This window comes from Flavobacterium sp. CF136 (assembly GCF_000282055.1).
In the GTDB taxonomy this organism is placed as follows: domain Bacteria; phylum Bacteroidota; class Bacteroidia; order Flavobacteriales; family Flavobacteriaceae; genus Flavobacterium.
Genome location: NZ_AKJZ01000101.1, coordinates 1 through 51,538 on the forward strand (window position 1 = coordinate 1; position 51,538 = coordinate 51,538).

A 51,538-nucleotide genomic window follows, 5' to 3' on the forward strand; every position below is an offset into this window, starting at 1 on the left:
TTCAGTGCAGAGTGGTTTAGTTACTTCAATTTATTTATAATTAGTTACATGTTTTTTTGCAAGGTTTTTACTGATTTCAAGGTCTGCGGTATGTGCTTTTAAGCTCTAATCATCAGTATAATTTCTGCAATAGGCGCGAATAATTGCATTGTCTTCTAAAAAGTAACAGGCTCTGATTCCCAATGGAATTTTAAGTAGAGTATCCGGCATTTTTTCCTGATGCACTGAACCGTCTGCAAAATAAACCTTGTGAAAGGGAAGGCTTAAATAACCGTACAAGTTGTCCAGCCTTAACTCTTTATGGCTAATTAGAGATCAACTCCAGTCTTGAACAATATGATATTTTCTGAATAATTTTTTAATTTGTTTTATGTATTTGTAAAACAGGTATTTATACGTTGTGTGAGGTTGTTTCATTGATGTAATTTTATTCTTGTTAATTGAATTACTTGATTTTGAAATTATTGTAACGTGTATCAAGTGTTATCAGTTTTACTCGATTTTAGATGTTGTGTGACTGAACCAGATGCTTTTAATAGTTTCATTTTCCATATTGTAATTTTTAATCAAACATTTTTAAGTTATCCCAAATCAATATTATGGGCAAAATATTGGTACATCTATGAATTACATTTTTATTTAATAATTTAATCAATAAGTAATGGACTTAAAAGAAAAACTTAATCAAATTGGCCAAAAACCGGACATGATTCTTATTATCACCGATGAGCAACGTGCAACACAGCATTTCCCTCCGGGATGGGAGGAAAAAAATCTTCCAACTCTTACCTTTCTAAAACAGAATGGATTTAGTTTTGACAGAGCTTTTTGTAATACCTGCATGTGCTCTCCTAGTCGCGCAACCTTATTTACAGGAACATATCCTGCTAAACACGGAGTCAGCCAAACCTTAACCGAAGGAGGTCTTTTATCTCCACAAGAACCCACGCTCAGTAATACGCTGCCCAATATTATGAATGTGCTTTGGGCAGATGGTTATGATGTGCAATACAGAGGTAAATGGCATATGAGTAAAGGAGTAGCTCCTAATGGTACTAAAACAAATTACGAAGATTTAACTGCTGCAGATATTTCATTATATGGTGCAATGGGCTGGGTTGCCCCAGATGCCGGCGAAGATGTTAATCCGCTTAATTTTGGTGGCGGATATGCGAATCATGATGCAAAATATACAGCCGAAGCCATACAATACCTAAAAGAAGTAAAAACTCAAAGAGCCGCAGGAAATCATAAACCTTACTGTCTTATTCTTTCACTTGTTAATCCGCATGATGTTTTAGCCTATCCAAAAACGGCCGGTACGTCGGGATACCATACAGATACCTGGTCAGGCAGGGAAATTGGACTTCCGGCGACAGTAAATGAAAATTTGCTTGAAAATAAAAAGCCTATGGCCCAGGAACAAATTTTACTCAATATGGCATTAAGTCTGGGTGAAATAGCTACTCCTGAGGATAAACTGAACTATATTAATTTTTATGGTTACTTATTAAGTCATGTTGATAAGGAAATTGGATATCTAATTAAAGAACTATATAAGGAAGATGAGAATGGAAATAAACTGGCAGACTCTGCAATTGTTACTTTAACCTCAGATCATGGAGAAATGGGATTAGCTCACGGTGGTTTGCGTCAGAAAACTTTTGTAGCCTATGAAGAAGCGTTAAGAGTGCCACTTGTAATTTCAAATCCAATACTATTTAAAGATCACAGCATAAAGCAATCAATGGCATTAGCGACATTGGCAGATATTATGCCCACTTTTATCGACATAGCAAATGTATCAAATCCACCTACAGGGCTTGCAGGTACAAGTTTGCTGCCTATAATGGAGAATAATACTCCTGTTCAGCATAGTATCTTATTTACTTATGACGATATTAAGGCCGGTTCTAATAGTAACTGGACAATTGTAAAAGCTGCTAATCGTATTCGTTGTATCAGGACAGAAAAATGGAAATTCGATTATTATTTTGATGCATCAACAGCTTATTTCAAGCAATATGAACTATATGATTTAATTAATGATCCATTAGAAATTACAAATCTTGCTTACGATCCGGCATACAGTGAAATTAGAAGAGATTTAGAAGAGCAATTGCATCAGCTTGAGATAGAAAAACTCTGGGTCAATATGCCAAAAGATGTTTATAGTACGACAACATTCAACTAAAAAACATCTTTAAAAATCTAAAAAGTACTAATTCAAATAATAATAAAAATCATGTCACAAAATATAAATTCAGAAGCGAATACAGTAAGTTATACAGATTTTAATAATCCTGCCGGACAAACAACAATACAGGGAATAAGAGGAGTTTCAGAGTCTGAAAATGTATATATTGCAGGTAGCTTATTAAGTGAGAACAATCTTGTTCAGGGATTAATTTACGAAGGAACTCTTAAAACAAATGGGAATGAAGGAAAATGGCATGTTGTTAATTTTCCGAGTACACCAACAGCAGCAGTTGTTAACACTTCTTGTTACGGACCTAATAACGGACCTCATGGCACGGTACAAATTGTTGGGTCATATAAAATAGCTGCTTCTACCGGTAAAGCCCCAAGTGGAAATCTCGGATTTTATTACAAAGGTTCTATTGATGGTTCCGGAACATGGGCCCAAGTATCACCTAATGGAGGAAATACCAATAATGTATTTGTTCACAGTGTAATGGGAGACCTTGCTGTTGGAAATTATGATGTTGAAAATGATAAAAATGGATATGCATTTTTATATAATATTTCCAGTAAAGAATGTACCGAATTTAAAGTGCCGGATTCATTAACCACTACCTTATATGGTATTTGGCATAATGGCGGAGACAGTTATACAATGGCCGGAGGATATACCAGTCCGAAACTAGGGAAAATAAGCCAGGCCTTTCTGGTAGATTACAATTCTAAAACGAAACAAACCAGTAATTTAAAATCATTTAGTTACAAGAATGAAACAGATTTGTCCATAATTACTCATTTTGAAGGTATTACAGTCGCTAAAGATAATGGATATAATATGCCATCGGATTGGTTTACTGTAAATGGAGAAAAAAACGGAGCATCATTTGTTTCTGTAAGTAGAAATTCTGACGGATCATTTGGAGAAGCAGACTGGGTTGATATTGATTTTCCGGATTCAAGTGTTACAAGTGCTAATACAGTATATAGAAATAACATATTAGGTATTTATGTAGTCGAAAATAGTTCTGATACCAAAACAATATCTTCTTTTGTTGCAAAAGTAAACATTGAAAAAAAGTGGTAATGTAATTTGAAGGATTATATAAAAAAATGTGCAAATGTCTCCGGATTTTGCGCATTTTTTATGCTTTTATATATCTCATTCAGTATATAGTTTGTCTTGTGACCTATAATCTCCCCTTTGTGTCATTTTTTTATAATTGACTTTGTATCTCCAGTAATTTAGACTCATGGCAATGCTTGTGTACTGTTCTAAATACATGTCTAAAATCTACTATAAAGAAGAAAACTATGAACACAGAAAACTACGATGTAATTGTTATTGGCGGTGGGCCAATAGGTTTGGCTACGGCATACCATCTTGGCAAACGAAAAGCAAAAACGCTGGTGTTGGAGCAATTTACGTTTGTGAATCAGTTAGGAAGTTCTGCCGGAGTTTCGCGCCAGTTCAGAATTCCATATCCGGATGAATATATGGTGCAAATGGCTTTAGACGCACAACCGTACTGGGATGAACTGGAAAAAGAAACCAACACAAAATTATTGGATAAGGTGGGTACTCTTTGGTTTGGAGATCCTGAAGTACATTCTACAGAAGGAAATATAGCAGAGGCCGAAGAAGCACTAAAAGCTTTAAAAGTTCCTTACACAACCTTAACAGCAAAAGAAATTGAAGAAAAATACCATTTTAAAAATTTACCCGAAACCTATACCGGATTATTTCAGGCCGATGGTGCCAGCATTAATTTTAAAGCAACAAATGAAGTGCTTTTAGACTTGTGCAAAAAAGAAGAAACGGTTCATTTAGAAGAAAATTCACCAGTGCTTAAAATCAATCATATTGGAAAACTCTTTGAAATTATTACGCCAAACGGAACTTACATTACTAAAAAACTAGCTATCGTTCCTGGTCCGTACATTAATAGCGTAATCAACTTACTGGATTTTAAAATTGATGCTACTTATTGGAATATGTCTTCGGCTTATTTTAAAAAAACCGATCCGGCTATACAATATCCAACCTGGTTTGTATTTCAAAATCCAATAGGCGAAAACGGCAATCAGTTTTATGGTTTTCCTGAAGTCGATTGGGATCATCCGGAATACATTCGTGTGGCACCGGATTTTGTAATAAAACCTTTAGAAGAACCCGGCGACAGAACATTAATTCCGAACCGACAAGAACTGGGCTATACTTCTGACTGGGTAAAAGAACATATGACAGGATTAAGCGCAGAGCCTGAATATACTTCAACATGTCTTATTGCCCTGAGTACAATACCCAATAAAGAACTACTGATTGATTTTGCACCAAGTTATGTACCAAATCATGAAAATATTGTGCTATACGCTACAGGATGGGCAGCAAAATTCACTCCTTTTTTAGGAAAAATTATGTCTGACCTTGTATTAGACGGACATACAGATTTTGATATTAAGCCATTTCAATTAGGACACAAATTCTTTAAAGCATTTTAAAAAAAACGCATCTGGTCTGAAAACAAATTACTTACTTTCACAAAAGAACATTCTTCAAAAGACACCCATAAATACGAACTGACTTTTCTAAATCTGAAAATCAATACCGAATGGAAAGTGCATACCAATACCAGTTATAAAGTAAAGCAGCTGTTATCCTGAGTTTCCTGGTAAGTTGAGAGATATTGTCTCTTTCATAACTTAATTGGACAGCTTTCTCTTTGAAAATGCGGTCGTAATTTTCATGGTTTAAAGTTAAGATTTTGTTCTTAACTAAAACTTCACGCTAAGTTAGTACATCCACAGTTTTATTTATGCTTTTTTGTAATTGGTTCGAATGAGTCCGCGCATGATAGGCAACAGGATTCAAACTATATCCTTTTAAATTTTTTAGTACCTTCAGCTTCATAAATTTGTAGTAAGAGTTTTTTAAATTATTAAATAAAATAATTACTTAAACAGTTGCAAGAACATTCTTGTGATTTTTTATATATAAGTTATTCATATTTATTGCTTTATAATCGATAACAATTTAGGATAATGAGCTAGGTCGCTCTTACACTTGTAATATCGCTGCAGTCTTGTATATTTTTTCTTCCATCACTTTGTTGGTTTAATTACGATGTTAAAGTCAGATTTTTTAAATGAAAAGGCTTATGGTCTAATTGACTTTATTATATTTGTGCCTGTAAATTGTGAGTCAGATAATTTTACTATAACTTTCGTCTCTATACATTAACCATATTGTGCATACCAATAATAACTAACAAATAAATTATGATACTAACCTTAAAATGAACCACTATTACTAAGATTATACAATTATGAACAGCATAATAATGCATTATTATATTGTTTTGAAAACATAATCAAACCCTAAATATTTAGGGATATTTAACAACTTATTACTATACTAATGATACAAAAAAATATATATATCCTACTTATAGGATTGTTATTGACGAACTGTTCTACTAAACAATACCAAATGATAGACGATGGTGTTGTTGTAAATATTAAGCAAAAAAATCAAACCGACACCCGCAAAGTGCGCTTACAGGTGCTGCGTGACGAGCTTATTCATATTACTGCCACCCCGGATAAAGAATTTCCAAAAGATTCTACCCTTATTATTGTACCCGGAATTAAAAATACCCCTTTTACGGTAGATAACAGCCATAAAGATTCTATTATGCTGGTAACATCGCGTTTAAAAGTAATTGTATCGAAGTTAGATGGTGGAGTTAATTTTAAGGATAAAGACGGGAAACTAATTTTAGCAGAAAAAAAGGGTGGAGGAAAAACTTTTACACCCATTGAAGTAGAAGGCACTAAAGGATTTTCTGTAAGACAAATTTTTAATTCTCCGGCAGATGAAGCTTTTCACGGCTTAGGTCAGCACCAGGCAGATGAATTTAATTATAAGAGTAAAAGTGAAGAATTATTTCAGTACAATACTAAAGTATCAGTGCCTTTTATTGTGTCAAACAAAAATTACGGTTTACTTTGGGATAGCTACTCTCTAAGCCGTTTTGGCGACAGCCGTCCTTATAAACAATTGAATAGCGTTTTTAAACTTTATGATAAAAAAGGAAATCAGGGTTCTCTAACGGGCACTTACACCTCTAAAGATAATGGTGTGGAAACTTTGGTACGCAGCGAAGAATCTATTTTCTTTGAGGATATTAAAAGCATAAAAAACCTTCCTAAAAATTTCCCTTTAAAGAATGCAAGTGTAACCTACGAAGGAGAAATAGAAGCGCCTGAAAGTGGCGATTTTAAGTTTACTCTTTATTATGCAGGATACGTAAAAGTATACTTAGACAATAAGCTGGTAGTACCGGAACGCTGGAGGACAGCATGGAATCCTAACAGTTATAAATTCTCTATGCAATTGCAGGAAGGAAAACGTGTACCGTTACGTATTGAATGGCAGCCGAACGGAGGAACATCTTATTGTGGTCTGCGCGCTTTAACACCACAACAGGCTGACGAGAAAGACAACCAGGTTTGGTGGAGCGAAATGAGCAAAAAGCTCGACTATTATTTTGTTTATGGCAGTAATGCAGATGAGGTTATCAAAGGCTACCGTACACTTACAGGAAAATCTCAGATTATGCCTAAGTGGGCTATGGGATATTGGCAAAGCCGTGAACGTTATAAAACGCAGGATGAAATTCTGGCTAACTTGAAAGAATTCAGAAAACGTAAAATTCCAATTGATAATATTGTATTAGACTGGAATTACTGGGAAGAGAATGAATGGGGAAGCCATGAGTTTGATAAAAAACGTTTCCCGGACCCTCAGGGAATGGTAGATTCTATACATGCCATGAATGGGAAAATGATGATCTCTGTTTGGCCTAAATTTTACAAAACTACAGAACATTTTAAAGAGTTTGATAAGAAAGGCTGGATGTACCAGCAGGCAATTAAAGACAGCGTTCGCGACTGGGTAGGGCCCGGTTATGTGGGTTCATTCTATGATGCTTATTCCGGAGGGGCACGTAAACTATTTTGGAAACAGATATACGATAATTTATATCCGTTAGGAATTGATGCCTGGTGGATGGATGCCAGCGAACCTAATGTACTTGACTGTACTGATATGGATTATCGCAAAGCACTGTGTGGCCCGACAGCGTTAGGGACATCTACAGAATATTTTAATACGTATGCCCTAATGAATGCCGAGGCTATTTATGACGGGCAGCGCAGTGTTGCCACAAATAAGAGAGTGTTTTTATTAACACGTTCGGGCTTTGCAGGTTTACAGCGTTACTCTACCGCTACATGGAGTGGAGATATTGCTACCCGTTGGGAAGATATGAAAGCACAAATTTCTGCAGGGTTAAATTTTGCAGTAAGTGGTATTCCTTACTGGACAATGGACATTGGAGGTTTTTGCGTAGAAGACAGATACGTGAGCGGGCAACAGCAATATGACAAAAACGGACAGGAAAATAAAGATTATAAAGAATGGAGAGAGTTAAATACACGTTGGTTTCAATTTGGTGCCTTCGCTCCATTATACAGGGCTCACGGACAGTTCCCATATCGTGAACCGTGGAATATTGCGCCTGAAGGACATCCTGCCTATACATCCATTGTATATTATACCAATTTGAGATACAGGCTTATGCCCTACATTTATACAATGGCCGGCATGACGTATTTTAATGATTATACAATTATGCGTCCGTTATTTATGGATTTTCCAGCTGATAAAAAAGTGGAAAACATAAGCAATCAGTTTATGTTTGGCCCGGCCTTTATGGTTTGTCCGGTTTACAGCTATGAGGCACGAGAACGTAATGTATATTTCCCAACAGGTTCTAACTGGTATGATTTTTATACTGGAAATTATATAACCGGCGGTAAACAGGTAAGCGTTGACGCTCCTTATGAGCATATTCCATTATTTATAAAGGAAGGATCTATCATTCCCGTAGGACCTGAATTACAGTATACTGGTGAAAAAAAGGCTGATAAAATCGTATTATATGTCTATAAAGGGAAAGATGGCAGCTTCACACTATATGAGGATGAAGACAACAATTATAATTACGAAAGTGGTAAATATGCAAACATTAGCTTTACTTACAATAATACAAGCAACACACTGACTATTGGCGAACGTAAAGGTCAGTTTGACGGAATGTTAAAAAATCGCACGTTCACAATTGTAACAGTAAGTAAAGACAAGCCTAAGGCATTTAACTATGACGCTGACGGACAGAACATAAGTTATGATGGTAAGGAGCAGATAGTTACTTTAAAATAACATCTGGTAAAGATTGATATAAAAGACATTCAAAAGAGTCGGCTAAAAGTTTCAAATCTTCTAATAAAAGGTTCGAATTTTGCCCTTCTGTGTTCACATCAAAAGCCACTCGACAGAGTGGCTTTTTTGTTTTATATTAAATTTAATTATTTAAATTGTTTGTGTATTGACGACTTATTAGACATCTTTTTTCTTGAACCATCTTCTTGGCGCATCACTTTCATGGAGTACAATTTCAGAATGTAGAAATTGTGCGGCTTCCGCTGAATCCTGTACTTTAGAAGCACTACGTTCTAACATTTCTGATTCAAACTCGGTTAGAACACTTTTTCTTATTCCTGTTTTTCTCCAGTTAGATAAAGGCTTGCATCCTTTTAAAATGCCCCGTGCAAGTGTAAGTGCATCCAGCAACGCCTGATTTGCACCTTGTCCTTTAAACGGACTCATTGGGTGTGCAGCATCTCCGATCAGAGTCACTTGCCCGGATTTCTCCAACAATTCTGGCTTGAGTAATTCGCGGTCATACACGGGATAGCCGGAAATCTGAGCTTCCTGGGTTGCCAATAAAATCTGAGGAATGGGGTCGTGCCATTGGGTTCTGCGACATGCTTCTTCCTTGAGTGCCTGAGGTCCTTTAGCGCTTAATGTCTTAGCCTCTTTTTCAGACATTGGGAAGCTAAGCTGCCACATTACCGAATCTGATGCATAGGGCATAATGTAGATTCGCTCGTTGCCATTGGCGGTTTGAAATACAGTGGCCGAGTCCAGTAAAGAACTATTTAGATATTGGAGAGCATTCAAAGGGCAAATACCCAATATCACAATACAACCCAGATAACGTAAAGGGGTATTGTCTTCGCCAATCAGCAGTCTTCGCACAGAACTGCGAATACCATCGGCCCCGACCACAAGATCCGCCTTGGCTCTCTTCATTTTTCCATCGACTTGAAAGTTGAGATGAACATCTTTATCTTCACATTCCTTAAAATCTATTAATTGGTGTCCCCACTGTACTGCATTATTTCCTCCGAGTTGCTCAAGTAAAGCCAGCCGTAAAGATTGTCGTGCAATATGCACATTTGTACGTTTCGAAGACGTTTTCACATCTGACTGAATCCACTTTCTGGTTCCCCATTCACCGATTACTTTTCCTTCTGGTGTATGAACCAGATGTCTTGTTGAAATAACTCCTTCTTTTAAAGAGAAAATACCTAATCCCTGAATTGCTTTGCTGGCTTGTTGTAAAGTGAGTCCGTAGCCCTGAGACCGGACATCGAAATCTTTATCGCGTTCATAAAGTGTAAAAGGAATCCCACGGTGTAAACAAGCAACAGCCAGAGCCATGCCGCCTATACCGCCACCAATAATAGCAACGTGCGGGTAGTTTTCTTTATCTGCTATAGGAGGGCTGGCAGCAGGCAGCAACCCGGATCCGCAACAGTTTAAACATGAGTATAGGTTTCCTTTAGGAGGAAGCGGAGCTGTACCTTCGCCTTGCATTTTTTCAAATTCATCTAATGCGATCTGGTAGTGAAGCCGCACTTTTTTGCTTAGCCTTCGACTTTTTTTGCCGCGTCCCTGACATTCCTGACAGATAATCCAGCTTGCCATTTTATTTTCCTCTTTTTTTACTTCCACTTTTTATGATTTCACTTTAATTTTCCTTTAAAGAAAAATTGGGACATAATATAATTGATTTTGAGCTTAATACTGTAAATGATTATGGCTCTTACTTCTAATAGTTAAACTTGTAAATTTTATATTTTTCAGCATTTTCCCTTTGTTACAGGTGTGCAAAGTTAAGATAAAAGATAAGTTCCATTGAAGCAGGGCTAAAGATTTTCATCTATGGCAAATAGTCTTATTGTGATAAGGTTAAAGATTATAAATTTTAATCAGTTACAAGTGTATGCAAAAATGTAAATGTTTTTAATGAGGGAGCGTAATACAGGTAAGAACAAAAAAAAATGGATATGCAAACAAGAATATAGCTTAGCTTCTTCTTTATTTTCGTTTGCATATCCAAAATGAAAAGGCAGTTTATTGAGCACTAATCTTCACAGAACTGGCTTTATCATTAAAACCTCCTAAACAACTATTATTTCCTGTTATTACAACAGATTCGCCTCCAAAATTGTCGTTCTGATACATTGTAATTTTGTACCCGTTTTCTAAGCGAACAGAAGACAAATCATCATTTACGATACCATACGATTTTAGCTGAGCCAATGTATAATTACCAGCAGGCAAAGCAATTGCATAGCCGGTATAATTGCAATTTTGGTAAACTGTTACAATACCTCCAGCTGCTGCATTATATTTATTATCAGTATAGTTGCGTGAAAAATTGCCTACACCATCAAAATAATTATCAGCTAATTTGGCAGGATCCGTTGCAAATTCTCCACCTTGTACTACACCATCATTCCCATCATTCCATGCCCAAGGCGCGTTGGCACCACCAGTTTTAAAATCATTTCCTTTAAATCCACCACCTGGACTGGAAAACAATTCGGTGTTGGATCGTTGATCCCATAATCCTCCGCTTTCAAAAATATTGACAAGTTTGTACTCCACATAGTTATCGTAATTATCAGATGGTACTTGTGCTACTCCGCTTGCTGAAGGGTAGTAAATAATTCCATCCCCATCTATATCGTGCTGTGGCCAGGCTTTAAGGCCGTGTCCTTTAGATTCTTGTGCTGTAATAGGGTGCAATTCTCCGTTATAGTCTCTCATTTGTAATGTTCCATCAACACTTTCCAATCCGCTTACATAAGAACTACCTGCTGGCACATAAGAAAAAAAGTCTGAATGATTTACTGTAACTGCTCCTTTTAAGGCGCCATAAGCAGAACCATCTTTTTCTACAATCATCAATACACCTTCTAAATCATTTTCATGTTGGTCTAGTTGGTACAAAAGTGGGTTATCTGTCCAATCTCTTGGAGAAAAAAAAGCATAAGTAATGAACCAATGTGTATTCGATTCTACTACCGAATAGTAACAATGTGCAGCTAAAGAATTGGCATAAGCAGCAAGATTGTTCCAGTTGTTTTCGCCATTCCAGTCATTGTCATAATTAATAGCAGTAAGGTAATCTGATTTTCCTCCTTCGGCATAAGTCCCTGTGGCGTCTACATCCTTATAATGAACAGGAGCCCATCGTCTTGCCAAATCAGAACTGGCTGCCGCACTGATTTTACTGAAATTTTGTTGTTTTTTTGCTGCAGTGGTATCTTTTACTTCATCCGATGTCGTGTCCTGACATGAGAATGTAATAGTCGCTAACATAATAATTAACACTTTACTTAACACCTTCATTCGATTCTTTTTTTTCATAATTCTAGTTTTTGATTGTTTATAGCAGATTAAAAATTCCTTCATTTTGATAAAATTATTTGACGTCTATGACCAACTGAGAAATAAAGAATACTCTCTGCAGTTGAATCTGGAAAACTTGCGGGTAGAATGTTCTAAAACGTGTTTTGTTTTTTGAATCATAATTGTTTGCTTACTCATAAGTACCGGAAAGAAGAAATCGTACTATCTAAAAATATTACAATATTGTTAATAAAAGGTTATGAAACAGGGATTTATATTTTTGTTCTTAACTATTTTTGAGTTTTTGATTACTATATGGACTTGCAATCACGAACGAAGTTTATGAATTTATTACAGCGTTCATAATTAATAAAAAAACTATATTTACATTCCAAATCAAGGTAAAATGGTAAATATTGACACAACAAATGTAATGTGCTTCTATACTGATATTTCTGTGGTAGATGTACATTACCATAGTTGTTATCAAATCGTTGTAAGCACAAAAATGACATACGATAGTGTAATAGAAAATAAACAATATAAAAATCTAAAAGGGTTTATTATTGATAAATACACTAAGCATTCCTGCACTGCACCCGTAGGGAGTTTTTTAGTTTATTATGTAGAAAGTAAAAGTTTCCTTGGAAAGCAGCTTAAAAAAATTTTGAATAAAGAAATTTTTATTGATATTGAAACCATTCTTTCAAAAGAGCAATTGAATAAGCTAAAGTTGGATTTTTCCAAGCCTGATTTAACTACTGCTGATATTAAAAACTTATCGGATAATTTGCTGTACGATATTTTTAACCTTTCTATAAAACCGCTTACAAAAGAAAACACAGATGATCGAATTATAAAGGCAAAGGAATTTATTAATCAAAATTTAAGTGAAAGCCTAACTTTAGAAAAAGTAGCAAATCATATCCATTTGTCTCAGGAAAGAACACGTCACTTGTTTTTAGAACAAGTAGAATTGCCTTTTTCGCAATATGTTCTTTGGAAACGTATAAAAGCAGTATTAACCTCGGTAATACAAGGCAAGCAAACTTTTTTTGATGCCTCACTTCAATATGGTTTTACCGATCAATCTCATTTTAACCGATTTTTTAAAAGAATGTTTGGTATTTCCGCCACCGTCATTTTAAAGAATAGCCGTTTTGTACAATTTATTTACCCAGAATTATAATGAATTTTGCCAAAAGTAATTTTTGGCAAAATGAATAAATATAATTTAATCTCAGGATTCCGTATACAAAGAATTGAAGCAATAAGCGATGGTGTATTTGCCATTGCCTTAACCTTTCTGGCTTTAGATATTAAAGTGCCTGTAAACGATTTGATATATAGCGAAAAAGATCTTATCACTACATTTCTTCAGCTTACACCTAAATTACTCACTTATTTCCTGAGTTTTGTTACTATGGGAATTTATTGGTTAGCTCAATCAACTCAATTTCATTATATTAACAAGAGCGATAGAAACCTGAACTGGATAAACTTGTTTTTTTTACTGGCAATTTCAATAATGCCTTTTACAACAGCATTTTTAAGCCAGTATATCCACTTTAAGTTTTCAATTTTTATCTATTGGTTCAATCTTAGCCTATTGGGGCAATTATTAGGTATCAATTGGTATTACGCAAAAAAGAAAAATATTTTAAGTATTAATGATGCTGAGCAAAAAGAAGTAACGAAATCAATTAAAAACAGAATAATTGAATCACAAATACTATATACTATTGCGGCACTGTGCTGCTTTATCAATGCTTATCTGAGTATTGGACTATTAGTATTTATACAGCTTAATTATGCTTTTGCAGTATTCTCAAAAAAAGGTAATGTGACAAAATATTCTGATGAATAGACGAGATTTTTTAAATACCACAGGATTATTAGGAATAAGTTCTGCTATAAATAACGAATCAGTATTTGGACAAACCAGTTATAAAAATAAAATGAAGCCATTAAAAAAAATAATTACCATTGAAGAGCATTTTGTACTAAAAAAAATTTCGCAAAGAGTAGCGGAATTCAATAGTAAACAAAATGGAGGAATCCTGTCTAATGATCCGGTTCAAAAAGAATTGATGGCATTTGTATTGCCTGCATTTGATGATATTGAAGATGTTGGTGACAGAAGAATAAAGTTTATGGATGAAAGCGGCATTGATATACAAGTACTTTCGTATGGAGCAGGAAGCCCGCAAAATATTACTGACCATAAATTAGCCATCGAACTATGTCAGGAAGCCAATAATGAACTGGCGAATTTAATAAAAATACACCCAACACGGTTTGCAGGCTTTGCCATATTACCTGTTGCTGATCCAAATGCAGCAGCTGAGGAATTGAACAGAGCCGTGAAAGAACTTGGATTTAAAGGAGCAATGCTTTCCGGTACTTTCAATGGGCGTTTTTTTGATGAGCCTGAATTTCTACCTATATTTTCCAAAGCTCAAGAGTTAAATGTACCGTTATACATGCATCCTGCCATAATTTCTAAAAGTATTATCGAGCATTACTACAAAAGCGACAACTGGTCGTCAGTCGCAAGTGCTATGTTTGCCTCAGCAGGCTATGGCTGGCATTTAGATTCCGGTATTGCTATAGTACGATTAATAGCATCAGGTATTTTTGATAAACTGCCTGGCCTCCAACTGATTTCGGGGCACTGGGGTGAGTTAGTCCCTTTTTATTTAAACCGTCTCGATGACCAATTGAGCAAGACTTTAAAATTGAACCGTAAAATTTCTGATTATTACAAAAGCAACATTTATGTTACTCCAAGCGGACTATTTTCAGAAGCACAATTACAATTTGTGATATCAGAAGTAGGTGCAGACAGGATAATTTATTCTGGGGATTATCCTTTTTTAATAGATAAAAATACAAAAGGATTTCTGGAAATTGCTTTGATTTCAAAAGAAGATAAAGAGAAAATAGCTTACAGGAATGCAGAGAAGCTTTTGAAATTGAAGGTTTGAGTTAAATAACGGATTAAGTATTTTAAAAATAAACACTGCATCTTTTGACTAAACAAAAAGTTGATTAAACTAAATAGGACACTTCTAAATTTTCCAAATTTGTATTGTTAAAAAGAAAACACAATTCTAATAATGAAAAGTAGTATCCTGACAAAGATAGCATCCATTAGTGAGTATCATAAAAAAAAGAGGCTTACCACCTCCTTCACACCCATTAATAAGTGTGATAGATGGCTACACGGGTATCCCAATTGAAAAAGAGGCTTTTTTAAATGTTTCACTTGGATTTTACAAGATTTTCATTAAAAAGCAAATAGATGGTAAATTAAAATATGGACAACGAAAATATGATTTTGATGAAGGAACAATGTTTTTTATGGCACCTAATCAAGTTTTTGGCATTGATATAAAAGAACATTCCATTCAGAATCCTGATGATTGGTTTCTGTTAATTCATCCCGATTTTTTATGGAATACTTCTTTAGCAAAGCAAATAAAAAAATACGATTTTTTTAATTATGCTACAAATGAAGCCTTATTCCTTTCAGAAAAAGAAGAAAATACTTTGCGCCAAATTGTACAGAATATTAAGCAGGAATGCTTGTCAAACATTGATAAATTCAGTGAGAATATTATCATATCCCAAATTGAAACTTTATTGAACTATTCCGAGCGGTTTTATCAGCGTCAATTCATTACAAGAAAAATAGCCAATCATCAAGTTTTAGGTCAATTAGAAGAATTATTAAACAATTATTTCGATGATAGTTTAGCAAAGGAAAAAGGATTACCAACAGTAAAATATGTATCTGAGAAACTCAATATATCAACAAGTTATTTAAGCGGATTATTGAAGTCCCATACTGGGCAAACTACTCAACAACATATACACGAAAAACTAATTGAAAAAGCAAAGGAAAAATTATCCACCACAAACTTAACAGTAAGTGAAATAGCCTACGAATTAGGCTTTGAACATTTGCAATCTTTCAGTAAACTTTTTAAAGCCAGAACAAGTTTGTCTCCTTTAGAATTTCGGTCATCTTTTAATTAAAATTCAGATCATAAATAATAAAATAATAAGAAAATGAAAGTATCAGGAAACAAAATACTAATAACAGGCGGAGCTACAGGAATAGGCTTAGGTTTAACCGAAAGATTTATTGCTGAAGGAAATCAAGTAATTATTTGTGGAAGAAGGCAAGATGTGTTGCAAGAGGTTGTAAGTAAGTATCCTTCCGTAATAACAAAAGCATGTGATTTAGCAAATGAAACTGACCGTATTGATTTATACAATTGGATTGCTGAAAATCATAGTGATTTGAATGTTTTGATAAATAATGCAGGTATTCAAAACAGAGTTCATCCAATGGATAAAGATTATTACGAAAAGGCACAAACTGAAATAAATATTAATGTACTAGCACCATTGCATTTAATTACCTTATTTACTCAATTGAAAAGTTTAGATACTGTAATCAATGTAACATCGGGTTTAGCGTTTACGCCAATGTCCCAAATGCCTGTATATTGTGGTACAAAAGCCTTTTTTCATTCTTTAACCTTATCATTAAGACATTTACTTTTGCCTCAGAATATTGAAGTGATTGAAATAATTCCACCTGCATTGAATACTGATCTTGGAGGTGCTGGTTTGCACGATGAGTTTCCACCAGTTAGTGATTTTATAGATGCCATTTTTCAGCAAATAAAAGACGGTAAAAACGAATTGACTTTTGGTCTTAGCGAAATGATGTCAAAAGCTGGACCAGAACAATTGCAAGGTATTTTCAAAAGAATGAACCCTTAAATAATTCAGGTATGCAACTAAAATCAATTTTAACAATTGTGGTTATGTCATTATTTATTTCAGCTAAAGTTTCTGCTCAAGCATCTAACAATTATATGCGTATTGCAAAAATTGTAGTAGACAGTACCCAATTAGAAAACTATAAAGTTGCCCTGAAAGAGCAAATGAAAACCGCCTTGAAACTTGAAAAGGGTGTATTGGCATATTCTGCCGTTCAGGACAAAAATAATCCTGCTCATATTACAATTTTAGAAACTTATGACAGCGTAGCAGCTTATCAAGAGCACACACAGGCACTTCATTTCAAAAAATATAAATCTACCGTTGAAAATATGGTAAAATCTCTTGAACTGACAGAAGTCCTGCCCATAGCAATAGGTGATAAAAAAAGGATTTCATTGTATTAAAGATGTCACTTACTCTTTTTTGAGACTATCTCCGTTCTCTTAAACTTAGCCGTTTTGTACAATTATTCATCTTATTTGTGGTGCTAATTTTACATTGAAATTAAAAAATATAAATCAATGAAAAAATTACCATCAACAGCATTAGGAACCTGGTCTTGGGGAACAGGGTTTGCAGGAGGTGACCAGGTTTTTGGGAATAATCTAAGTGTTGAAGATTTAAAACAAGTTTTTGATGCTGCAATGAATGCGGGACTTAATTTATGGGATACTGCTGCAGTTTACGGTATGGGGTCTTCAGAAAACATTTTGGGAGAACTCATTAAAGAATATCCACGTGAGAATATAATATTGTCAACAAAGTTTACTCCACAAATGGCAAGTTCTTCTCAGAACCCGGTTGAGGAAATGCTGGCTGGTAGTTTTGAGCGTTTGGGAACAAATTATATAGACATTTACTGGATTCATAATCCTACCGACGTAACTAAATGGACTCCTGAACTAATTCCGTTACTTAAAAGCGGAAAAGTAAAAAGTGTTGGAGTATCTAATCATAATCTGGAAGAAATTAAACTTGCAAACAGTATCCTTTCAAAAGCAGGCTTTAATATTTCTGCTGTACAAAATCATTACAGCCTTTTATACCGTTCGTCCGAAGAAGCCGGGATATTAGACTATTGCAAAAAGCACAATATAACTTTCTTTGCGTACATGGTGCTGGAACAAGGTGCATTATCCGGAAAATACAACACCCATAATCCGCTTCCGGAAGGTAGTGGCCGAGGGAACACTTACAATAAAGTACTTCCGCAGTTGGAAGAATTAACCAATGCCATGAAAGAAATTGGCAGTAGTAGAAATGCTTCTGTTGCCCAGGTTGCAATTGCATGGGCTATTGCAAAAAATACACTTCCTATTATCGGTGTTACCAAAACTTCACAAATAGATGATATTCAAAATGCCATGAAGATCAATTTATCCGAATCAGAAATTAAACTTATTGAAGAATTGGCCAATAAAACTGGGATTGACACTAAGGGAGCCTGGGAAAATCCAATGATTTAAAATTATGAATAAGATGAAAACAGTATCAATAATTTATTATAGCAATAAAAAATATTAAACAATGATTAAATCAGTAAATTTTAAAAACAGAGCAAATACACTCGCTGCAAACCTTCATTTTCCTGAGGAATTCGATGAAAGTAAAAAGTATCCTGCTTTGGTTGGTATTCATCCAGCAGGTGGTGTGAAAGAGCAAACCATAGGTTTGTATGCTGAAAAATTATCAAAATTCGGTTACATTGTTTTAGTTTATGATTCTTCATATCAAGGCGCAAGTGAGGGGGAGCCAAGATTACTTGAAGACCCGGCTGTTCGTGTTGAAGATGCCCGTTGTGCAGCAGACTTTTTAACTACATTGTCCTATGTTGACACTGAAAGAATGGGAGTATATGGTATCTGCGCAGGCGGTGGATATACATTAAGTGTGGCACAAACAGAACGACGTTTTAAAGCAGTAGCTACAGTTAGCGGAACTCCAATGGGCGAAGCAGTCAGAAGTCAATTTGGAGTAGAGGTACCAGTTTCAGAGTTAATTAAATCGCTTGAAATGGTAGCATACCAAAGGACCGCACAAGCAAATGGAGCAGAATTAATGTACGTTCCGTTTGTTCCTGAAAAGTTTGAAGATATTAATGAGCAAACTCCTGATATGCTCCGTGAAGGCTATGATTATTATAGAACTCCAAGAGGTCAGCATCCAAATTCCAAGGGTCGTTTTCTTTTTACAAGTATAGACAAAATGACTACTTTTTCTGTATTTGATTACCTCGGTGACTTTCTAACTCAGCCACTTTTACTAATTGCCGGAAGTAAAGCTGATACAAGAATATTTAGTGAGCAGGCTTATAATTTTGCAAAGTGTGAAAAAGAATTATTCATTATAGAAGGTGCTACCCATATCGCCTTGTATGATGTGCCGGAATATGTAGAGCAAGCTGTCAATAAGATGGTAGAATTCTTCAAAGTATTGTAATAATTAAGAATATATTAAAATTTTAAAAAAATGAATAAAGGAAAAGGAACAGCAAAAGTTTTGTTCGTTGTAACAAGTTGTGATGTAAAAGGAGATACTGGTATTCCTACTGGTTTTAATCTTAGTGAAGTAACACACCCATTGGAAAAACTTGAAGAAAGTGGTGTAATAGTCAACATTGCTTCAATAAAAGGTGGTAAAGCACCGTTGGATGGATTAGAGGATTTTAATGATCCGGTAAATGCTAAATATTGGGCTGATACAGATTTTAGAAATGCTTTAGAGAACACTTTAAAATTAGATGACGTAAAAGCAGGAGATTATGATGCAATATTCTTTGCCGGAGGTCATGGAACAATGTGGGATTTTGCAGATAGCCCGGCGGTATTAAGATTAGTACCTGAATTTTACGAATCAGGGAAAATAGTTTCGGCAGTTTGTCACGGTCCGGCCGCATTAGTAAATGTAAAATTAAGCAATGGTTCATATTTAGTTGCAGGTAAAAACGTAGCTGCATTTACAAATGGTGAAGAGGAAGAAGTACAATCTACCAATGTTGTACCATTCTTACTTGAAGATGCCTTAATTGGGCATGGAGCAAATTATAAACATTCGTCTAATTGGAGTAATAACATAGCTATTGATGGAAAATTGATTACAGGTCAAAATCCACAATCTGCGGCTAGTGTAGGCTTGGCAATAGTTAAGGCCCTAAAAATAAATACAGATGGAAATGCTGATTCAAAACCAGCTGTAACTCCCGATTTTATAAGTAGTGTTTCACCAGCGCTTAGCAAGTACACTGTTGAAAAATTAGTAGGTGAAGTTTGGGAACGTCCAGGTCTGTCAAAACATGACCGTTGTATTGTCTCGATTTCAAGTCTGATAGCCCGTAACCATACTGTGGGTATGCCACATTATTTTTCTAAAGCATTAGAGAATGGGGTTACTCCTGGTGAACTTTCAGAAATCATAACACACCTTGCATTTTATTCAGGATGGCCAAATGCGTTTTCTGCTGTAGGTATTGCTAAAGAATTGTTTGCAGGCAAAGGTATCTTACAAGCTGAATTACCATCTACAGACCCATTAAGGCTAGATAAAAAAGAGGCATTACCAGGTGATGAAAACAGGTTGAGATTTATCCAACAAAGTATTGCACCAATGTCAGAAGGATTTGCTAAATATACCAATGAGTTACTGTATGGTGAAGTTTGGCTTCGTTCAGGTTTATCGTCAAGAAGCAGAAGCCTGGCAACAGTATGTGCGATGATTGCGGCAGGTGATATACAATTCCTTGGGCTGTATATGGACAGAGCAGTACAGCACGGTATTAACAAAGAAGAAATGGACGAAGTTTTAACACAACTTGCATTCTATGTGGGGTGGCCAAAAATAGTTTCGGCTACATTAGTAGTGAAGGAAGTATATGAGGGTATTGGAAAATAATACTTTCAATCTGGAAGTAACTTGTTATTGGGGTTAATTCTGAATCCTTGATAAATGTGCAGCCAGCAAAGCTAAATGAACAACTCAATTTTATTGATTTAGAAATATAATGTTATTGGATAAATTATTTGAAGCATTTAGTGTCTTACTTTTCAAGAACACTGGGCTAATTGTTTCAAATCTTCCAATAAAAGATTCAAATTTTATACCATTAGGTCACCACAAAACCCACTGAATACAGTGGGTTTCTTGTTTTTATGTCATTTTAAAAGAGTGTGATTTTACCCCTTTTTATATAATATTAATGTTTTGCCGTAGTCAGTTTCTTGTCTTGTTATTTGGACTAAGTGTTTTTAAATGAAACTTTTACATGTAGGAAAATGATCTTATACTGTTATTTCGACCTCTCATGGATAAAAATTTGGTACTCGTACCTTTTTTTTAATTTGAACTGTGGTATCATAGTAATTTTATTACAGAAACAAAATAAGAAGCAGAAGTAAAGTGTACCCTGAAATCGAATCACTTTAATAAACGAGACGTAACTAATCTGAAAAAGAACCAAAAAAACATAAAAAAATGGAAAATTCAATAAGCTTAGAACAACAAAAATGTCCTTATCTGGCGCAACAAGCAGCAGTAATTCCGAATATTACAACTCCACTTGTATCAGCAACTAATCAGCCACCAGTTATTGGAACTGATAATCTTGGACTTTTAAATAATTTTATTGGTACCTGGAACAGTCCTACGGGAGCTGATGCTACGGGTTACAATGTTATGCCTTTGCCTCAGGCAGATACTCCAAATGGTTATATCACTAAAAATTTTCCTTATTTTGAAGAGATTTCATTTGCGGCTATAGCTGGCGGTGCACCAAATCGAGAGGGAAAATATACACAGGCAAGTGGTGTGCTGTTTTATGAACAAAGAGTGTACATAGCAGACAATGCCGATCCAAACGGAGCACAGCCAATTCAAAATACTTTAATTCATGCCGAAAATGGCACCTGGCTCTATCATACCATAGGACAGCAAGTCGAAGGCCCTTACGGTCCGGGTTTTGTTCCAGACACAAATATTCCTGTACAAGATCCAACAGTTCAGTATAACAAACAAATTTCGGTACCTCATGGTGTTTCAGTTTTGATGACGGGAGGACCAGTTGTTTCCGGAACAGGAAATCCGGTTTTTCCAACCGCCGACAGAACTCAGCTGCCATTTACAGATCCTTCCGTTATCGATCCGTCAACCTATTTGACACAGCAATTAAATTCATTGAATTCCAAAGGGGTTACTGTGGTTAGTTATTCAAGTATAAATGTTAGCACGACTAATCAGGGTGGTGCTGTAAGTAATATAAATTTTGAAAATTCTTTTGGAAAAGTGGTTTCAATGAACACCACCTGGTATGTTGAAACTTTGAGTAACGGAACACTTCAGTTGCAATACATTCAAAATATTATTTTAGAATTTTTAATTAATGGTGTACAAACCCAGTTTTCACATATTGATGCCAACACCTTACAACTGGTAGAAACGTTTGTTCCGGTTTGTGCAGCTCAGGCATGGCAGGATACTGGAGTTACTGTACAACCAGGTAATCCGATAACTGTAAGCTACAAGTCAGGTCAATGGACAGCAGATCCGCAAACAAATAATGGTAATCTGTATGATGCAAATGGATGCCCTGGTATTACTGTAACGCAATCTGGCTATCCGGTTCAAAATGTAAATATGGGGGCACTTATAGGACAAGTTGGTACTAATGCTCCATTCTTAATTGGAGATGGACCAGTTACAACTCCTGCAGGACAAAGCGGGGCATTGAAATTATGTATCAACGATGATTTAAATGCTCTATACGGAGCTGGATTAGCTGATAACATTGGTAGTTTACTAGTGCGTATAAAAATTTAAAATACTGGAATTAAGATGTCTTCAAAAGAGTAAGAAAGAAGAAATCTATAGCCGAAAACAAACACGACGCTTAATTTAGAATAGTAAAAAAATGAAATCTACAAAAGGATTTACAGTTGCAGATTATCTGCTCACCCGACTCAAGCAATTAAATGTTACCGAGATTTTTCAAATTCCGGGCGACTATGTAAAACATTTTACACAGGCTTTAGAAGACTTTGACGGGATTAAAACCATTGGAACTTCTAATGAACTGGACGCTTCTTATGCTGCGGATGCTTATGCACGTACCCGAGGTTTAGCGGCTGTGTCTTTACAATACGGGGTAAGTACTTTTAGTGCATTAAATGCTATTGCGGGAGCTTATGTAGAGCGTAGCCCTGTTGTGGTAATTAGTGCTACTCCCGGAGCAGATGCGCGACAAATTGGGAGTATGTATAATGTACTTTATCATCATTCTACGGGGAATCTCAATGCAGATCAGGAAGTTTACGAAAGAGTAACTGTTGCTGCCGAGACGTTGAGTACTTCTGCAGGTGCTCCTGAAAAAATCGATAAATTGATTATTACAGCACTTACACACCAGCGCCCTGTGTACATAGCATGTTATAAAGAGGTGTGGGGAGAACCCTGTCCTAAGCCTTCTAATAAAAAACTGGAACCTCAAATAATAAAGAGTGAAACGGCGGCACTTGAAAATGCTGTTTCTCAGGCCTGGACACAAATTAGCCAGGCAAAATCACCTTTAATTTTAGCAGGTGTAGAGATCTTGCGACACGATTTATCCAATCTATTAGAAGAACTTATTAAAGTGAGTGGGATGTTGTACACTACAACTTCACTGGGAAAAACGGTATTGGATGAGAAAGGGGATAAATTTATAGGCACCTATTCCGATCAGGCCTCGATACCTGAAGTTATCAGTTTGGTTGAAGCCTCCGATTGTATTTTGTCTTTAGGAACGATCATTACCGATGATTATTTATGGTTGGTAGAAAATAAATTTTCGGATATGATTCAGGCAACCACGCAGGAAATGCGGGTTGGTTATTTTACTTATGAAAATGTAACTCTAAAAGACTTTATCGAAGCATTAATAGCACGTTTTAAAAAAGCTTCAGGATATCCTTTAAAAACGGTTGCGCCGGCTCAGCCAAAATTCCCGGAGCCCTGGAAATCCAATTCAGATCCTAAATATGATTTAACACCCGAAGTAATAACGTTTAACCGCTTTTTTGAACATACGATGTTTTTTCTGGAAAAGCAGAAAATGCTAAAAGATATTGTGATGACTTTTGGGGTAAGTTCGTCGATGTACGTAGCTACCAATATGTACGGATTATCTCAGAATGCTTATATCTCTTCGGCTGCCTGGCAGTGTATTGGTTTTGAAACCGGTGCAGCTTCCGGTGCTCAGCTTGGAAGTGGCAAACAGGCCTGGACTGTAGCCGGCGATGGTGGCTTTATGATGATCGCACAGTCACTTTCGACTCTTGTAAAATACAATATCAACTCCGTAATTTTTGTAATGAGTAATGGAGTTTATGCCATAGAGCAGGTTTATGTAGATATGGATTCGTTTAAAGCAGGGCCGTCTCATAAGTTTGATGCATTTGATATCCTTCCAAAATGGGACTATCAGGCACTTGCAAAAGCATTTGGAGCAAACAGTTACCGGGCCGAAACCGTTACAGAGTTAAACGAAGTGCTTCTTAAACTTAAGAAAAAAACAAACCTTCCTACTTTGGTAGAAATTGTAATCCCTCAAAAAGATCTGGCGCAGCAAATGGCAAGGTTGGGTAATGAATAAATGTTACCACTAAAAAAAACGAATAAAAATTTTAAAAATATACAATCATGACTAAGAAAACGTATTCTATTTTTGGAGCAGGTGCAGCCGGACTCTATACTGCATGGAGATTACTTGAAGGGAAATCCAAACAGGAAAAAAACGAAAAAATGCTTGTTAAAGGTGACGTGTTGGAGCTTTACGACTGGGGTAAATATGATTTTTCTAAAAAAAATCCAGGTACCAGAGAACCAGGCGCACGTGTTTGTACCTGGCATTATAAAAACGATAAAGACAATTCGTATCTGGAATTGGGAGGTATGAGATATTTGTATTGGGATGGTACTCCTAAGGGACCAGGGCATCGTTTAGTGACTAAAGCCATAGAAAAACTGGATCTAAAGAAAGATTCAATTCCATTTAATGAATCCGGAGATCCATTAATGTCTTTACGTTCTAAAAACATGTACATCTCAGATATCACTTCTAACCAGCCAGCTCCATATTTTGCAAACAATTATGCCCAGGATGCTCCGCCAGACGATGGATTTACAACGATACAATCTGTAGCGATCACAGCAACAACAGGACCTGTTACCCGAAGAGAGTGGTGTAAATTTTATGAAGAAGGAAGGATCAATATTGACATGCCTGATAGTTCAATCTACCAAAAAGGAGATTTGCTAAAGGAAATTGGATATTGGAACCTGGGTTATGATATGCTGGGACAAGAAGGATTTAGTTATTTATCTGATGGTAATGGCTATAGTTCAAACGTAGTAAACAGCAATAGTGCCCAGTCATTTAATGTCAATGATGAGTTTCTTCCGGGAACGGAATACAAAACTTTAATAAAAGGATATTCCAGCTTATTTGATGCCTTATTTGAAGAAGTTGAAAAACTGGCAAAACAAAAAGGGATTACTCTAAATTATTATCCAAATGTTAGATTGCGTTCTATTTTGCATACAAAGTCACGAGTACATTTTACAACAGCAACACGTCAGGATCCGGATAAGCTTGCAGAAAGTAAAATATGTGATGCTGCATTTCTTGCTATGCCAAGAGCAGCTATAGAATTAGTAGCACAGGCAACGAGATATAGTGATGCGGAAGGTGAGGATGTATTAAATCATGAAAGAGTGCAGCTGTATTTAGAGTCTGTATTGATGGAACCCTCATACAAAATAGGAATGTTTTTCAATACGCCTTGGTGGAGAGAAACCGAGGCCGGAAGTCCAGCTTATCCTGCTAAGCTAACAAGTTACTTCTTAACGCAGGAAGGAATCGCTAAATTGAGTAAAGAGAATTTTCCATCGAAATATCTTAAAGAAATAGAAAAGTCTAAAAATCCCGGTATCATAGCTAATACCTTTAATGATAAAGCCAGTTTTATAGCTGCTGTAGAAAACGCAATTCAGGAGCGTCTGACTTTTAAAGAAGAAAAGCAAATCTCAACTGTTGCCGAATTAGATACTATTGGGCCAAGTATTACAGATATGCCTATCCGACAAGTAGTTTATTTTGGTGATAATGCCAGAAATCAAAAAGGGGATAAAGTATATGGGATTCTTGCCAGTTATGATGATATTCAATATGCAACATTCTGGAAAGCTTTAGAACTTGGACCAAATACAACGCGTGAAATTCCTGAGTCAAGAGATTGCCAGCCACTCGAAGGACCAAGAGAAGCCACGCCTGTAATGGTAAAAATGCTTCGCTCACAATTGGCATCACTTCATTTTGGACCACAAGCTGATTATTCTTATGTACCTGAACCTTTAGAAACGAGGTATATGGATTGGTCGCTTCCTCCTTTTAATGCGGGGTATCACGCCTATAAATCGCACTATAATTTAGGCGATGTGCAAAGAAAAATCAGAAAACCATCACAGCTCGTTCCAAAAACAGATTGCGATATTTTTATAGTTGGAGAAACATATTCAAATGATCAGGCCTGGGTAGAAGGTGCTTTTTGTACTGCCGAATCTGTTCTGAATGATTTTTTTGGTATCGAACCCATTATTGATGAAAAATATTATCCATTTATTTCTCCGGAATAATTTTATTAATTCACTCAAAAACTTTGAATCTTCCAGTAAAAGGCGCGAATTTTGTGCCATAAGGTTCACAACAAAACCACTCAAATCGAGTGGTTTTGTTGTATTACTTGCTAAAAGTTTTAAATCTTCCAGTAAAAGGTTCGAATTTTGTACCATAACGTTCACAAAAAAAAAACACTCAATTAAGTGGCTTTTTTTGTTTTTATATAATGAAATGAGTGTGAATTTATACCTTTAATTTATACCTTCATTTTTTTAATGTTTGTTTACGAAGTGGAAAACAGGTTATATTAATCAACGTGATTTTTAGATTTAAGAACCACCTTCCGCGATTTCTGTAAGAGAGGAAATAGAAGGCAGAAGAAAATAAGCTGTTCCGCGAGTAACTACAAATTGAGGTAAAGGCCCTTTAATAACGATATTTGTACCATCTTCCATAGGTATTGTAAAGTTAGGGTCAATAGCGCCTGGTATATTAAATCGATTGGCAATTAATGGATCCTGAGGAGCAGCATTTGCAGGGGGAAATACATTACTGAAATTATTAATGTTAATCCATCCATAAAGTGTTTCAAACTGGCTGCTCAGGTCACCACAAAGAAATAAACCTATTAATCCCCGGTCAGCTTTTGCCTCAACCGACATTGGTGGTCCATATGGCATTCCTCGTCTTATAATGCGAGGTACAATGTCTGCACCCGCAGTATCTACTCCTTCATCTCTTGGATTTGCAACTCTTGTATGTGCCGAAAACGGACATTTAAGTCCTTTCATATCATTTGCCAGATATCCAAAATCAGTACTTTTAGAGGTGCTGTGTTCAGGATTTTCAGGCGAGAGCACTAATGGAGAGCCATTTCTCCAACGACCGCACATTTTAGCAGCTAACCATTCAACCGTATACTCCTTTGTTTTATTAATTTTTGGAGCAATCAGTTCAGACTGTTCCTCTAAAAAGTTGTTAAAGGCTTCCACATCCTGATAAAGAATTCTAAACGCATTATAACAACCGTTTTTGGCAAACTTAGCCTCGGGACCAGAAAGAGGGCCGGGTGTGGGGTTTTTAAGAGTGCTGTATCCTATTAAAAAGTTATTGAGATCTTGTTGGTCTTTACCGGCAGGATTATCATTAAGTTCGGGTTCATCAATGGAATCCCTATATCTGAAATGAACATAATCTGATGGTACCAGCAAATATTGTTCTAATCTGCCGGTTTCTGAATCTAACGGTTTCAGTTCCGTAACCATTCCATTACTTTTTTCAGCTGCGTCAGTTATAATTCCAACTATTCTTTCCTGAGCGGTAGGGTTCATCGCATAAGCGTGTACAACACAATGTACATCTTCATTCTTAAACTTGTTATTCCACCATTTTGAGGGATCTCCCGGAAGACCCGGACCAGAATCGCCTAGTGATTGCTGTGCATTATTTGGATCCCAGGGACCTTTTTTAAATGTTGTAGAAAAATTTGATTTTGGAACATTAAGTTCGGGTTTTACGATTGCAATTCCTAAAGCTGTAAGACCAATATTCAGCATAATTTCAGGTTTTAAGGGACCCCAATCTTCCGCACTCTGTAAGTATGGAAGCAAATCCTTAAAAAAAGTTCTTATGTATTTAAGATTAGAAATGTCTTTGTTAAATTTAAAAAGCATATGTACTGAACACGGATGTGTGTAACCATTAACGATAAGACCTTGTATATCATGTAATTCTGGTTTGTCAGCTTGAGATGATTGTGTGTAAGCCATGAGATTAAATTTTGGTTGTAGAAAAAACAGCCGAGTCAGATAACTCAGCTGTAGTTGTTTATACTATTCTTATTTCTTACTATTGAGCAAACTTTGCCACAATTTGCTTTACCGATTGTGGATAAGCATAATAAAGATCAGCCGATTTGCTAAGATTAAGATCATTAATAAAATTTGAAAAGACATCATAAGTAATATCATTAGGATTAGTTGGAAAATCTGCAGGCTTGTTTGCCCACAATGCCATAATACCTATAAATGTAGCTTTGATGCTGGGTAAAGTGTCAAAAAAGACTTTTAGATATGTGTCCATATTACCGTCAAATTCTGTTATTACTAATATACCGGCTATCCCCACTCCGTTAGTATTAGGTACAAGAGCAATTCGCGCGTAATGAACAATTGCAATTTTCTCCAGGGATGATTTAGTTGAGTCACTAATAAAATTTTTATAACCTAATTCAGCAAGCGCTTGTGCTTCGGGAGTTTGAATGATAGGGACATACATGGTTAATGGATTCACGGTTTGCATAATAAATTTGTTTTAAGGTTTGCTTACTCTTTGATCCCGTTTTCAGCATCCCGGGGGTATTTAATTTATTGTAGAATATATTCACTATTCGTAAGGCTTTTGGTTTTCGCCTCGTTTTTTTAAAGTGGGATTTGCTCCACTTTTTAATTATTGTTTCTAACCTGATATAGGCCTCTGAATAAAGTTTTTATAAATTATATAAACTGCTTGTAAATAAGATTTTAGATGATTGATTAGAAACAAATACTGAAAATAATTTGCTGGTTTTCTTTTGTTTCAAATCTAAATTACGGGAGATGTAGAATCAATTATAAAAAAATGATACAAAACGGAGATTATTAGTCATAAGAGAGACTATATGCAGAATGAGATTTTTTTAAATAAAAATATTAGCCTGTTTAAAATTTTGTACCATAAGATTCACACTAAAAGTCACTTGATACAGAGGCTTTTTTGTTTTAACAGGTTTTGACTTATTTCTAAGTCGAAAGTTCGAATCACACCGTGACATTAATAAATTAAAGGACTTCGATTATTGATTTTTTTAAGGATTTTGGGTTCGAAAAACAGCCCGGTGTTTAGGTTGGTTTTTATTGAGTTAACTCTCCTATTTATTGAGTTAATGTGGATTCATTAAATAACATACATTCGCATAAATGCTAAAAAATAATCCCTAATTTACACCATAAGAATGTACTTGAAATACCTATTGATTTGTATCATTTTATTTTCAATTAAAGCAAAATCCCAAATTTTAGAACGTAAAAAAGATTTCCGGGCTGCAGATTCACTGTTGAAGGAACCTAGTTTTTCTGTTCATAAAGACAATTATTTTTTAACAGGCATACCACTGAATACTGGAATCACCCGTAACTCTGCTGATGTAAAATATCAGGTAAGCTTTAAGCTTCGATTGACTTCAAAGCCTTTGTGGGGTGGTTTTTTTTCCTATTTAATGTACACTCAAAAAGCTTTTTGGGATGTTTATGCAAGCTCAAAACCATTTTCAGAAATTAATTTTAATCCTGGCGTGGCCATCGTCCGTCCGTTTTATTTAAAAGGCGGAAGGCTGACGTATGGAACAATTTCATTAGAACATGAATCAAACGGCAGGGACTCCATTTATTCCAGAACCTGGAACATGCTTGCCTTTTCATTAAAGTCACAGATTTCTCCGCGTTGGACTGTCGGACTAAAGGGATGGTTTCCTATTGTTGATAAGGAAGATAATCCTGAACTTACCAAATATTTAGGCTATGGTGAAGCGAGTGCAACTTATCAGATAATGCCGGGACGATGGAGTGCAGACATTCTTTTCAGAAAGGGAAGCGGCCTTATCAATTATGGCTCCCTGCAGACACAGATAAACTGGAAGCCATATAAAAATGAAAATTATTATCTCACACTTCAATGGTTTGTGGGTTTCACAGAAAGTTTGATTGATTACCAGGAACATAAAAGTATGCTGCGTTTGGGATTTGTAATCAAACCTGAAAACATGGGAATTTTTTAAATTTGAATAAAAAAGATGATATTAGAAATTGCGAACGCTGATAGTAATAAGATAATTTTCCGAGAAAAAGACGAACTAGTTCATCTTTTTTGTAATAATTTATATACAATTTTGCGGCTTTAAATATAACCCCAAATATTAATTATTATGAAAATGAAATCTACATTATCAATGTTCTTATTAACATTGATGTTCGGTTTTGCAAGTTGCAATAACGAAGAAATTACTGATCAGAATGATCAAAGTACAGTATCAACAAGTCAAAACTTAACGGCAAAAGTTGGGAATTGCGCCCAGGTTCCCGGATGGGCATCACAAAATGGAGGAACAACCGGAGGAGGAACTGCAACTGAAAAAGCAGTAAACACTTATGCTTTATTAAAAGCAGCTATTGAAAATAAGGATGTAAAAGTTATTAAAGTTTCAGGTACTATTACAATACCTGCAGGCGGAAGGATATCTTTTCAGGATCAAACCGGAAAAACAATATATGGTACCAGCGGTGCAAAATTAGTATCTAATGATCAGACTAAAGCGGGCTCAGGTATTATATATATTAAAAGATGTAAAAACATCATCATTAGAAACCTGATTTTTGAAGGACCGGGAGCCTATGACACAGATGGTTGGGATAATGCAACTTTAGACGATAGTCAAAATGTATGGATAGATCACTGTGAATCAAGAGATGGTGTTGATGGAAATTTTGATGTAAAAAACAAATCAGATTATATTACTTTTTCTTATACCAAATTCAACTATTTGAAAGCTCCAAGAGCCGGAGGTTCAGGTGGTTCTGATGATCATAGATTCTCTAATTTAATTGGATCCGGTGATGATGCTACAGCAGATCGCGGAAAATTCAGAATTACATTTGCACGTTGCTGGTGGGCTAGCGGCTGTAAAGCCAGAATGCCAAGAGTTAGATTTGGTCAGGTACATATCATCAACAGTTATTTTAACAGCACAGCCAGTGCACAATGTGTTATGGCAGGTAAAGAAGCCAGTATTCGTGTAGAAAAAAATGTGTTCGAAAATGTTAAGACACCAATTGATTTAATGACTGGTTTTACTGCGGTTACTGCTGTTGGAAATATTTTTACAAATACTTCAGGAAATACAGCAGGAAAAAACACTGCTTTTACACCTCCATATTCAATTGTAACCCTTGAAGCATCAGCTGTTAAGGCAGATATTTCAGCTGGAGCAGGCGCAACATTTGCAGGTAATACCTGTGGTTCTTTTTAATTAAAATGAAATGATAGTCCTGAAACCCCAATACAGGATTAAATGCAAGACTATTTCTTATATAATTTAGAATAAAATATCTTTTTTCTAAAAAATAATTGCACAATAGATTACTCACTTGTATATGATACGAGTGAGTAATTTTTTTTGTTGCAAATTTTACCGATTGCAGGAGATATTGAGAGATAAATTTAAAAAAAGCAATAATCTACGCCTAAAAAGCAATCTTTAATCTTTATCATAGAAATATTTTATTCCAGTGTTTTCGGTACTTCAGAAATTATTTTTAAAATTTTTTAAAAATAATTGAAAAAACATTTTGTACTAATTGGTACAGTATATATATTTGTACCAGAAATGAAAACAAAAATGGCAGGAAGACCTAAAATATATGACGAAGAAAAAGCACTTGATAAAGCTATTGAGGTCTTTTGGGTAAACGGCTATGAGAACACCTCTACTGAGAATTTATTAAAAGCAATGGGGATTGGTAAAGGCAGTTTCTACTTAGCTTACAAAGATGGTAAACAAGAACTGTTTGAAAAATCGATGAAGCGTTTTTTTACCAAATATGCGTTAGGTTTTTTAGAGTATCTTAAAACAGTTGATAATCCAATAGAAGCGATTAAAAGTTACTACTATACGATGGCTGATATTGAATCGATGTTTAGCATAAATGGCTGTTACTTTAGTAATACTGTTGTGCAGGTACAAGACAGAGAATTAAAAAAAATAGCGGGTAAGCACATTGAGAGAATTGCCGAAGCTTTTACAGAGGCATTGTTTAAAGCTAAAAAGAACGGTTTTATAAATTTCGAAATGTCTGAAGAATTTTTAAGCTTATATCTGACAAATTTATGGCACGGTTTAAACATCACCAGAAATTTAGAAAAAGACCAAAAAAAGCTTATAGAGTTGATTGATTCACATTTTAAAATTTTTGAATAATCCCCAAGTATTTTTTTGACTTATTTTGTACTAAACGGTAAAGTATTAACGACATTTAAAATGATGAAAATTGACACTAGTTAGCAGTAATAAATTAATAACATCAAGCATTGTCACAGATGTTATTATTAGAATAGAATTTTTGAATACGAATAAACAAAAATATTTTTTTAAACAATTTTGTACTAATTGGTACATATTAAAATTTTAGTAAAATGAAAAAAACAATTTTAATTACAGGAGCATCATCAGGTTTTGGTTTAATGTTAGCAAATGACCTTCATAAAAAAGGTTTCGAAGTAATCGGTACTAGCCGTGAGCCGGAGAAGTATCAAGGAAAAACTCCTTTCAAATTATTACGCTTAGACATCGACGATGACAATTCAATCAAATCGTTTACGGGACAACTTTTCTCGCAAATCAAACAATTAGATGTATTGGTTAATAATGCAGGTTATATGGTAACAGGGCTTGCAGAAGAAACAAAAATTGAAGACGGAAGAAAACAATTCGAAACTAACTTTTGGGGTACTGTTAAGATTACAAACGCTTTACTTCCTTATTTCAGAAAACAAAGACAAGGACAGATTATTACAGTAAGCTCAATAGTAGGTTTAATCGGTCCACCGAATCTATCTTTTTATTCAGCTTCAAAACATGCTGTTGAGGGATTTTTTAAATCACTGCGTTTTGAATTAAATCAATTTAATATTAAAGTTAGTGTGGTTGAACCAGTTTGGTTTAAAACGAATCTTGGACATAATGCAGTTTCTTCAACTGGCAATATAACTGATTATGATTTATACAGAAAACAAGTTAATGCTTTAACTCAGAAAGGTTTGGACGAAGCTGAATCACCGGATGCAGTTGTTAAAACAATCTCTAAATTGATTGATATGAAAGAACCAAAATTTAGTAATCCAGTAGGAAAAATGTCTGGGATGATTGTGTTTCTGCAAGCTTTTGCACCTAAAATGTTTGAAAGTTCAATATTGAAAAGTGTAAAAACGATACTTAAATAAATATCTAAAAATAAATAAGATGAAAAATTTAAAAACAGATAAAATTATCACACTTGCAGAACTGACAATTCATCCTGAATTTGTTGAAGAAGTTCTTCCATTAGCTAATGACACAAGAAAGCATATCTTACTTGAAGAGGGATGCGAAAGCTTTAGCCTCTTGAGAAAAACAGACAATCCAAATGTACTTGTAATTTTTGCAACATATACGTCAAAGCAAACTTACGAATGGCATCTCGAACAGGAGTATGTAAAACAATTTTTTGCTTTTCTTGAAGGAAAATTGACAGAAAAACCAAGAATGTCGTACCTCGGAGAGCTTTAAAAAAAAATTAAACTCTGAATTACATTCAAAAAAATGATCGATTAACCTGAGTTCGATTATTGACCAATTGATTTACAAAGATATTTTAACTCCTGCAAGGTTTCTAAAACCTTGTAGGTATGTTTCTTTAAACCTACAAGGTCAAAAAAAGACCTTGCAGGAAAATAACTAAATGTTAATTTATTAAAAATCAATTATTGCATATTAATGGAGACTGTTTTAATGGATTTCTTTCCAGACTATTCCCAGTTTTTCACAATTGTTTTTTCTTATTTTATTTGCTAAAGGAATATTATCCGATAGTTTTTGCCCGTAAGACGGAATCATTTCTTTAATTTTTGCCTGCCATTTTGGAGTCTTCAATTCATTTTTATAGCACTTTTCAATTACTTTAAGCATAATCGAAACTGAGGTGGAAGCACCCGGTGATGCGCCAAGCAAAGCAGCAACACTGCCATCTGAAGCCGTAACAACTTCAGTACCGAACTGCAATATTCCGCCTTGGGTAGTTTCAACAATTTTTATTACCTGAACCCGTTGACCGGCGATCTTAAGGTCCCAGTCTTCCATTCTGGCTCTTGGAAAATATTCACGAAGTGCCGCCAATCGCTGCTCAGGAGTTAGCACAACTTGTTCAATCAAATATTTTGTAAGCGGAACATTATCAAGTCCTGCTTCTAACATAGGCCTGATATTATAAAAATTAAAAGACTCGGGTAAATCACCCCATGTGCCATTTTTAAGGAATTTAGATGAAAAACCTGCGAAGGGACCAAATAAGAGTTCCTTTTTACCATTAATAATTCGGGTATCAAGATGTGGAACGGACATAGGAGGGGAGCCAACGGAAGCTTTTCCATATACTTTGGTCTGATGCTGTGCTATTATTTTAGGATTATTACACACCAGCCATTCACCGCTGACAGGAAATCCGCCGTAACCTTTTGCTTCTGAGATATGCGTTTTTTCAAGCAGGGGTAATGTCGCACCGCCCGCACCAATAAAAACAAACTTTGTATTGATGGTTTTAATCTGGTTGTTTTTCAAATCTTTGACATATACTTTCCAGGTTCCATCACTATTTCTTTTAAAATTTGTTACCTCATGCTTTAATTCTAATTTCATTTTACGGGCTTTGACGAGGTTCGAAGCCAGTTCAGCGGTTAATGATCCGTAATTGACATCTGTACCAATATCTATTTTGGTTGCTGCTACTTTTTGAGAAGGATTTCTTCCGTCCATTATAAGTGGAATCCATTTCTGAATTTGTTTTTGATCATCAGAAAATTCCATTCCTGTAAAAAGAGGTTCTTTCTGAAGCGCCAAATATCTTTTTTTTAAGTATTTGACATTCTCTTCACCGGTAACAAAACTCATATGTGGTGTTGGATTGATAAAGGAATGTGGAGGTCCAATTTTACCTTCGGATACTAAATAAGACCAGAATTCTTTCGAAATCTCAAATGATTCATTAATCTCAACAGCCTTATGCGTATCAATAGTGCCGTCTTTGCGTTCGGGTGTATAATTTAATTCACAAAGTGCGGAATGCCCGGTGCCTGCATTATTCCATGCTGATGAACTTTCTTTACCAACACCATCGAGCCTCTCATAAGTTACAATAGACAATGTGGGATCAAGCTCGTTAAGCATATTGGCTAAAGTTATACTCATAATTCCACCTCCCACCAAAACCACATCTACAGTTTCTTCGGGGCTGTTTTTCTTATCAGTACAGGATCCGGATATCAGGATCGATAACAAACAGATTATACCTCTTTTCATTTGAAGCTGATTTCAATTAGAATAGCTATAATTTTTGAAAGGGAAAACAAAAACAGAAAAACAATTAATCCTGTCAAAAAGCTAAAGGCGGGTAAAATCCATCCTCCGATACCTCTTGGAGTCAATAAAAGATACAGGGTGCCTATTAGTGCACCCAATCCAATAAGATAAGATAAAAACAAAAATACTGAAGCCAATATTTTTAGTGTTTTTTGTTGTTTTAAAATGTCATTAGAAGTTATAGGAGTCATAATTGATTTTTTTTTGTAAATTATTAACAATGAATTATTTATCTTTCCTAAAGATAGGGAAAATATTTTAGTTGTGAATCCTGAAAATTACTCCATTGTGTAGCTTTTGCTTCATGATCCTGATTGATATAAGTATTCTCATTATGGAAAGACCGGATTTGAGATATAACATTACTGATTTGTATACATGAAATAAAAGTTTAATTTTACCTTTAAATTATATTTCCTTCTTGCTTGTCATTACAAAATAATCCTTCCTAATTATTTAGACAAGTTGTCGGTTCGAGAAGGTATTTTTAAGAATTCATTTTTATTTACATAAAATCATAATTTCATGTACCCATTTGTAAAATATATTTTACTGCTATTTTTAGCATCATTAAGTTTAGTTTCCTGCAGACAAAAACAAGGAGAGAAAATAAAAGTTGGATTTTCTCAGGCTATGACTACGGATGATTGGCGTAAACAAATGAACAGCTCTATAAAAATTGAAGCTTCGTTACGACCAGAAGTTGATTTAAAAGTTAGTGATGCCAACAACAATATCAAGAAGCAGATTGAAGATATTGAAAGATTTATAGCTAATAAGGTGGATGTTATAATTGTATCTCCAATTCAATCTAAACCTTTGACTGCAGTTGTCGAAAAATCGATAAAAGCAGGAATTCCGGTTCTTGTGGTGGACAGAAAAATTGATGGCGAAAACTACACCGCTTATCTGGGAGCCGATAATATTGAAATTGGCAGAATTGCAGCCCGATATATTATTTCGCACAGTAAAGGTTCTGGTAAAATTATTGAAATCACCGGAGCAAATGGCTCATCTCCGGCATATGAGCGCAGTCTTGGATTTGATCAGATAATCAATGAAAACAAGCGTTTCAAAGTCGGGAATATCATTCATGGTGACTGGGAAAAAGAGTCGGTTAAAGGACCGCTCAAAACAATTCTTTTGCAAAATCCGGATATTGAATACATTTTTGCCCATAACGACCGCATGGCATTAAGTGCATGGGAAACCGCAAAGACATTAGGATTAGAAAAGAAAATTAAATTTATTGGTGTTGATGGATTAAATACCGTTAATGGTGGTATCGAATTGGTGAAAAATGGTGTTTTAGATGCAACCATTTTATATCCAACCGGAGGAAATGAAGCATTGAAACTGGCCTTAAAAATGTATAATAAAGAACCAATTTCCAAAAATAATATCCTGAATACCATTATTATCGATCAGAATAATGCTGAAATTATCGAAAACCAAATGGATAAGGTTGATCAGCAGCAAGTGGTTATTGAATCACAACAAGGAGCAATAAAAGTGCAGGAAAGAGAATATGCTTCGCAGAACAATCTGGTTAGGCTGCTGAGTTTTTTCCTGGTGATTATTTTAAGTTTGACGATTTACAGTATTTATTCGACTATTTCTATTTCAAGAAAGAAAAAACAACTCGAAAAGATTAATCAAACAGTAATTGACCAAAACAATGAAATTCAGGAAATGGCTAAAATTGCAGAGAGAAGCAATGAAGCCAAATTGAATTTCTTTACCGGACTTTCGCATGAATTCAAAACTCCAATAACATTGATTATGAGTTATGTAGAGTCTTTAATTGAAAACGAAAAAATTAAAGGAACTGCACTTATTGATGAAGTAAAACTGATTCATAAAAATTCTGACAGATTGTTACGATTAATAAATCAGTTGCTGGATTTTAGAAAAATTGAAGAGCAAAAATTCACGTTAAGAGCTTCAAATACCAAAATATATGATTTTACGAACGAAGTAATGACCAATTTTAAAGGTGAAGCTGCCCGCAGGAATATTGATTTTCAGCTTACTTGTAAAAATAAAAACCTGGAGTTGTTTATTGACAGGGGGTTAATGGATAAAGTTTATTTTAATTTGCTTTCCAACGCCTTTAAATTTACACCGGACAATGGAAAAATAAATATTTTGGTTGTTGAAAATCAAGATAATACGATTAAAATAAGTTTTAAGGATTCTGGAATCGGAATCCCTGAAAATGAGCTGTCTAATGTTTTTAATCCATTTTTCAGAGCTTCAAATAACAATAAAAACAGCTCGGGAATCGGGCTTCATTTGTCTAAAGAATTTGTGCTTTTGCATCATGGAACAATCGAACTAAAATCAAAACAAGGGAGTGAGTTTGTGATTACTTTATTAAAAGGAAACAGTCATTTACAACCTTCAGAAATTATAAATAAAGCGGAGAACCAAAACCTGATTCCAAATTTAATAACAGATAATTTAGAGATAGAGTATGATTTTAAAGAAGTAAATGAAATTTCTGAATCAGAAAAACACTCTCTTTTGGTTATCGAAGATAATAATGATCTGGTTACATTTCTGAAAGCTAAATTATCTAACGAATATGCGGTTCATACCTCTGATGGAAGTGATGCTATTGAAAAAGCAATGGAAATTGTCCCCGATATCATTATTTGTGATCTTAATTTGGTAGACAAAGATGGCTATGAAATCAGCAAAGAATTGAAGAAAGATTTACGTACTTCACATATTCCGATTATTATTTTAACGGCACAAAGCAATAAGGAATCTGTTTTAAAAGGATTACAGAGTGGTGTTGATCAATATCTTACGAAGCCTTTTAGCCTTTCTATTTTAAAACAATCTATCTCCGGTTTACTTTTCAACCGGGAAAAGCTTCGTTATTATTACACCAATAATATTTATCGCATAGAACCTGAATCGAAATTTGGCAATCAGGAACAATCTTTCATTACCAAAATGAACGATTTCATAAAAATGAATGTTGATAATCCTAAATTCTCTGTTGAAGATTTAGCCGATAAACTAAATGTTTCGAGAGTTCAGTTGTATCGAAAGGTAAAAGCGATTATCGGAATTAATATCAGTGATCATATTAATAATGTAAAATTGGAGAAAGCTGCAGAGCTTTTAAAGTCAAATGAGATGAATATTTCTGAAATTGCATACTCACTTGGATTCTCTTCTCCAAACTACTTTTCTACAGCTTTTAAGAATAAATTTGGAATTTCACCAAAGGAATACAAATCTACAAATTAGTTAGAATCTTGAGAGATTAGAAGATTTTGAATTACCTCCAACTGAAGAACAATGTCATTAAGTTAACGTCAATTCGAGTGATTTTTAATAATAATGCGATAGCTTTATGATTAAAAATTGTATCGGGAAGCTTTCTAATATTAAGGTTCTCGATACATTTTCTTAAAAAAGAGCTATCGCATTTTTTTAAGAAAACACTCGAACTGACGACAATATCCCTTAACTTAATGACATTGAGATGAAACTGGTAGCAATTCAAAAAAAGAGAAACAGGACTTAAAATTTAACCTAAAATCTTCTGAACTTATAGTTTTTAGCAACTTAGAATCTCAATGCCTTTGTTGCTTTGTTCTTTTTTCAAGAAAATCAGGTATCAATTTTATACCTAATGTAACAAAATCGAAACTACACGGTTTTCGTAAATAAATTTTGATTCCCGTAAAAGCCTTGTCAATAAAGGTTTTGCGTGTTAAATATCAAACTATCAATAATTATAGAATTAAATTGTAACATCATTAAAAATAAGTTGGTTTTTTTGCGGATATCTTAGCGGTAAGTTTTTAATACATCTGCAATGAATAAGATATTGATTTGGTCTGTTACTGCTGCACTGGCAGGTTTTCTTTTCGGTTTTGATACCGTAGTTATTTCTGGAGCTGATAAACAATTACAGCTTCTCTGGCATTCATCTGATGCTTTTCATGGATCTGTTGTTATGGCAATGGCACTTTGGGGAACAGTTGTAGGTGCTATTTTTGGAGGAATTCCAACTAATAAGATAGGTCGTAAAAAGACACTGTTCTGGATTGGGATTTTATATTTCATTTCTGCTATAGGTGCAGCTTTTGCAAACGATCCTTATGTTTTTGCCGCCTTCAGGTTTATAGGAGGTTTAGGAGTTGGTGCTTCAACCATTGCTGCCCCGGCTTATGTTTCGGAAATTGCCCCTGCGGATAAGCGCGGACGATTAGTAGCCTTGTATCAGTTTAATATTGTGCTGGGAATTTTAATTGCCTTTATATCCAATTACTTTTTAAAAGATATCGGAGAAAATGCATGGCGCTGGATGATAGGAGTGCAGGCAATTCCTTCTGTTATTTATATTCTTTTTATACTAACAATTCCGGAAAGCCCGAGATGGTTATTATCTAAAAATCGCGATGAGGAAGCACGCAAAGTGCTGTTTAAAATTGATCCGTCTGCAGACCTCAAAGACATCATGGATGATTCGAGGGAAAATGGTGTTACCAGACATGAAAATATTTTCATGAAAAAATATCGCTTTCCGTTAATGCTGGCTTTTTTAATTGCCTTTTTTAATCAGTTTTCAGGAATCAATGCCTTTTTATATTATGCACCCAGAATTTTTGAAGAAGCAGGTTTAGGACAAAACACCGCTTTATTGAGCAGTATCGGAATCGGGATTACCAATCTTATATTTACTTTAATCGGAGTAGCATTAATTGACAAATTAGGAAGAAAGTTGTTAATGTACATTGGTTCAGTCGGATATATTATTTCCCTGGGATTAGTTTCTGCTTCTTTTTATTACGATTGGGGAGGATTATCAGTACCCATATTTCTTTTCATGTTCATTGCTTCACATGCAATTGGTCAGGGAGCCGTTATCTGGGTTTTTATTTCAGAAATTTTTCCAAATCACATTCGTGCTTCAGGACAGGCTTTTGGAAGTTCAGTACATTGGGTTTTGGCAGCAATTATTCCGTCTTTAATCCCGATGCTGTTTTCTGAAATTGGCCCGGAAGTCGTATTCTTAATTTTTACATTGATGATGGTGCTGCAATTACTGTTTGTAGCTTTTATGATGCCGGAAACCAAAGGGATTTCTTTAGAAGTATTAAGTAAAAAATTAATCAAAGATTAAAAACATGAAAAAAGTATTAAAAAAAGAATTTCTCGAATTGCTTTTATGTGTAGTAACGTTAAGTATGTTGTTGAGTTGTAAACAGTCCTCATTAATAGATAAAAAAGAGTATTCGAATGAAGAACTGTACAGGCCAAACTTTCATTTTACACCTAAAAAAGCCTGGATGAACGATCCCAACGGTATGTTCTATTACAATGGTTATTACCATCTTTATTTTCAACATTATCCGGATTCAACTGTTTGGGGACCTATGCATTGGGGGCATGCGATAAGCACCGATATGGTGACCTGGACAGAAAAACCAATCGCCATTTACCCCGATGAAAAAGGATATATTTTTTCAGGAAGTGCAGTAGTTGATTTGCAAAATACTTCCGGTTTTGGAAGTCTGAAAAATCCGCCAATCGTAGCGATGTTTACTTATCATAACCCTGAGAAGGAGAAAGCTAAAGCACCGGGAGTACAATCTCAGGGAATTGCTTATTCATTAAACGAAGGCTTGACCTGGACTAAGTATAAGAGTAATCCAGTGATTGAGTTTCCTAGTATGAAGGATTTTAGAGATCCAAAAATGACTTGGGATAATATTCATAAACAATGGCTGATGGTTTTGGCCGCTGGAGATAAAACAATGTTTTATGGTTCAAAAAACCTAAAAGATTGGGAATTGCTTTCTGATTTTGGTAAAAATATTGGAGCTCACGGAGGTGTTTGGGAATGTCCTGATTTTTTCCCGATGCTGGTAGAAGGTTCGGATGAATACAAATGGGTGCTTTTATTGAGTATCAATCCGGGAGGCCCAAATGGAGGCTCGGCTACGCAATATTTTGTGGGAGATTTTGACGGTAAGACTTTTAAGCTGGATGAATCTTTTTCTAAAGATATAAATCAGCAAAAAGGGTTATGGATAGATTACGGAAGAGATAATTATGCAGGGGTTACCTGGTCTAATATTTCAGAAACCGATGGTAGAAAGTTGTTTATGGGCTGGATGTCCAATTGGAATTATGCCCAAAAAGTTCCAACTCAAAAATGGAGAAGCAGTATGACTATGGCAAGAGAATTAAAACTGATTAAAGAGGATAATCATTATAGAATTTCTTCCCTGCCGGTTAGAGAATTACAAAATTATGTGGCAAAGACCATAAAAAAAGAAACACTTATTATCAAGGATAAAAAAACAGTCTTAATTGATAAATCGCTGGTTGATTTAACAAAGTTAGACATTCAGTTTACTTTGAAGAACTTGAAGAAAGATGTTTATACATTTTCATTTTCCAATGGTTTTAAAAATACTATAAGCTTCGGGATCAATAAAAAGGAGAATTACTTTTTTATCGATAGAAGAGAATCAGGGGATTTGTCTTTTTCTGATGTTTTTGCAAAGCAAATTTCTAAAGCGCCCTTTACAAAGGATTTTGATAAAATTGACGTAAGGGTTATCGTTGATAAAACATCAATTGAAGTCTTTTATAATAATGGAGAAACAGTTATGACCGAAATATTTTTTCCTGAAAAACCAATGGAAACATTTGCTGTTACCAAAGAAAATTTCGAGTTCACCATCGAAAACTTAACAATTAACCAATTAAACTTTAACTAAACTAACTAAATTATGAAACGAAAAATCATTCTCTATTTAATTTTTATGGGCTCCTTTTTTTCTTTATCGGCCCAAAACATAACTATCAAGGGAATAGTGACTTCATCTGAAGATGGGTTGTCACTTCCTGGTGCGAATATTATAGTATCAGGTACGAACAATGGAACAGCGACAGATTTTGATGGTCGTTTTACACTTAATAAAGTAGATATAAATGCTACTTTAATATTTAGCTATGCAGGTTTTACAAGCCAAAGCATCCCGGTAAATGGAAAAGAAACCATAAATGTTGTTTTAAAACCAGAATTATCACAATTAACAGAAGTTGTTGTGATAGGGTATTCCAAGGAGAGAAAAGTGGATGTAACCGGTGCTATTACAGTAGTAGATATGAAGCCAATTGCCGGACAAAGTATGAGTTCGGGTAATGCTATGCAGGCTCTACAAGGCAGGGTTGCCGGTTTGTCTATTGAGAAATCAGGGGATCCCAGTGGGGCTAGCAGCAAGATTTTAATCAGAGGGGTAAGTACTTTAGGAAATACTGATCCTTTGTATGTAATTGATGGTGTTCCTACGGTAAGGCCTGAAGTTTTTGCCAGTTTAAACCCAAGTGCAATAGAATCTGTTCAGGTATTAAAAGATGCTTCGGCTTCGTCTATTTATGGTTCCAGAGCAGCTAATGGAGTTATTATAGTAACTACAAAGAATGCCTCAAAAGGCGGAGCTATGACTGTTTCTTATAGTACCAGTGTTTCTTCTATGTCAGAGAAAAAACAAAGATATGATATGCTTAATGCAGTGGATCGTGGAAAAGTTTTATGGCAAGCTTCAGTTAATGATGGAGCGAAACCAGAAGATGGATATGGCGAAATCTATAATTTTGACTGGAATCAGAATTTGAGTAATCCAGTGTTAAATAGTGTATCGGTTAAGCCTTTTGTAGGAGGAGATACTAATGTCCCGGCAGGAGATACGGATTGGCAGGATGTAGTGTATAAAACAGGATTTGTTATCAATAATGATTTGTCTGTTTCAGGAGGTAGTGATAAATCTAATGCCATGTTGAATTTAGGGTATTTGGATAATAGTGGTATGTTAAAATATACTAATTATGAAAGATATACAGCAAGATTAAATGCTAATTTCAAATTGTTTAATGATAAAGTACGATTTGGTATTAATTCTCAGTTTACACAATCTAATGAAAAACTGGCGGCTAATGATGTTGGTAATTCTCCGGTTCCTGCCCTGGCTATTTCATTAGCACCAACAATCCCTGTTTATACAAATTCCGGTGGATATGGCGGTCCTTTAGGATCAGGTTATTCGGATAGAAACAATCCTCTATTGATGCAGTATTTAAACAGATGGGATAATACGAAGAGAGTTTCTTTATATGGAAATATTTTTACAGAAATTGATATAATAAAAAATCTTACATACAGAAACAGTATTGGTATTGATTTTAATGATTACAGTAGAAAAGACATTGAGCCAACGGTTAGTAATGGATCAGTTAACAGAACTAATAATAGCTTAACTCATGATACCAACAAATATTCCAGCTTAACGATATCCAATACTTTAAGTTATAATGTAAAACTTTCCAATCATAAAATTGGTATTGTAGTGGGGCTGGAATCGGTTAAAACAGATTTTAATAGTTTGTTATCCCGTGGAGAGAATTTTGCTGTAGAAACAGAATCTTATTTTGTTTTATCGGCTGCTTCCGGAGCCAGAACATCAAATGGTCTTTCAACAGGAAGCAGATTGCTTTCTCAGTTTGGGAAATTAAATTATGCGTTTTCTGATAAATATTTGGCAACTTTTACGATAAGACGAGATGGTTCGTCAAGATTTGGAGCAGATAACAGATATGGTATTTTTCCGGCTGCAACGGTAGGATGGAAAATCAACAATGAAAATTTTCTGAAAAATGTAAAAGCAATTTCGTCATTAAAACTTCGTGCGGGTTATGGAGAAGTGGGGAATCAATCCATTGGTGATAATGCTAGTTTAGGGTTATATGAAGCCAGATATGGATCTAATCAGAATGTTTTTATTCCTGATTTTTTTAATATTTATTATAATGTAGGAACGGCTTATGATTTGGGTGGAGTTAATACAGGAAATTTGCCATCTGGTTTTGTTTCTATACAAGCGGCCAATTCAGGATTGAAATGGGAATCTACAAAAGAGATAAACGTTGGGTTGGATTTTGCTTTTTTGGATAACAAATTATCAGGTTCTTTTGATTATTTTACCAGAAAAACAGACGGGATATTAATTAAACCACCAGTTGCTTCAGTTTTAGGAGAAGGACAACAGCGTTTTGTGAATGGAGCATCAACTTCAAATAAAGGATGGGAATTTGTTTTAGGATACTCAGATACTTTAGAGAATGGATTGAATTTTAATGTCACTACTAACTTTGGTGCGACTAAAAACAAAATAACAGCATTACCTGAAGAAGTAAGAACAGCTTATCCGGGAACAGCCTTAAATTCTATCATTGGTCATTCTCAGTTTGAGGTTTTTGGATATAAAACAGATGGTTTGTTCCAATCGCAGGCAGATATTGATTCTCATGCTACACAGGTAGCTTCCAGATTAGGAGGTATTAAATATGTGGATATCAATAATGACGGAGTTATCAATTCTGATGACAGAACTTTTATAGGTTCAACACAACCAAAATTAGAATATGGTATTAATATTAGTTTGGCTTATAAAAATATAGATATGTCCATCTTTGGTTCTGGAGTAGCAGGAAGAAAAGGAGTTGATCCTTATATTTATTGGAATAATTTTGTTCAGGGAAGAGAAAATGCAGGTCCGGGAACACTTAATGCCTGGACACCAACAAATACTGATACTGATGTTCCGTCTCTTTCATTGGCACATAATGACAATCAGATGTCAGAATATTTTTTAAGAAACAATTCTTATTTCAAAGTTAGAAACATACAAATCGGGTATTCACTACCAGAAAGTATAACTGAAAAAACTGGTTTCATCACTCGTTGTAGATTATACGCCCAAGGGGAAAACTTATTTTGGTTTACTCCAAAAGGATATATCGGTTCTGATCCGGAACGTACAAATATTAATAGAATACCAGTACCTACTACATTCTCATTAGGTGTAAACTTAAACTTTTAATTAATTCCCATGAAAAAATATAATAAAATAGTTATTAGCTTTTTGTCAATTTTATTTTTGGCATCATGTAGCTCAGATTTTTTAGATTATGAACCTAAAGGAGTATTAACGCCAGATCAAGCTGCTACTTTAGCAAATGCAGATGCTCTTGTTACTGCTGCCTATGCGGCAATTGGAAATGATGAAATGATTGGACCAATAACGAATCAATGGGTTTATGGTAGTGTCCGTTCAGATGATGCCTACAAAGGTGGAGGTGGTCGATCAGATGTTGATGTGATTGATACCTATGAACAATACAATACTACTATTGCTGATTATGGTGACTGGATGCTTCCCAGAACCTGGACAAATCACTATAAAGCGATTTCCAGAGCTAACTTTGCACTATCTGTAATCAATACTATTCCGGATGCAGACTATCCGTTAAAGAAAACCAGACAGGCGGAATTACGTTTTTTAAGAGCGCATTCTTATTTTATGCTGAAGTTATTATTTAATAAAGTTCCGTTTATTACAGAAGATCTTTCTAAGGAGCAAATTTTGAAAACTTCAAATGATTTAACTTCTGATGCATTATGGAATAAAATTGCCGATGATTTTATTTTTGCACATGATAATTTACCTCCTTCACAAGATCAAGTGGGTAGAGCTGATAAAAATGCTGCATCGGCTTATTTAGCAAAATTGAGATTGTATCAGGCATATGAACAAAATGCGGACCATCAGGTTACAAGTATAAATTCGGCAAGATTGTTAGAAGTAATCACCTATGCTGACGAGGTAGAGGGAAGTTTAGAGCCTGATTTTGGTTTCAATTTCTTGGATGGTCATGATAATGGACCGGAATCTATTTGGGCTGTTCAGTTTTCTATCAATGATGGAACTAATACAGGAAGAGTAAGTTTTGTAACGGGATTGAATTCACCTCATGGAACACCTCTTTACGGATGTTGTGGTTTTCACTTAGCGAGTCAAAATATGGTCAATGCATTCAAAACTGATGCTGTTACAGGCTTACCATTATTGGATACTTTTAATACTTCAGATATTTATACTGCTGTAGACGCTAATGGAAAATCATCATTAACTCCCGGGGTAACACTTGACCCAAGAATTGATCATACCGTAGGGATTCCCGGAAGACCATTTAAATATAAAAATACGCTGAAAACAGCAGGGGATATGGTTTATAATTTTAGCTGGGCCAGAGATCCAGGAGTTTATGGTTTCTTTGGTAATATGAAAGAGCAACAATCGCCAGACTGTTCCTGTTACGTTAAAAACGGACCTTTCGTAGGGACTTCAAAAAATGTAGATTTTATTAGATATGCAGACGTACTATTGTTCAAGGCAGAAGCCTTAATTCAATTGAATAGACAAAACGAGGCACTACCTATTATTAATGAAATAAGAGCAAGAGCAGCAGCAAGTACAACAATGCCATTAGCTGCAGGTGCTTCAAATGTATATAAAGTAGAACCTTATCTTTCATTTCCAGATAAAGCGTATGCCTGGAAAGCGCTTAAATTTGAAAGAAGATTAGAGTTTGGAATGGAAGGACCTCGCTTTTTTGACCTCGTAAGATGGGGTGAAGCTGAGCCGGTTTTAAATGCTTATCTTGCTGTTGAAAAAGTAAAAAGAGGTTTCCTTTCAAGTGCTCATTTCACAGCGGGCAGAGATGAATATTATCCAATACCTCAAAGAGAAATAGACTTTACAGGAGGATTATACAAGCAAAATCCTAAATATTAAATAAGGTTAATAATGGTTGTTTAAAAATTAGTGATTGAATCAGATTAAGGGTGAGTATGTACTTGCCCTTAGCTGTTTCTTAATTTTGAATCTAAAATAAGTGTTGAAGGTATTTTGTTAAGAAGGTCTTTTGGTTCAAATTACAATATATTCTTGAAGTAAGATAAAAAACATTTTGCATTAAAAATATTCAAAAAAACTGTATTTTAATAACGGGAATAATGAAATCGCGATTAATAACAAGTTTACGCAAGCAAATGAAATTCGCTGAACACCTATGAAAAATATTAAGTCAGTGAAGCAAACACTGATAAATAAAAAGGCGATAACCTATATGACCGCTAAAAAATAAAATTTACATACATGAAAAAGGAACGGGTAAGATATTTGAATAGAATCATGCTTTTTTGTGGTTTTATATTGGTTATAGCTGATGCATCGGCACAAACAATCATTCCTATTGCCACCGAAAACAATGTGCTGTTAATGCAAACCGACAGTAACAATAGGTTGAGAACGGTGTATTTTGGCAAACCGCTTGAAAATGAAAGTGAGTATAAGATTGTTGCAGCCAATTATAATTATGATGAATCCAATGCTGGAATTTATAATTCGGCATATACTCCTGCGGGGACCTGGAATCTGTCCGAGCCCGCCATTCAGGTGAAACATGCTGATGGGAATCCGTCGTTGGAATTGAAGTATGTGAGTCATAAAAAAGAAAAAATAGATGTCAATACTTCGGTTACCAGTATTCTTTTGAAGGATCCTGTTTATCCGTTTGAGGTGACTTTGTTTTATAAAGTTTGGGAAAAAGAAAATATAATCGAGCAATGGACGGAAATAAAACACAAGGAGAAAAAGGCGGTGGTTTTGCAAAAATATGCATCTGCTAATTTATATTTTGCCAATAAAGATTTTTATCTCACGAGTTTTCAGGGAGAATATCTAAAAGAAATGCAACCTGCAGAAACCAAGCTTTTACAGGGAATGCGAACAATTGATTCTAAATTGGGAACCAGGGCGATGTTGTTGCAAACGCCCAATTTTATAGTTTCATTTGGCAAACCGGCTTCAGAAAATGAAGGAACGGTTATGTTAGGACAGTTGGCCTGGAGCAGTAATTTTAAATTGGATTTTGAAATTGATTCTCATAAAAACCTTCGTCTTATTGCGGGAATCAACCCGTTTGCTTCTGAATATGCGCTGGCTCCAAACGAAACTTTTAAAACCCCTTCTTTAATTTATGCTTTATCGAATAACGGTACAGGGGAAGCCAGTAGAAATTTACACGATTGGGCCAGAAAATACAGAATATTGGATGGTCAGGGGGAACGTCTTACCTTATTAAACAATTGGGAGGCAACCTATTTTAATTTTGATGAAAATAAAATTAAAGCCTTGTTTAAAGACGCTAAAGATTTGGGTGTCGACATGTTTTTATTGGACGATGGGTGGTTTGGTAATAAATATCCACGAAATAACGACAATGCAGGATTAGGCGACTGGCAGGAAAATAAGAAGAAACTGCCAAGTGGATTGGGTTATTTGGTTAAAGAAGCAAAAACCGAAGGCGTGAAATTTGGTATCTGGATTGAGCCTGAGATGGTAAATCCAAAAAGTGAATTGTATGAAAAACATTTGGATTGGGTAATACGACAACCTGAAAGACCTGAGATTTATTACAGGAATCAGATGGTGTTAGATTTGTCGAATCCCGAGGTTCAGGATTTTGTTTTTGGAATCGTGGATGATTTGTTTGTGAAAAATCCCGAATTGGCGTTCATCAAATGGGATTGTAATGCGGTTATTTATAATGCGTATTCGGCTTATCTAAATAAAAAAGGAATCCCTCAGTCTAATTTGTATGTAGATTATGTGAAGGGATTGTATAAAGTACTGCAGCGCATTCGAGCCAAATATCCAAAAGTTCCCATGATGTTATGTTCCGGAGGCGGTGGTCGTGGGGATTATGAGTTTTTAAAATATTTCACCGAGTTTTGGCCGAGTGATGACACCGAGCCTGTAGAGCGCATATTTTTGCAATGGGATTATTCGTATTTCTTTCCTTCTATAGCTATAGATAATCATGTTACCGACTGGGGCAAACAATCTCTGAAATTCAGGGTAGACGTGGCCAGTATGGGTAAATTAGGATTTGATATTGTAGCCGGCAAATTAGATGCCAATGACAAAATATTTTGTAAGCAGGCTATAAGTAATTATAACACATTCAAAGATATCGTGTGGCATGGCAATATGTTTCGATTGGTAAATCCGCATGAAAATGATATTGCGGCATTGATGTATGTTAATGAAAATAAAAGTAAAGCGATTGTTTTTAACTATTTGGTAAACAATAGATTTAGTATTACAGCAACGAAACGACCGGTAGTTTTTAATGGCCTGGATCCGAAGAAAAAATATACGGTAAAAGAAATTAATTTATATCCCGGAGTAGTATCTACACTTTCTTCTGATAAGATTTTCACTGGGGATTTCCTGATGAAGGCAGGTTTTAATCCTAATGTTACTTTGCAGAGAACAAGTGTCGTTTTAGAGATTAGTGAAGTTAAATAATTAAAATGTAATTTGTATTATCTATAGAACAAATGTTATGTTCTTAATTTTAAGATTATGAAGAATAAAAAAGAATTAAAAGCAGTTTGCTTTGGAGAGGTATTATGGGATGTTTTTGGAAACGAAAAAAAGATTGGAGGAGCTCCGCTAAACGTTGCTTTGCGAATGAAAACACTAGGTTGTGAAGTCACGGTGATAAGCTGCGTAGGAAAGGATAAAGATGGAGAAGCAATTATCAATCAGGTGAAAAGCCTGGGACTTGAAACCAATGCTATAATGCAAACAGAAAATTTTGCAACCGGATTAGTAAATGTGACACTAAATGAACGTGGTTCTGCAAGTTATGAAATTAATTACCCATCGGCCTGGGATAAAATTGTATTGAATGACTTGGCTGAAAAGTTAGTTGCAGAGGCTGATGTTTTAATTTACGGCAGTCTGGTTTGCAGAGATGAAGTGTCAAGACAATCTTTGGAAGAATTATTGCAAACAAAAGCCTATAAAGTTTTTGATGTCAATTTAAGAAAGCCTCATTATTCATATACAATTCTGGAACAATTAATGCATTCAGCTGATTTTATTAAGTTCAATGATGAGGAATTATTAGAGATTGCGGCAGCTATGCAGTCGCCTTTTACGAGTCTGGAAGATAATATGCATTTTATCGCAGAAAAAGCCAAAGTAACTGCTATGTGCGTAACCAAAGGCAAACACGGTGCATTATTATTATGGGAAGGAAAACTGTATGAAAATGGAGGATACCCTGTTAAAGTTGCCGATACAGTAGGGGCAGGCGATTCTTTTTTAGCGACTTTAATTACATCACTTCTTACTGGAGAAGCACCGCAAACAGCTATCAATTTTGCTTGTGCAGTTGGAGCTTTAGTTGCGGCAGCACCGGGAGCCAACCCCGAGATTCCGCATTCTAAAGTTGAAAATTTGATGTTAAAAACAAAAGTATAGTTCCTTAAAATATTTTTAATTGCCCTTAAATTTTAAATGTTTAAGGGCTTTTTTTTAAGAACAATCAATAAAAGAAAACTGAAGGCGATTGATTGAATTTGCCAATTAAATCTCTAATGATGGCGCATCAGTTAGGTTTTTTTGCATCTCTTCAGGTAAGTAGGGCCTTCCGCCAGTTGCCGGAACACATGTTCCTGTAAATACTGCCGTAGCCATTATTTTTCCGTCTTTTATTATAGATTGTTTAAAATGCAGACGAGGCAAGCCCTGAGCATCTGTAAATACAGAACAAGTAACGTCAAAATTATCATTCTTTTTTAAAGACCGGATAAATTTAATACTATACTGAGACAAAACCATATAGATACCTTTGTTTGCCTGCTCTACAAAATCAAAACCCAGTACCTCTCTAATATAATCATGGCGGCAATACTCCATATAAAAAGGGTAATATAAGCCATCCATGATATTTTGCACATCTATATGCTGGTCTTCAGCAGTATAATTTTTTGAATATTCCATACTATTAAATTAAGATTCGAATCTATTGGTAAACGTACTTCTTTATAGCTTATTGTAGTCTAAATGCACCAAATAATATTATCTTTATTGAACAATCTTTAGCTTATTTGCGGTAGGCTCTTATGCTATTGGTATAAAAGGAATAAATTATTGACTTTTCGGCAATTTATTCGTCTGTGATATGAGCAATTTTCACATTTTAAATAGATGTTTTTATACTATAAAAGTGTAAATTGGGTTTTTATAAAAATATTTGACATAACCCGTTGGTTGTAATTTAAAATAAGTGTCAGGCAGAGTCCGTTCGTCTTCGCTCAGGATAAACTTAGTCGAAGCCCTTTCGAAGT

35 protein-coding genes are annotated in these 51,538 nt (G+C 35.1%); 28 read left to right on the top strand and 7 right to left on the bottom strand.

What is annotated here, in order from left to right; all coding sequences use genetic code 11:
• The first annotated feature begins 661 nt into the window (after nucleotides 1–661).
• The 4 genes from PMI10_RS19640 to PMI10_RS19655 all read left to right on the top strand — a co-directional run bounded on the left by PMI10_RS19640 (nucleotide 662) and on the right by PMI10_RS19655 (nucleotide 8,485).
• Nucleotides 662–2,194 (top strand): sulfatase-like hydrolase/transferase, encoded by a 1,533-nt coding sequence (locus PMI10_RS19640; protein ID WP_007811019.1) that lies wholly within the window; start codon nucleotides 662–664, stop codon nucleotides 2,192–2,194.
• 51 nt (nucleotides 2,195–2,245) lie between these two features.
• Nucleotides 2,246–3,286 carry a hypothetical protein gene (locus PMI10_RS19645; protein WP_007811021.1) on the top strand — a complete coding sequence of 347 codons (1,041 nt, stop codon included), beginning with the start codon at nucleotides 2,246–2,248 and terminating at the stop codon, nucleotides 3,284–3,286.
• Between the two features lie 227 nt (nucleotides 3,287–3,513).
• On the top strand, nucleotides 3,514–4,701 hold the full coding sequence (locus tag PMI10_RS19650; protein ID WP_007811024.1) for an FAD-dependent oxidoreductase: 1,188 nt from the start codon (nucleotides 3,514–3,516) through the stop codon (nucleotides 4,699–4,701).
• Between the two features lie 988 nt (nucleotides 4,702–5,689).
• On the top strand, nucleotides 5,690–8,485 hold the full coding sequence (locus PMI10_RS19655; protein ID WP_007811026.1) for a TIM-barrel domain-containing protein: 2,796 nt from the start codon (nucleotides 5,690–5,692) through the stop codon (nucleotides 8,483–8,485).
• Nucleotides 8,486–8,662: 177 nt separating this feature from the next.
• On the opposite strand, the gene PMI10_RS19660 is transcribed toward PMI10_RS19655, so the two are convergent.
• Nucleotides 8,663–10,096, bottom strand: coding sequence for an FAD-dependent oxidoreductase (locus PMI10_RS19660; RefSeq protein WP_007811028.1), 1,434 nt, complete (start codon nucleotides 10,094–10,096; stop codon nucleotides 8,663–8,665).
• A 429-nt stretch (nucleotides 10,097–10,525) separates the two neighbouring features.
• Nucleotides 10,526–11,827 (bottom strand): hypothetical protein, encoded by a 1,302-nt coding sequence (locus PMI10_RS19665; RefSeq protein WP_007811031.1) that lies wholly within the window; start codon nucleotides 11,825–11,827, stop codon nucleotides 10,526–10,528.
• A gap of 649 nt (nucleotides 11,828–12,476) precedes the next feature.
• Between PMI10_RS19665 and PMI10_RS21800 the strand changes: the two genes are divergently transcribed.
• The 12 genes from PMI10_RS21800 (at nucleotide 12,477) to PMI10_RS19725 (ending at nucleotide 26,269) form a co-directional block, all read left to right on the top strand.
• On the top strand, nucleotides 12,477–12,998 hold the full coding sequence (locus PMI10_RS21800; RefSeq protein WP_157489915.1) for a helix-turn-helix transcriptional regulator: 522 nt from the start codon (nucleotides 12,477–12,479) through the stop codon (nucleotides 12,996–12,998).
• 30 nt (nucleotides 12,999–13,028) lie between these two features.
• Nucleotides 13,029–13,676: a TMEM175 family protein gene (locus tag PMI10_RS19675; protein ID WP_007811035.1), complete on the top strand. Its 648-nt coding sequence runs from the start codon at nucleotides 13,029–13,031 to the stop codon at nucleotides 13,674–13,676.
• Nucleotides 13,669–14,796, top strand: a complete 1,128-nt coding sequence (locus tag PMI10_RS19680) for an amidohydrolase family protein (RefSeq protein WP_007811037.1) — start codon at nucleotides 13,669–13,671, stop codon at nucleotides 14,794–14,796. Before PMI10_RS19675 ends, PMI10_RS19680 begins: the two co-directional genes overlap by 8 nt.
• Before the next feature lie 169 nt (nucleotides 14,797–14,965).
• Nucleotides 14,966–15,850, top strand: coding sequence for a helix-turn-helix domain-containing protein (locus PMI10_RS19685; protein ID WP_007811039.1), 885 nt, complete (start codon nucleotides 14,966–14,968; stop codon nucleotides 15,848–15,850).
• A gap of 33 nt (nucleotides 15,851–15,883) precedes the next feature.
• Nucleotides 15,884–16,606, top strand: coding sequence for an SDR family oxidoreductase (locus PMI10_RS19690; RefSeq protein ID WP_007811042.1), 723 nt, complete (start codon nucleotides 15,884–15,886; stop codon nucleotides 16,604–16,606).
• Nucleotides 16,607–16,617: 11 nt separating this feature from the next.
• Nucleotides 16,618–17,013: a putative quinol monooxygenase gene (locus PMI10_RS19695; protein ID WP_007811044.1), complete on the top strand. Its 396-nt coding sequence runs from the start codon at nucleotides 16,618–16,620 to the stop codon at nucleotides 17,011–17,013.
• A 117-nt stretch (nucleotides 17,014–17,130) separates the two neighbouring features.
• The gene (locus PMI10_RS19700) at nucleotides 17,131–18,075 is read left to right on the top strand and encodes an aldo/keto reductase (RefSeq protein ID WP_007811046.1); all 945 of its coding nucleotides are present in this window, start codon (nucleotides 17,131–17,133) and stop codon (nucleotides 18,073–18,075) included.
• A 61-nt stretch (nucleotides 18,076–18,136) separates the two neighbouring features.
• Complete coding sequence (locus tag PMI10_RS19705) at nucleotides 18,137–19,048, top strand: alpha/beta hydrolase (RefSeq protein ID WP_007811048.1); 912 nt, start codon at nucleotides 18,137–18,139, stop codon at nucleotides 19,046–19,048.
• 30 nt (nucleotides 19,049–19,078) lie between these two features.
• Nucleotides 19,079–20,497: a carboxymuconolactone decarboxylase family protein gene (locus PMI10_RS21945; protein WP_007811050.1), complete on the top strand. Its 1,419-nt coding sequence runs from the start codon at nucleotides 19,079–19,081 to the stop codon at nucleotides 20,495–20,497.
• 579 nt (nucleotides 20,498–21,076) lie between these two features.
• Nucleotides 21,077–22,417: a heme-binding protein gene (locus tag PMI10_RS19715; protein WP_007811052.1), complete on the top strand. Its 1,341-nt coding sequence runs from the start codon at nucleotides 21,077–21,079 to the stop codon at nucleotides 22,415–22,417.
• A gap of 91 nt (nucleotides 22,418–22,508) precedes the next feature.
• A complete protein-coding gene (locus PMI10_RS19720; protein ID WP_007811054.1) occupies nucleotides 22,509–24,227 on the top strand; it encodes an alpha-keto acid decarboxylase family protein in 1,719 nt (572 codons plus the stop codon).
• 47 nt (nucleotides 24,228–24,274) lie between these two features.
• Complete coding sequence (locus tag PMI10_RS19725; RefSeq protein ID WP_007811056.1) at nucleotides 24,275–26,269, top strand: hypothetical protein; 1,995 nt, start codon at nucleotides 24,275–24,277, stop codon at nucleotides 26,267–26,269.
• A gap of 312 nt (nucleotides 26,270–26,581) precedes the next feature.
• On the opposite strand, the gene PMI10_RS19730 is transcribed toward PMI10_RS19725, so the two are convergent.
• Together PMI10_RS19730 and PMI10_RS19735 are read right to left on the bottom strand one after the other, a co-directional pair.
• On the bottom strand, nucleotides 26,582–28,021 hold the full coding sequence (locus PMI10_RS19730; RefSeq protein ID WP_007811057.1) for a Dyp-type peroxidase: 1,440 nt from the start codon (nucleotides 28,019–28,021) through the stop codon (nucleotides 26,582–26,584).
• A gap of 79 nt (nucleotides 28,022–28,100) precedes the next feature.
• Nucleotides 28,101–28,553: a hypothetical protein gene (locus PMI10_RS19735; RefSeq protein ID WP_007811058.1), complete on the bottom strand. Its 453-nt coding sequence runs from the start codon at nucleotides 28,551–28,553 to the stop codon at nucleotides 28,101–28,103.
• Nucleotides 28,554–29,244: 691 nt separating this feature from the next.
• On the opposite strand from PMI10_RS19735, the gene PMI10_RS19740 reads away from it, so the two are divergent.
• The 5 genes from PMI10_RS19740 to PMI10_RS19760 all read left to right on the top strand — a co-directional run bounded on the left by PMI10_RS19740 (nucleotide 29,245) and on the right by PMI10_RS19760 (nucleotide 33,609).
• Entirely contained in the window at nucleotides 29,245–30,066 is an 822-nt protein-coding gene (locus tag PMI10_RS19740; RefSeq protein ID WP_007811059.1) for a phospholipase A, read from the top strand.
• 147 nt (nucleotides 30,067–30,213) lie between these two features.
• Complete coding sequence (locus PMI10_RS19745) at nucleotides 30,214–31,314, top strand: pectate lyase family protein (RefSeq protein ID WP_035632420.1); 1,101 nt, start codon at nucleotides 30,214–30,216, stop codon at nucleotides 31,312–31,314.
• Between the two features lie 306 nt (nucleotides 31,315–31,620).
• Entirely contained in the window at nucleotides 31,621–32,262 is a 642-nt protein-coding gene (locus PMI10_RS19750; RefSeq protein ID WP_007811061.1) for a TetR/AcrR family transcriptional regulator, read from the top strand.
• Between the two features lie 215 nt (nucleotides 32,263–32,477).
• On the top strand, nucleotides 32,478–33,284 hold the full coding sequence (locus PMI10_RS19755) for an SDR family NAD(P)-dependent oxidoreductase (RefSeq protein WP_007811062.1): 807 nt from the start codon (nucleotides 32,478–32,480) through the stop codon (nucleotides 33,282–33,284).
• A 19-nt stretch (nucleotides 33,285–33,303) separates the two neighbouring features.
• Nucleotides 33,304–33,609 (top strand): putative quinol monooxygenase, encoded by a 306-nt coding sequence (locus tag PMI10_RS19760; protein WP_007811063.1) that lies wholly within the window; start codon nucleotides 33,304–33,306, stop codon nucleotides 33,607–33,609.
• 219 nt (nucleotides 33,610–33,828) lie between these two features.
• Here the strand turns inward: PMI10_RS19760 and mqo are convergent, their stop codons facing one another.
• Together mqo and PMI10_RS19770 are read right to left on the bottom strand one after the other, a co-directional pair.
• The gene (gene mqo, locus PMI10_RS19765) at nucleotides 33,829–35,394 is read right to left on the bottom strand and encodes a malate dehydrogenase (quinone) (protein ID WP_007811064.1); all 1,566 of its coding nucleotides are present in this window, start codon (nucleotides 35,392–35,394) and stop codon (nucleotides 33,829–33,831) included.
• Nucleotides 35,391–35,645 (bottom strand): hypothetical protein, encoded by a 255-nt coding sequence (locus PMI10_RS19770; protein ID WP_007811065.1) that lies wholly within the window; start codon nucleotides 35,643–35,645, stop codon nucleotides 35,391–35,393. Before PMI10_RS19770 ends, mqo begins: the two co-directional genes overlap by 4 nt.
• Before the next feature lie 334 nt (nucleotides 35,646–35,979).
• On the opposite strand from PMI10_RS19770, the gene PMI10_RS19775 reads away from it, so the two are divergent.
• From PMI10_RS19775 to PMI10_RS19805, 7 genes are all read left to right on the top strand, one after another.
• The gene (locus tag PMI10_RS19775; RefSeq protein ID WP_007811066.1) at nucleotides 35,980–38,718 is read left to right on the top strand and encodes a substrate-binding domain-containing protein; all 2,739 of its coding nucleotides are present in this window, start codon (nucleotides 35,980–35,982) and stop codon (nucleotides 38,716–38,718) included.
• A gap of 574 nt (nucleotides 38,719–39,292) precedes the next feature.
• Complete coding sequence (locus PMI10_RS19780) at nucleotides 39,293–40,603, top strand: sugar porter family MFS transporter (protein WP_007811067.1); 1,311 nt, start codon at nucleotides 39,293–39,295, stop codon at nucleotides 40,601–40,603.
• Nucleotides 40,604–40,607: 4 nt separating this feature from the next.
• Complete coding sequence (locus PMI10_RS19785; RefSeq protein WP_007811068.1) at nucleotides 40,608–42,209, top strand: glycoside hydrolase family 32 protein; 1,602 nt, start codon at nucleotides 40,608–40,610, stop codon at nucleotides 42,207–42,209.
• 12 nt (nucleotides 42,210–42,221) lie between these two features.
• Complete coding sequence (locus tag PMI10_RS19790; protein ID WP_007811069.1) at nucleotides 42,222–45,371, top strand: SusC/RagA family TonB-linked outer membrane protein; 3,150 nt, start codon at nucleotides 42,222–42,224, stop codon at nucleotides 45,369–45,371.
• Nucleotides 45,372–45,380: 9 nt separating this feature from the next.
• Nucleotides 45,381–47,126, top strand: coding sequence for a RagB/SusD family nutrient uptake outer membrane protein (locus PMI10_RS19795; RefSeq protein ID WP_007811070.1), 1,746 nt, complete (start codon nucleotides 45,381–45,383; stop codon nucleotides 47,124–47,126).
• Nucleotides 47,127–47,489: 363 nt separating this feature from the next.
• Nucleotides 47,490–49,706, top strand: a complete 2,217-nt coding sequence (locus tag PMI10_RS19800; protein WP_007811071.1) for an alpha-galactosidase — start codon at nucleotides 47,490–47,492, stop codon at nucleotides 49,704–49,706.
• A gap of 57 nt (nucleotides 49,707–49,763) precedes the next feature.
• Nucleotides 49,764–50,669 carry a carbohydrate kinase family protein gene (locus tag PMI10_RS19805; protein WP_007811072.1) on the top strand — a complete coding sequence of 302 codons (906 nt, stop codon included), beginning with the start codon at nucleotides 49,764–49,766 and terminating at the stop codon, nucleotides 50,667–50,669.
• 105 nt (nucleotides 50,670–50,774) lie between these two features.
• Here the strand turns inward: PMI10_RS19805 and PMI10_RS19810 are convergent, their stop codons facing one another.
• A complete protein-coding gene (locus PMI10_RS19810; RefSeq protein ID WP_007811073.1) occupies nucleotides 50,775–51,191 on the bottom strand; it encodes an acyl-CoA thioesterase in 417 nt (138 codons plus the stop codon).
• Nucleotides 51,192–51,538: the final 347 nt, after the last annotated feature.

Coding starts and splice junctions, on each gene's coding strand:
- PMI10_RS19645 (WP_007811021.1), top strand. CDS start 2,246: ATGTCACAAAATATAAATTCAGAAGCGAATACAGTAAGTTATACAGAT.
- PMI10_RS19745 (WP_035632420.1), top strand. CDS start 30,214: ATGAAAATGAAATCTACATTATCAATGTTCTTATTAACATTGATGTTC.
- PMI10_RS19650 (WP_007811024.1), top strand. CDS start 3,514: ATGAACACAGAAAACTACGATGTAATTGTTATTGGCGGTGGGCCAATA.
- PMI10_RS19720 (WP_007811054.1), top strand. CDS start 22,509: ATGAAATCTACAAAAGGATTTACAGTTGCAGATTATCTGCTCACCCGA.
- PMI10_RS19810 (WP_007811073.1), bottom strand. CDS start 51,191: ATGGAATATTCAAAAAATTATACTGCTGAAGACCAGCATATAGATGTG.
- PMI10_RS19680 (WP_007811037.1), top strand. CDS start 13,669: ATGAATAGACGAGATTTTTTAAATACCACAGGATTATTAGGAATAAGT.
- PMI10_RS19795 (WP_007811070.1), top strand. CDS start 45,381: ATGAAAAAATATAATAAAATAGTTATTAGCTTTTTGTCAATTTTATTT.
- PMI10_RS19800 (WP_007811071.1), top strand. CDS start 47,490: ATGAAAAAGGAACGGGTAAGATATTTGAATAGAATCATGCTTTTTTGT.
- PMI10_RS19730 (WP_007811057.1), bottom strand. CDS start 28,021: ATGGCTTACACACAATCATCTCAAGCTGACAAACCAGAATTACATGAT.
- PMI10_RS19760 (WP_007811063.1), top strand. CDS start 33,304: ATGAAAAATTTAAAAACAGATAAAATTATCACACTTGCAGAACTGACA.
- PMI10_RS19740 (WP_007811059.1), top strand. CDS start 29,245: ATGTACTTGAAATACCTATTGATTTGTATCATTTTATTTTCAATTAAA.
- PMI10_RS19705 (WP_007811048.1), top strand. CDS start 18,137: ATGATTAAATCAGTAAATTTTAAAAACAGAGCAAATACACTCGCTGCA.
- PMI10_RS19805 (WP_007811072.1), top strand. CDS start 49,764: ATGAAGAATAAAAAAGAATTAAAAGCAGTTTGCTTTGGAGAGGTATTA.
- PMI10_RS21945 (WP_007811050.1), top strand. CDS start 19,079: ATGAATAAAGGAAAAGGAACAGCAAAAGTTTTGTTCGTTGTAACAAGT.
- PMI10_RS19660 (WP_007811028.1), bottom strand. CDS start 10,096: ATGGCAAGCTGGATTATCTGTCAGGAATGTCAGGGACGCGGCAAAAAA.
- PMI10_RS19725 (WP_007811056.1), top strand. CDS start 24,275: ATGACTAAGAAAACGTATTCTATTTTTGGAGCAGGTGCAGCCGGACTC.
- PMI10_RS19675 (WP_007811035.1), top strand. CDS start 13,029: ATGAATAAATATAATTTAATCTCAGGATTCCGTATACAAAGAATTGAA.
- PMI10_RS19785 (WP_007811068.1), top strand. CDS start 40,608: ATGAAAAAAGTATTAAAAAAAGAATTTCTCGAATTGCTTTTATGTGTA.
- PMI10_RS19780 (WP_007811067.1), top strand. CDS start 39,293: ATGAATAAGATATTGATTTGGTCTGTTACTGCTGCACTGGCAGGTTTT.
- PMI10_RS19695 (WP_007811044.1), top strand. CDS start 16,618: ATGCAACTAAAATCAATTTTAACAATTGTGGTTATGTCATTATTTATT.
- mqo (WP_007811064.1), bottom strand. CDS start 35,394: ATGAAAAGAGGTATAATCTGTTTGTTATCGATCCTGATATCCGGATCC.
- PMI10_RS19700 (WP_007811046.1), top strand. CDS start 17,131: ATGAAAAAATTACCATCAACAGCATTAGGAACCTGGTCTTGGGGAACA.
- PMI10_RS19655 (WP_007811026.1), top strand. CDS start 5,690: ATGATAGACGATGGTGTTGTTGTAAATATTAAGCAAAAAAATCAAACC.
- PMI10_RS19770 (WP_007811065.1), bottom strand. CDS start 35,645: ATGACTCCTATAACTTCTAATGACATTTTAAAACAACAAAAAACACTA.
- PMI10_RS19755 (WP_007811062.1), top strand. CDS start 32,478: ATGAAAAAAACAATTTTAATTACAGGAGCATCATCAGGTTTTGGTTTA.
- PMI10_RS19775 (WP_007811066.1), top strand. CDS start 35,980: ATGTACCCATTTGTAAAATATATTTTACTGCTATTTTTAGCATCATTA.
- PMI10_RS19690 (WP_007811042.1), top strand. CDS start 15,884: ATGAAAGTATCAGGAAACAAAATACTAATAACAGGCGGAGCTACAGGA.
- PMI10_RS19790 (WP_007811069.1), top strand. CDS start 42,222: ATGAAACGAAAAATCATTCTCTATTTAATTTTTATGGGCTCCTTTTTT.
- PMI10_RS19715 (WP_007811052.1), top strand. CDS start 21,077: ATGGAAAATTCAATAAGCTTAGAACAACAAAAATGTCCTTATCTGGCG.
- PMI10_RS19735 (WP_007811058.1), bottom strand. CDS start 28,553: ATGCAAACCGTGAATCCATTAACCATGTATGTCCCTATCATTCAAACT.
- PMI10_RS19665 (WP_007811031.1), bottom strand. CDS start 11,827: ATGAAAAAAAAGAATCGAATGAAGGTGTTAAGTAAAGTGTTAATTATT.
- PMI10_RS19640 (WP_007811019.1), top strand. CDS start 662: ATGGACTTAAAAGAAAAACTTAATCAAATTGGCCAAAAACCGGACATG.